This is a genomic window from Paenibacillus sp. KACC 21273, from assembly GCF_028736095.1.
GTDB classification, from domain to species: domain Bacteria; phylum Bacillota; class Bacilli; order Paenibacillales; family Paenibacillaceae; genus Saccharibacillus; species Saccharibacillus kyungheensis.
On sequence record NZ_CP117876.1, the window covers coordinates 4,008,918 to 4,066,588 of the forward strand.

A 57,671-nucleotide genomic window follows, 5' to 3' on the forward strand; every position below is an offset into this window, starting at 1 on the left:
GTATCGACAAATGAACTGATCATTGTACTTCCGTTATTACGTATCCATAATTGATGTGGCGCAGGAAACAATTGGCGCAACCATGTATATAGACGTACATCTAGAAATTGGCTAATTAAATACGCTGATAGACTAGCTACCATCAATCTAGGAAGCTGACCAAAAATAGTAATTAGCGCAGACTGTGCTTCACTCATCCCATCGACACCGTAAGCATCGAATTCTAAAACCATTTGCATAATAATCGTCGTCATGATCAAAGTGAAAAATCCAAACCAAATCGCTTTTCTTGCTACTTTGGGTCCAAATTTTTCATTCAACAGATCGCTTGCTAAATACATACTCACATACATCGTATTACCAAGTGTTGTCACAACGCCAAACAATTCAATCGTTTTGATCACTTGAACGTTAGCGAGTACTGTAGCAACCCCAATCCAAGCATACATTCCTTTAATTCCAAATAACCGATAACATAACGTAAACAATCCATAATTGACGATAACAAATAAAATGCCCCACCATATATTGAACATACTTTTCCCCCTAGTTTTGATAACGCGGGATGGTTACGAACCGCGGATCAATCACTGAAAACCTGTTTTACTTTATCATACGAGCAAGCAAGCTGCCAACTATTATAACTAATTTTTCCATAAAAGATATGTCATTATAGATATTGATCTTCTTTTGAGCTGAAAATAACAGGCATCATATCAATCCTACCACTTTATTAAAACCCAAAAAGTCTACTCTTTATCTATAACGATAAGGAATAGACTTTTTGAATGTTTATCTATTATTGCATATACGCTAAAATGAATGATTATTTACGATTAAGAAGCTTCTGCTGTATCCAGATCACGATCAGGTTGATTGTATACCTCTTTATTCTGTTCTTTTAGCAATTTACTACTAATTACGCCAGATGTCATTGATCCGCTAACATTCAGTGCTGTACGCCCCATATCGATCAATGGTTCTACAGAGATCAATAGACCTGCTAGAGCAACCGGTAGATTCATCGTAGACAATACGATCAATGCTGCAAATGTAGCTCCACCGCCTACACCAGCTACACCTAATGAACTGATTGTAACCACTGCGATCAATGTCAAAATAAACTGCCAATCTAATGGATTGATGCCCGCCATTGGTGCGATCATAATCGCTAGCATAGATGGATAAATACCTGCGCATCCATTTTGCCCGATAGTCGCTCCAAAGCTAGCAGATAAGTTAGCAATCCCTTCGGATACACCTAACTTCTTCGTTTGTGTTTCTACATTCATTGGAATCGTAGCCGCACTTGAACGGGAAGTAAAAGCAAATGTAAGTGTAGGAATAATCTTTTTAACATATTGAACTGGATTCAGACCTGAGATTGCTAAAATAATCAGATGAACAACAAACATTGCGATCAAAGCTACATAAGAAGCCACTACAAAGTTAATCAATTTCAGTATTTCTTGACCACTTGTCGTTGCAACCATTTTAGCAATAAGAGCTAAAATACCGTAAGGCGTTAGGCGCAGAATAATCGTTACCATGCGCATAACCACACCGTAGATCGCTCCCATCATATTCTGGAACATCTCACCTTGTTTTGGATTTTTGCGTATAAGACCCAACGCTGCTACCCCAACAAATGCTGAGAAAATAACAACTGCTAACGTAGAAGAACGACGAGAGCCTGTCATATCTGCAAAAGGATTAGTCGGAATAAATTCTAACAACTGTGCAGGCAATGACATGTCTTCTACATCACCTAAACGTTCTTGCAATATCACGCCACGTTGCTGTTCCGCTTCACCAGCAGGAATATCAAGAGCAGTTAGATTGAATCCAAGCGCTACTGTAATTCCTATCGCTGAAGCAATTGCAGTAGTGAATAGCAATACCCCGATAATCGAACCACTGATTTTACCTAGATTTTGCTTACCACTCAGATTAAGAATCGCCATAATGATCGATACCATAATAAGTGGAATAACGACCATTTGTAATAATCCTACATAGCCACTACCTACAAGATCAAACCATTCCATAGAGTCAGAGATCACTTCTGAATCCGGCGTATAGATCCATTGCAAGACTACTCCGTATGCAATACCAAGGATTAACCCGGCAAATACTCTTTTTGTAAATGAAATATGCTTTTTCTGCATCCAACCGAGAAGAACGATCAGTAAGATCAGAACAGCTATATTCACAATAACTAGCAAAACATTCATTTTGACACCCCTTTGTTATATATGTAGTGACTGAATAGCGAGTCGCATTTCATTTTAGCATAATGTCTAGTAAACAGGTAGGGTTATTTATAAGATATATTCATCATGCTTTTTCTACATTTTTTGCGCTTTTTATAGAAAAAAATTAGTTTTATAGCTAAATAAATGAAAAAATACCTATTCAAACAGTGGTCGATTGATATAATATAGATAATTATTTGTATCTTTTTACTCAGTACTTTAAGCTTATATACGCAATTATTCATGTCATTTTTACAGATAAACCTGTTTAAATAGGATGGATATTGAGAGGGGTCGAATAAATATAGTTCTTTTTACTTAAAATATACATAGAATTGTATATTTAGTTTGTTTTACTTGGAATATTTGCGCAATTATCTATGTCACATTTTGTCACGTCACTAGGGGTCAGTTGGAAAAGGTTGTTTAGCTACTTTTTGATGAAAGAAAGAGTAACTGTTTTTAAGTATGGGAAGGGGTAAGTTTGCATGTTCAGAATCAATCAATTTATTAGCCGTAAAATTATGGTGACGTTCGCTTTACTTATTGTAGCAGTCTGTATTGTACTCAGTCTTTTCTTTTTCTTTATGACTCAAAGAATAATCAATCAAAATGTAGTTCCTCAATTCCGTCAAGTCTTGAATATCGCTATGGATGGTATTATCAAAGGAATGGATAATACACAAGCTATGCAAGCAGCACAAGGCAACAGTGGCGAGATCATGAAGATCGAAACATACTTAGAAACTCAACTTCAAGCCTATCAATTGGATAATCTATATCTACTTCGTATTGAAGAAAATAAAGCCGTTGTAGAAGCTGTAGCGAATAGCTCCAAAAATTTTAAAGACAAGCAAGAAGTTCAACTAAGTGACAATATCAATACTGCAATGTCACAAGGCAAGCTTTTGACAGACTTGTATCAGACCGATGCTGGTTCTACAGTAACTTATTATTATCGTGTACCGGGTAGTTCAGTAATTGTAGCAGCTAGTATGGATGCTAGTTTTGTAAATGGAATTATTTCTAACTTAATTTGGACAACTGTAATTGTAGCGATTGTAGCTCTTGCCGTATGTCTATGGGTCGCTTACAAATTCAGTCGTAAAATCACTCTTCCTCTTGCCCGTCTGGTTCGTCATACTCGTCTAGTCGCAGAAGGTAATCTACAACAAGAGATCAAAATGACAGGAAATGACGAGATTGCTCAATTGGCTCGTGGATTCCGCCTGATGACCGAGAACTTGCGAACAATGGTTCATCAAGTATTGGATAGTTCAGACAAAGTAGCTGTAGGTACAGAAGCATTAACTACACGCTTAAACAAAATGCAACATATGGTGGATCAATCGGTTCAATCTGTAACCAGTATCGAATCGGGTAGTGAAATGATCGCTAATACCACTTCTGAAAATGCACGTGCGATGGAAGAAATCACTACAGGTATTCAGCATATTGCTTCGTCTACCGCTGAAATTTCAGAACAGATCGGTGATGCTTCAGACAGCGCGATTACCGGTAACCAAATGGCACAACAAGCTGTTACACAAATGGGTTCTGTTGAGCAAGCAGTACAGGATACCAAATTATCTGTACAGACATTAATCGACCGTTCTGAATCAATCAGTCAAATTCTAGTAGCAATGAGCGATATCACTAAACAAATCCGCATGCTTTCCCTGAATGCTTCGATTGAAGCCGCTCGTGCAGGCGAACATGGACGCGGATTCGCTGTTGTTGCTCAAGAAGTAGGTAAGCTTGCTGAGCAATCCCGTCACTCTACTTATGAAATCGAAGAAGCGTTAGAATCGATTCGCGAAGAATCTCAAAAATCGACACAATCAATGGATATCGTTAATAACGAAGTCAGATCAGGAACAGAGTTAGTTCAACAAGCAGGCGAAGCTTTCAATCGCTTTGTCGAAATGATGCAAATCGCGAACCAAACTGTTCAATCTGCATCAGCTGCTACCCAAGAAATCTCTGCTGGTTCAGAAGAAGTGAGCGCTTCAGTCGACGAAACTGCCGAAATCACTCACAAATCCCTATCCAACGTCAAAGCCATCGCCAAAAACGCCGAACGTCAATCCGGCGAAATGTTAGCTTATGTGGAAATCATGCGCGAACTCAACAACGAAGCTCTATCTCTACAAAATATCGTGAGCAAATTCAAAATCTAATCCATTTGCCAACCATATACTAAAAAAACTTACATCCACAAATCCCATCCAGACCAGTATAGCCATCAAGCTATACTGGTCTTTTCTTTCAAATCCACCATCACGCTCATCTTTTCTTTCCCCCTCCACCAAATCCCTATTAACCTCTCTTAATATCCCACCATCTATATCCATTCCCTATACTAATTTTTTTCATCTTTCTTGTTCACGCTCTTTTCTATTACACCTCCACACTTCACTCCCCCACCTATTTTCATCCCCCACTCCCTGTACCACCTTATCTTTTCTGCCCTTCTCCCCCGGGTTTGAGCATTTTCTCCCCAGCCGATACCCAGCGGAGGGGATCAATTCTTCTGAAAGAGCGAAGCGCTCGCCTTTGTAAAGAAATCCCGACCGCTAAGCGGTTATTCAAAGGGATTCCTTTACAACAGCGACGACAAGAAGAACTGATCCCCGCAGCCTTCTCAGCTCCCAACCCACCCCCTTTTCAATTCCCCTCCCCCTTATATTTTCCTATTGTTTGGTTTACAATAAGAAAGCAGACAATTTACCATACTTTTTGATAAAAATCTGTTAATGATGAGTACAAACGGAGGAAGAATCATGCTTTTTATTGATAATCAGGGAATTCACGATCCAACCATCAATCTGGCAATCGAAGAATTCGTACTTAAACATTTGCCAATGGATGATAGCTACCTGCTTTTTTATATTAATGAACCCTCAATCATTATCGGTAAGCATCAGAACACGATCGAAGAGATTAACGCTGAATATGTAAAAGAAAATCATATTCATGTCGTGCGTCGTCTTTCTGGTGGTGGAGCAGTGTACCATGATCTAGGGAATTTAAGTTTTAGCTTTTTGACCAAAGATGACGGTCAATCGTTCCATAACTTCCGTAAGTTTACTCAACCGGTGGTTGAAGCATTGCACCAATTTGGCGTTAATGCTGAATTGTCTGGACGTAATGATCTTCAAGTCGGTGAACGCAAAATTTCAGGAAATGCACAATTTTCTACACGTGGACGGATGTTCAGCCATGGTACATTGATGTTTGATTCTGAACTGGATAATGTACAATCTGCTCTTAAAGTAAATCCAGAGAAGTTCAAATCCAAAAGTACCAAATCGGTTCGTAGTCGTGTAGCAAATATCACCGAGTTTTTGGAAAAGCCGTTAACGATGGAGCAATTCCGTGACGATATTTTACGCCATATTTTCGGTGTCGAACCTTCCGAAGTGCCTCAATATGTACTGACAGAAGACGATTGGAAAAAAATCCACGAAATCTCTGCCGAACGTTACCGTAACTGGGATTGGAACTATGGTCAATCACCTGAATCCAATATCAAGCATACTCGCAAATTCCCTGTAGGGATTATCGATCTACGTATGGATATCAAAGACGGTCATATTCATGAGATCAAAATCTATGGTGACTTTTTCGGTATAGGCGATGTAGCGGATATTGAAAATAAATTGCGTGGTCAGCGTTATGAAGAAAGTGCAGTACAGACCGCACTTGCTGATACAGATATTAAGCACTATTTTGGTAATATTGAATTAGAGGAATTTGTAGGATTAGTATTTTTGCAAGACTAGAATGAGATAGATAAAAGGAGAGTTACCTACATGTATAAATTAATCGCAATCGATATCGACGATACACTGATCAATGATAATAAAGAAGTAACACCTGCTACACAGACTGCTCTTGAACAAGCTGTAGCCAAAGATGTAGTGGTGACACTCGCTACAGGTCGTGCTTACGCTTCTGCTCAAGCGATCGCTCGTCAAACAGGACTCAATGTACCGATTATTACGTATCAAGGAGCATTGGTTAAAAACTTGATGGATGAAAAAGTATTGTATGAGCGTTATGTACCGATCGAAGCCGCTCGTAAATTATTTGAATATTGCATCGAACACAATTTGCATTTGCAAACCTATATCGATGATAAATTATATGCGCGTGAAGTAAATCAACATTTGATTGATTATGCAACATTGAACGGTACACAGTACCATATCGAACCTGACTTCAACAAATTGATTGAGCAACCTACACCCAAAATGCTGATTATTGATGATCCTGCATTTTTAGATGAATTACAACCTATTTTGCGTGAATTGCTAGGCGACAGTGTTCATATCACCAAGTCCAAACCTCAATTTCTTGAAATTATGCACAAAGAAGGAACCAAAGGGGCTGCACTCACGTTCCTTGCAGATTATTTCAATTGCGATCTAAAAAATGCAATCGCTGTAGGTGATTCTTGGAATGATCATGAAATGTTAGAAGTAGCGGGTCTAGGCGTAGCGATGGGTAATGCGATTCAACCTCTAAAAGATATTGCTGATTACATCTCTGCTAGCAATAATGAAGATGGCGTAAAAGAAGTAATCGAGAAATTTATTTTGAACGCTTAATATATCTTTCATCTGAAAATCGTATGTAACAAACAAGCACCTTGCCAAGGAGTATAGGATCATCTGCATCATTATGTGCTAGATAATCCTATACTCTTCGGAAGGTGCTTTTTTATGCGTTCTGACTCTATTATCTATTTTTCATCTGATCCAATGCTTCTAGATATAACACTTGCAAAAACTTTTTGATACTGACTTTGCTTTTGCCATCGTCTCGCTCTTCATCGATTTCTTTCATTTTGGCACGAATATCTTCAAAGTCGAAATACAGTGGCGCATAATGTTCAAACTTGGGATTACCATAATCGGTTAGCCCTATCGAAGCTAAATGATTCAGCGCTGTTGTCACTGTCCGTCTGATGCGTTGCTCAATCGCTTTGGCTTCTTTATCGACTTCGCGTGGAGTATGCTTGTAACGACTCGCTGCGGCTTCATACAATTGTCGAAGAGGCGGAAATGAACCTGGCTTACCTTGTTGTTCCAAAAGGATCTCCATAATCGCTGTCAAATCACCACATCCTGATTCGCCTACGATCCCTAGATTCATATAAATAGGACGTACCATATCATCGACTGTTCGAGGCTTCACAGATGTAGAAGAAGACGTATGAGGTGATATCTGACTAAGGGTATCCAATTTGGATAAAGATGATTTGAGTTCATTCAAATAATGCTTGATTTCTGTATGCTCACTCACCCGAGACAGTACTGATTCTACTTCTATCCGGTTGATCGGCTTACGAATAAAAAATTCAATCCCGGATTGATAAGCTTCGCCTACCATTTCTTGATTTTCAATCTGCGAGATCATAACGTATTTGCCATGATAGCCCTGACGCTTCAATTGGGTAATCGTTTCTAATCCATCTTGATCCGGCATCAACCAATCGATTAGCACTACATCAGGATGCGTCTCCAAAATAATGCGTGTTCCTTCTTCCCCACCGCGTGCTGTACCAATCACTTCGCCAAGCTGACTTTCTTTGATGATATTTTCAAGCATCGCACGAGTTGCTGGATCATCATCTACAATACAAAAAGATAAAGCCATCTTATTCCCCCTTTTTCAACAATAACGTTGGTAATTTCACTTCAAAGACTGTTTTCCATAGTGATGTATCTGCTTCTTGTAGTTGAATACGTCCTCCTAGCGAAGATACAATATCATGTACATGAGAAAGCCCTATGCCTGTAGCCGCACTTCCACCTTGAGCAAATTTAGTCGTAAATCCAGGTTCAAAAATCAATTCACGTGCTTGTTGCTCTATTCCTTTACCCGAATCATACACAGTTAGTACCGTATCTTGTCCTTGTTCGCATACACTGACCTCAATCGAACCCTTTTCACCCAAAGCTTCGACAGCATTAGATGTCAAATTGTTCAATATCGTGAGCAAAGGAATATATTCAGAAGTACTATAATTCACTTCTAAACGAGCGGTAAATGTTACTTTTTTATCTAACATCGTGGCATATTTACGATTGCCGCGTATTGTATAATCGAGAATTTCGAACAGTGATAATACCGTTTTTGATTGTTGATCAAATAATTTGAGTAAGCCTGCGGCAATACGTTGTGAGTCTTTTTTGACTTCATGTATTTCCTGGGTAATACTCAGTTGTCGTTGACTGTATTCTGTCAGACCTTCTCGCTTCATATCGGTATACAATCGGTAACTACTACTGGTTAGATGTTCTATCGTATCCATCGATTTGCGTAAATAAAACACTTCACCATATAAGCCTGCATTAACAGCTAACATCTGTTCCATCCGCTTTTTCTGTTCACTATGAAGCGCACGAATCTGACTGACAGCGATACTGCTATATAATCCAGTCGTAAAAAATCCACGAATAACAGCGACTAGAAAAATATAGCCCCATGTAGCTGGAATCATAATATCACTACCTGTAAGTCCCCAGCGACAGATCATTTCGACCGTATTAGAGCCAAAGTCGATAAGTGCAGTCACTCCACTTAATAACAGTAGATTCATCTGAGGAAGTCGACTTTGAATAACAAACATTCCAATAGCAAAAGTCATATAGTACAACCCTGCTGAAGTATGCACACGTCCACTTTCTTCGATTGAAAATAAATGAGGTGCCGAAATAAAATCTAACACCATCCGAAACACAACTACCGTCAAAGCAGTAAATACCCCTGTTTTCAAATAAGGCAGACGATTCATCAATAACATTAATAATAGAAAAGCACTACCACCCAGACCAATACGAAACAGATCACCTTGTACCGGATTGATTTTAAATTCTCCTGCTACTGCTGTACCAATTGCTACAGTAAGGATCTGGATTTTTTCATTTTTAAAAAAAGTCGCCATCCGTCCTTCCGCTCCTCTGGAACTGGTTTCTGCTGCGACTTGCTGATTGACTAACGAGTACTTTACCTTTGTCATTAGCTTATAAAAAGTATTTTGAAATTGTTTATATGGTATCATACATTTTCCCTTTCAGGCTGTATACTTTTACAAATTACTTACAAATCTTGATTTCACATACCAAAAACCGGCTTCCCTGCGGAAACCGGTGATATAAAGACACACATAATGATCCATGTTAAGCTGTTTTGGTTTCTAACCGTTTGGAAATTAGCGATAGCGCATAATTAATCACAAAATAAATAACAGCGATTAATAATAAGATGGGAATCGGGTAATTTGAATTTTGTCCCATAATAATCTGTGCATTGTGTACCAATTCCGCAAGCGAAATAATAACAGCTAACGACGTATCTTTAAGCAGTGAAATAAATTGACTCACTAATGGTGGAACCATTTTGCGTAGTCCTTGTGGTAACACAATATGCCATAACGTTTGCATTTGTGTAAGCCCTGAAGAACGTGCAGCTTCTACTTGTCCTTTGGGAACTGAAGTTAGACCGGCACGTACAATCTCCGAAATCATCGAAGCTTCAAAAGCAGTTAACGCTACAATCGCTCCAAAGGTGATCGTCATTTTGATACCAATCTCTGGCAAGCCAAACTGTACAAACAAAATAATAAGCAATAATGGCAAATTACGCAAGACTTCTACTATAACCATTAATATTGGTGATAAAATAGGTACTTTAGCGTACCGAATCGTACCGACAATACAGCCGATTACAAAGCTAAGTATAATAGCGATAAAGGCTACAAAAAGTGTTATTTTCAGCCCTTCCATAAGAAAGCGCAAGTTATCCGGTGAATATGCTCCTATGAAATCCATAGATTGCCCTCCTTTGGTTCCTCTGACTCTTACTTTTTATTTCTGTGTTATGAGAGATTCTATCTCAATCGTTATGAATTTTTCGCCCATTTGCGTTCTAATACAGATGCTCCATAACTCATTGGTAAAGTCAGCACAAGATAGAACATCGCTGCAAAAATATAAGTACTGAAGATAACATATGTCTCGCTACTGATTTTGTCTGAAAAATACATTAGATCCAGACCAGCTACGATCGTAAGTACAGAAGAGTTTTTGATCAGATTAATAAATTGATTACTAAGCGGTGGAATAACCAATTTGATCGCTTGTGGCAAAATAACATGAATCATCGTCTGAATATAAGTCATTCCCGCTGAACGTGCTGCTTCAGATTGTCCTTTAGGTACTGATTGAATACCTGCCCGAATCGCTTCTGCTATAAATGCCGACGTATAGACGGTTAAGCCTAATGTACCTGCGGCAAATCCATCTAATTTGACACCGATTGAAGGTAATCCCCAAGAGAAAAACAACACCACGATCAAAATAGGAATATTTCGTATAAATTCAACATAAGCGGTACCGAACCACTGTAATGGCTTTACACCACTAATTCGGAAAATAGCAATAATCGTTCCTAATACAAAGCTACCAATCAATGCCAGTACACTCGCTTTGATCGTATTCAGAAACCCTTCCAAATATAAAGGCAAATAATCGACAAGAATCGAAAAGTCCAACATATATTCTGTACCTCCTTAGCCTGTGTATACATCATCAAACAAAAAGGTAGGCAACGATTGCCTGTTGCCCACCTTCTGTATGTGTTACGAATGATCGCTTCAAGAGATCATGATTTAGGTTGTTGGCTCTTTACCAATCCATTTTTTATAAATTTCATTGTAAGATTTATCAGCTTTCATATCGGTAAGAGCTTTATTGATCGCTTCAACCAATTTGGTTTCGCCTTTTTTCACAGCGATACCGTAAGGCTCATCTGTAAATGGCTTACCTACCACTTCATAGCCAGGATCTTGCGCAGCCATACCGTACAGAATCGCATCATCTGTTGTTAAAGCATCACCTTTACCTGCTTTGAGTGCGTTGAATGCATCTTGATAATTATCAAATTCCAATACTGTTACACCTGGTACTTTGTCTTCAATATTTTTAATCGAAGTTGCACCTTTAGAAGCAAGTACAGTCGTATCTGCGGTTACATCTTCAATTCCTTTGATCGGGCTACCTTTTTTCACTAATAGAGATTGTCCTGCTTGGAAATACACATCCGAGAAGTCTACTTCTTTTTTACGCTCATCTGTAATCGTCATCGTTGCGATAACCATATCAATATCGCCATTGTTAAGCATAGGGATACGTGTTTTGGATGTTACTTCTTTGAACTCTACCTTGCTCGCATCTCCTAAAATACTTTTTGCTAGCGCATGAGCCATATCGATATCGAATCCTTCTACATCACCTGTAGATGGGTTTTTTAGACCGAATAATTTGGTATCATATTTTACACCTACGATTAATTTATCGCGTTCTTTAATTTGATCCAGAAGAGCATTTGAACTTGCTGTGGACGAAGAAGTCGGTTTGCTTACGCTACATGCTCCGAGTACTGTAACAATAGCTACCATACACGCTAACAACATCGCTAATTTTTTAACATTGTATCTTTTTTGATTTTTCATAAGTAAATCCCCTTTTCTATGTGTTATTAGTGAACTATAGAGATTAGATATTAGTGATTTAATAAGCGACTCAAGAACAATTGTGCACGCTCTTCTTTTGGATTGGAGAAGAATTCTTCAGGTGTAGCTTCTTCTACAATTTTGCCTTGATCCATAAAGATCACGCGGTCTGCGACTTCGCGGGCAAATCCCATTTCATGAGTAACGACAACCATAGTCATTCCTTCTCTAGCGAGTGCTTTCATAACATCAAGTACTTCACCGACCATCTCAGGGTCTAATGCAGAAGTCGGTTCATCAAATAACATAATTTCAGGTTTGACAGCAAGACCTCTAGCAATCGCGACACGTTGCTGTTGTCCCCCGGATAATTGGGAAGGGTAGGCATTCGCTTTTTCTGCTATACCTACTTTTTCTAAATAATACATAGCTGTCTCCGCCGCTTCTGCTTTGGATACACCCAATGCTTTGATAGGAGCCAGTGTAATATTATCGATTACTTTTTTATGGGGATACAGATTAAAATGTTGGAACACCATCCCAATTTTACGCCGAAGCTTATTGAGATCTGTTTTGCGATCATCTACTCTTACATTGTTGACCGTTAACTGTCCACTACTGGTATCTTCAAGACGATTGATGCATCGGAGCATAGTGCTTTTACCAGAACCGGAAGGCCCGAGTACAACAACCACTTCTCCTTGCTTGACATGAAGATTAATTCCAGTCAGCACTTGAAAATCTCCATAGAACTTGTTAACTTCATGGAAGGTAATCATCATATTCCTCCTTAAAATTCCATAAATAGTATATGTTATGTTTCTCTTGTTAGTTATACTTACATTTTATATAATCTTAAGCTACACCTATGTAAAACTACACAATCCTACATTAAATAGTAGTAAATTTCTGTTTTATTCTAAATAATGATCATAAAAATGCAAATAAACCGGTAAACAATCTACCGGTTTATCGTATTTCTCTATATGGTGAATACCTTTATTCTTAGTGTTATTCAGATAATAGCGAAGAATAATTGCCTAAATCTACAGTCATGCCTGTGCGAGCGATACTAACACTGGCAGCCAAATTCAAATCTTCACGCAAATCTACTTGATGAGACATATGCGTATAGATCGTTTCAGAAGGAACCACTTCATCTATAAGTTCAGCCGCTTCATACATATCATAAACAGAACGAGTATGATATTCTGCTTCTTCACGAACAAAGCTTGTTCCTAAAATCAATAAATCTAACATATGCATTGGTTTTTTCTGTTCTTCATCAAGTCCAATAGCATCCGAACAATATACCCAGGCAAACTCATTTTTTTCAAACCGATAGGCATAAGAGTATCCGTTATGTCCATGATGTACTTTCCATGGAGTAATACTCCAACCATTCAATTCCATTCCCTGATCATTCGCTATCAATTCAATATAACTACTAATCCACGGAAATTGCTTACCGATCGCATCCAATACTTCTTGTGGAGCAAATAAGCGACCTTTTAACTGTTGCCAGCGACAAGCGTCCGCCCATTCTGGCAAACCTCCAATATGATCAAAGTGTGCATGAGTCACAATAACGTCTGTAATATCTGCGCGACGATTGATCATTTCCATCTGTGTTCGCCAATCAGGTCCACAATCTAATAAAAAGTCGCCTTCAATACCTTCTACCAGTACAGAAGAGCGTAACCTTCGATTCGTTCCACCACTACGTGCTTCTTCACATACTTCACACTCACAATATACTCTTGGCACGCCCATTGCATCGCCTGTTCCTAAAAATGTTAATCGATCTACTCGTCCGTTCATGTTTATATTCTCTCCTTGAGCGTTGCCATCTAGTATCATTTATTATATCATTTTCTTGTATCTTTCGACATATGAATCGTGACCTTTGGCTTAGTTAAAAAGGTAAGGTATTTAGGTCTTGTTCTGCTTTTACCCACAAAAAAACTTCTTTAAGCGTGAAATGAGCTTCACGTAAAGAAGTTTTTTAATTTTATGCCCAATAACATCTATTTATGTTATTTTATATCCCAGCTAGCACCTGATACCATATTCCACGACTAGAATATAGATTTTTACGTACTTCACTCCATCCACCCAAATAGTTAATATCAAACAGTCCTTTTGGTGTAGGATACTCACTTACGTGTTTTGCCATCACTTGCTCATTCACAGGACGGAACCCATGCTTTGCAAATATTTCTTGGGCTTCTGGTGTCCACAAATAAGCAAGAAATGCTTCAGCCACTTTACGTGTTCCATGTTCATCGACATATTTATCGACAACTGCGGCTGGATTTTCGATCAGAATAGTATCGTCAGGTATAACCACTTCGTATTTGGCTCCTTGCGCCATTCGTGCAAGCAATTCATTTTCATACGTTACAATCACATCGCCTACACCATATTCAAATGCCGCCATAGAAGCACGTCCGCTTTTGTCCAATGACTCCACATTTTGATGTACTGATTGTAGAAAAGCTTTTGCCGCCGCAGGATCTTTTTGACCTTCATCTCGTTCAGATTGCTTGAGACCTGCACCATAGATCGCATTAATATCCCACTGCGCACCACCGGATGTTTTGGGATTAGGGTATAACACTTTTACCCCGGGCTTGGTGAGATCATTAAAGTTATGAATACCGAGAGGATTACCTTCACGTGTACCTAATACAACGATAGAACGTGTAATCATTCCTTTATGCGGTTCATCTCTCCATGTATCTTTGACCAGTCCGGCTTTTACTAATTTATCAATATCACCTTCTAGTGATAACAAAGTAACATCAGCTTCAAATCCACCTGCAATTGCTCTAGCTTGCGTACCTGAAGCTTCATATGATTCTTGAAATTTTACATTTTGCCCTGTTTTGGCTTTCCATTCTGCTTGAAACTTGGGTAAAATCTCGCCTACAGCATCTTTGGCGACACTGTATGCACCAATCACTAAAGTAATATCTTTACCATCATTGGACACAGCACTAGCAGAAGCTGTAGCGTCTGTTTCTGTTTGATGACTACAAGCTGACAAAACTACACTCATCATAAGTAGTAAAGCCAGCACTAAACGACTACGGATCATAGACATTCTCAAGCGATTGTTCTTCAAGCCCAATCCCTTCCTTTCCCGCGTTCACAGACCATACTCAGCTTACTTTTGCTGTTAAATAAACATCGATAATGTATCATTTTTCAGACGGTTTTCAGCAATCCAACTTTCTTGATCATTAAATAGATATGCCCGATGCACCATCACATGTACGGATTGTCCGATTTCTAATGTTTCTTTTTCCAGTGAACGATAGGTGATCAATGAATTCTGACCCACCTGTACTTCAACCAACCACTGACTGCCCCGGAAATGAAGGTGTTTTACTGTACCTTTCTCGGTAGCAGATAATAATGGAAATTCACTGGCATGACCTACTTCAATATATTCAGGGCGAATCAATGCATGAATACCCGGATGAGACTGCTCATGATCGAATCCTTTTAACAGCGATACTTCATCTACAATTGTTGATTCTCCGATAAAGGAAGCTACAAAAGGAGTCGAAGGTTGTTTGTAAATATCCCACGGTGTTCCTTTTTGCTCTAATCGTCCACCATTAATAATCATAATCTCATCAGCTACTTCAATTGCTTCATCTTGATCATGAGTCACAAAGATCGATGTAATGCCGACACGTTCAATCAACTCGCGAAGCCATGTACGTAATTCTTGCCGAATCTTAGCATCAATCGCAGCAAATGGCTCATCCAGCAATAACAATTGCGGTTCAGGCGCAAGAGCACGCGCAAAAGCTACCCGTTGTCGTTGTCCGCCTGATAACTGATGCGGATAGCGATGTTCAAATCCTGCTAATCCTGTGAGTTCTACTAATTCCTGTACACGTTCTTTAATCGCAGACTTTTTCATTTTTTTTACGGTTAGACCAAAAGCGATATTATCGAATACGGTCATATGTTTGAACAACGCATAGTTTTGAAAAACAAAGCCGATCTCGCGTTCTTGTGGAGGTAGTTGATTGACTTTTTGTCCATGAAAAATAATATCGCCACTATCCGGTGATTCTAGTCCAGCTAACATACGCAAAATAGATGTTTTTCCTCCACCACTTGGACCTAATAATCCGATCAGATGACCTTTTTGTACATTGAAGCTAACGTCTTGTACAGCCTGAAATTGTCCAAAATGCTTATCAAGGTTACGAACTTCCAGATGCATACTCAGTGCACTCCCTTTCTCTTCTTGGCGCGTTCCATTAACAATAATAATCCTACAGAAAATACAGCCAACACCAGAGCAACTCCATTAGCAGCAGTGACATTGAAGTTCTCCATATCTTGATACACCAGCGTGGTTGCTGTTTGTGTTTTGTTAATAATATTGCCTGACACTACCAATACCGCTCCAAATTCACCCAAAGAGCGTGCAACTGTCAAAATCGTACCGTAAATCACAGCCCAGCGAATCGAAGGCCATGTAACTTTCCAAAACGTTGTCCAACTATACGCGCCTAATGTAGAAGCCGCTTCTTCTTGATCGTTTCCTAATTCTTGTAGTACAGGCATAACTTCACGCACCATTAATGGAAATGTAACAAATAGTGTCGCAATAACCATCCCTGGAAAAGCATAAACCACTTTAAATCCAATCTGTTCAAAAAATGTACCAATCACTGTATCTGGCCCTAGCAATAACACAATCATTAATCCGCCGATTACTGGTGAGACTGCATAAGGTAGATCGACAATACTGTTGAACAGTTGTCTTACTCTACGGCTTAGCCATGTTCCCCGTACCAGATAAATACCCATCATAATCCCAAAGATTCCATTTAAAATAGTCACCACAATAACGATAAGCCCTGTCATCATCAGTGCATGTCTTGCTTCGGGACGACTTAATGCATCCATAAATCCACTGGTTCCTTTATCAAAAGCTCCTGTTGCCAGTACAGCCAATGGAATCAAAATCAATATGCTAAAAACGATCCATGTGAGCGGAATCCAATATTTTCTCATTAGCGTGCTCTCCTTGTCTGTACTGCATTAATCAGCCAAAGAATAAGAAACGATAATGTTAATAAAATAACCGATACAGCAGCGGCTCCTGCTTCATTATCACTTTCTACTTCACCAAAAATATATACGGAAGCAGTAAGTGTACGTCCTGGAATATTACCAGCTACCAGAACGACAGCTCCAAATTCAGCCAATGCTCTTGAAAAAGCCAGCATAGCTCCACTCACAATACCCGGTGTCATCGATGGTAAGATCACTCGAAAAAAGGTATCTCGTTTGGAAGCTCCTAGTGTATAAGCCGCTTCTTCAGCCGAATGATCGATTTCTTCCAATAATGGCTGTATCGCCCGAATCACAAATGGAAAGGTGACAAATACCATCGCAATAATAATCGCTGGCTGATGGAATACGAACTGAAAGCCTAGTGTATCTGCTAATTTGCCCATCCAACTGTTCGGCCCTAACAAAACGAGAATCATCAATCCGCCTACAGCAGTCGGTAAAGCAAAAGGCAAATCTACAATACTATTTAATAAAGACTTCCCTGCAAAATCATAACGTATCAACACCCATGCAGACATCGTACCGATCAACACATTAATAAGCGTAGCAATCAGCGCTAATTTTAAGGTTAATAAAACAGCTTTCCATGCGATAGGATCACTGATATTCTGTACAAATGCTGCCCAACCTTCTGAAAATGAGTTCACATACACTCCTGCAATCGGTAATACAATCAATAGTAGAAAATACAATAATACGGTAGAGCGAAATCCCCAAGTCCATCCTTTATGACGCAGCAATGTACTATTCACGATATGACTCCTTTGCTTTAACCTTTATTTCCTATTAGTATACTCGGCTTTAAATCTTAGCAATACTTTAGCAAATTGTTATACCTACCGTCAATTAAAAGAGTACTTTTTGTCAAAATGGTTAATAGTGTTAAATGTATTGATATGATAAGCATTTCGTGCAAAATGGGTAATACAGAAGTAGATAGTCACTTATTTTGCGATCTGATTTCAGATCAATTTTCGCAATATTTTGTCTATATATGTAAAATAATAATCGTTGAATATCCAATTTGAAAAAAAGCAGAGAAAGAAGGAATAATGATGCTGTATACATTGCCCATTTCAACGAGTAAACGTGATGCAATGAGAGATATTACGCGTGATGTGTCTTCTTTAATTACGCAAAGTGGAGTACAAGAAGGTATTGTCGTGATCTATTGTCCACATACAACCGCAGGCATAGCAATCAATGAAAATGCTGATCCTGATGTAAAACATGATGTGATTATGCGATTGGATGAAGTCTATCCGTGGGAACATCCGAAATACCGTCATATGGAAGGCAACACAGCTTCTCATCTAAAATCAATTACGACAGGCCCTTCACAGACCGTGATTATTCAAGAAGGTCGTATGTTACTTGGACGCTGGCAAGGAATTTACTTCTGTGAATTCGATGGTCCACGTAAGCGTGAATATATGGTCAAAATTATAGCAGGTTAATACAAAAGGCGATCTATCCATATATATATTTTGGATAAATCGCCTTTTGGCATGATACATTGTTACCCCGTCATGTGTGTAGTGTCTATAGTGATACATGAATTTACTATAGGGGATTACCGTTTTGACAAGGGAAAGTCTTAAAGTATGCAGATATAATCCCGCTTGCTTTGAATCAGTGACCTGATTCTTATTTGTATAAGCAATCATTGTATTGTCCCTTCACAGTACACGACATAATGTCTTGACATGGGCAATAACAGCTGGCTTAATTTCATCATATCCAACACGATCTTGAATATAATACGAAATAAAACCATGAATCGATAAAAATAAACTCAATGGCACAGTATTCATTGCTTCAGCGGTATGATTGGATGTGTTCATAGATTGACGGATAATAGAAGCAAATAAATCAAAACATCGTGCTTGTTCTGCACGACAATAACTTAACAGCTCTTCATCTCGTGTCATAAACATAATTTCATACTGATGCGCATTATCCAGCCCGAACCGAATAAATTCGATCAACAAAAGCTCTACTTTGCTCCATTCCCCATGTTCAGGTTTGTCTTTGACTTCTCTAAATAACACACATAGATGATCAAAATCTTCCATCACAATCGCATAAAATAATTCTGCTTTTTCTTTAAAATGATAGTACAACGAACCATGACTATACCCCAAATGTTGACCAATACTACGCATTGAAATTGCCCGATATCCTTTGGTGACGAACAGATGTCTGGCAGCTTCGAGAATTCTTTCTCTGGATAATTCTTGTTCTACCGCTCTTCGTGCCATGATTACGATTCTCCTTCAAGCATTTTGCATAGTCTGATTCAAAATGCAGCTTCGATAAAGTAACGCTGTTCACCTTCAGTGATCACAGATTGTCCCTGCGTAATATCAGTGATCCATGCTTTGAATGCTTCGGCTTCACTTGCAACAGGTAAGCAATTCATAATCACTTTATCGGTAAAATCAGTCTCGGCTGTGCGAATACCGCGATTTCGCAATTCATTTTCTACTTTGCCGAGCCAGGTGTAATCCAATTCTACTGCAACTTCTTGATGAAGTATACGAGTAATTGCTTCCCCTGCTTCAATCGCCGCTACAGCGCCGTCTGTATACGCACGAATCAATCCACCTGCGCCTAACATAATCCCTCCAAAATAGCGAGTGACTACAATCGCTACATCTTGAAGTTGCTGATTTTTGATCACCTCCAAAATCGGCTTGCCTGCTGTACCGCTTGGTTCTCCATCATCTGATTGACGTTGTATTTCTGCACGCGAACCAATCAAGTAAGCAGAACAATTATGAGTTGCATTCCAGTGTTGCTTTTTAATTCGTTCTATAAAAGCAATCGCTTCTTCTTCATTTTGTACAGGCATCACATGTCCTAGAAAACGAGATTTTTTGATCACGATTTCTTTGACACCTTCTTGCTTTACTGTACGATACCGTTCAGGCTTATCCATTTTAATCCCCACTTTATTCATTAGACACTGTACTATTCTGCTATAATGCTGGATGTATGTAACGCAGAATAGCGCTTGTGTTTCCAAAGATATAATACACTATATTTAAGTATCAAGAAAGCAGTTCCCTGACATCACTGTCAAAGAACTGCTTTCTCGTATTGATTTATTCTATTTTAACTTAAAGTGACTTATTCGGAAAGTCTTGCTTCAAGTTCTGCTTTTTGTTTTTCAAATCCTGGTTTACCTAGCAATGCAAACATATTCTTTTTGTAAGCTTCTACGCCTTCTTGGTCAAATGGATTTACACCTGACAAGTAACCGCTGATTCCGCAAGCTTTTTCAAAGAAATACACAAGGTATCCGAAAGAATACGGTGTTTGATCTTCGATATTTACAATCAAGTTAGGTACTTGACCATCAGTATGAGCAAGCAATGTACCCTGGAATGCTTTTTTGTTTACAAAATCAAGTGTTTTGCCTGTTAAGAAGTTCAAGCCATCCAAGTCATCTGGATCAGATTCGATCGTAATATGACTAGCTACATTTTCAACTTGTACTACTGTTTCGAAAATGTTACGGCTACCGTCTTGGATAAATTGACCCATAGAGTGCAAGTCTGTTGAGAAATCTACAGCTGCTGGGAAGATACCTTTGAAGTCTTTACCTTCACTTTCGCCGAATAGTTGCTTCCACCATTCAGATACAAAGTGTAAAGAAGGCTCATAGTTAACTAGAATTTCGATCGCTTTACCTTTACGGTATAGAGCATTACGCACTGCCGCATATTGGTAGCTTTCGTTTTCAGCAACATTAGGATTGCTGTATTCTTTCGCTGCGTCTGCTGCACCTTGCATCATTTCTTCAATATTGATACCTGCTGTAGCGATAGGCAACAATCCTACAGGAGTCAATACAGAGTAACGTCCACCAACATCATCAGGAATCACGAATGTTTCGTAACCTTCTGCATCAGCCAATGTTTTCAAAGCGCCTTTTGCACGGTCAGTTGTTGCATAGATGCGTTTTTTCGCTTCTTCTTTACCATATTTTTTCTCAAGTTCTGCGCGGAAAATACGGAAAGCAATTGCTGGCTCTGTTGTTGTACCTGATTTGGAGATAACATTCACAGAGAAATCTTTACCTTCAATATTTTCAAGCAATTGGTTTACATACGTAGAACTGATGTTGTTACCAGCGAAATAAATTTCAGGCGTTTTGCGTTTGTCTTTAGGTAGTGTGTTATAGAACGAATGAGTTAACATTTCGATCGCTGCACGAGCACCTAAGTACGAACCACCAATACCGATAACGATCAATACTTCGGAATCGCTTTGAATTTTTGCTGCTGCTTTTTGAATGCGAGCAAATTCTTCTTTATCGTAAGCTGTAGGCAAATCAATCCATCCTAAGAAATCAGAACCTGCGCCTGTGCCGTTATGCAATTGTTCGTGAGCCAAACGAATCGGCTCTGCAAAATAATCCACTTCGTGTTGAGCGACAAAAGAAAGAGCGTTACTGTAATCAAATTTAACTGTTTTAGCCATAATATTGTTACCCTCCCAAAATAAATTATGATACGGTCCCATACCCAATGTGCTAGTGAACATGCTACACTAAATGGATAAGTATAGATGTTCTAACTCACTTACGATATGGAGGAAATCAAGCTATGAAAAAAATCGGATTTATTGGCCTTGGCACGATGGGTCTACCTATGGCAGCCAATTTGCTCAAAGCAGGTTATACCTTAACTGTATACAATCGTACAGCATCCAAAGCAGAATCTCTAGTTCAACAAGGAGCCCATCAAGTACATACTCCACGTGAAGCCGCTACAGATCAAGATATGGTGATCACGATTATTAGTGATGATGCTTCGATTGTTGATGTGTACGAAGGTGAAGATGGTATTTTAAATGCTGTCCAAAACGGATTAACCGTTATGGATTGCAGCACCATTTCTCCATCACTTGTCAAACAACTAGCCACTTCGATTACAGACAAAGGCGGTCAATTTCTAGATGCTCCTGTAACCGGTAGTGAACCTGCTGCTATTGATGGAACACTGGTATTTATGGTTGGCGGTGACCCACACGTTATTGATGCTCATCAAGATGTATTTGAGACACTAGGTCGCAAAGTCATTCCAATGGGTACTAACGGTAGCGGTGCAACTGCCAAACTTGCTCATAATACGATCGTAGGTATTCATACGGTTGCTCTTGCGGAAGCTTTTGCTGTAGCAGCCAAAGGCGGGATCGATCCAGCGGCGTTTTATGAACTGGTACGTATGGGCGCAGCCGGCAGTCGCACAGCTGAACTCAAAGGTCAAAAAATTATCGATGGTGATTACACCAACCAATTTTCATTAGCATTAATGCTCAAAGACCTCAAACTTGCCTCTGTGCTTAACGATACCAATGGTGTCCCTTCGCCCATGCTAAATCTGGCAAAAAGTATGTTCCAGATCGGTCAAACCAAAGGCTATGGTGATGACGATCTTTCTGTTATCGCTAAATGTTATGAAGAATGGATCGGTCAAACGATCAACGGCAAAGAGCTGTAATCCTATATCCATAGTACAGTATAACGGTATTTCATTGTCTTTCGCATGATGTATCGCACAGGTGATGGATCACTTGATTACGCATGAAAAGGGTAAGTTCTCAGTATAATCTATACTGATGAGCTTGCCTTTTTTTGCGATCTACTTTTTGTGCTGACTATATTGCTATTAAGCATAAGAGCAACAATAATCAGTAACCACAGCAATCTCAAGTTTGAACTTGGTATGAGCAGGCACTTCAAATGTTGCCTGTCCTTTAATATCTAACCATTCTTCGGTATCTGGTAACAGGACACGAAGTTCACCGGACAAAATTTCCATCGTTTCATGTTGATCTGTTCCAAATTCATAAGAGCCCGGTAACATAATCCCTAACGTAATTTTGCTACCATCTGGCAAAATTACAGCACGACTTGTTACCTTGCCTTCATAATAAATATTAGCTTCTTTGATTACTGTAACCTGTTCTAATTGCGTCATAAATTCAGACCGCTCCCCTGCTCATCATTTGAAATACAGACCTAGAAATAGTTATAAAAAGGTGCAGAAATGGCGCTTTGCCAACTTCTGCACCTTTAACAGTACTTTATAATTATTTAGACAATAGACCTTTAACATGTTGAACAACGTTCTCAACAGTAAAGCCATATTCAGCCATTACGCGATCTCCTGGAGCAGAAGCACCGAAAGTTGTAATTCCGATAATTCCACCTTTGTCACCCACATAACGTTCCCAACCGAAAGTTTGAGCCATTTCGATCGCAAGACGTGGTTTAACATCAGGCAACAATACAGAATCTTTGTAAGCTTGGTCTTGTTGTTCGAACAATTCCCAGCTTGGCATACTGATAACACGTACTTCGATACCTTCAGATGCTAATGCTTCTTGAGCACGAACAGCCAATTGTACTTCAGAACCTGTTGCAATCAATTGTGCTACTGGTTGTCCCGCTTTAGCATCAGATACCACATAAGCACCTTTTTTGATGTTTTGACGAGAATGTTCTACAGTACCTGGCAAGATCGGCAAGTTTTGACGAGTCAATACAAGCGCGATAGGGCCTTTTTGGTTTTCCATAGCATGAGCCCAAGCAGCAGAAGTTTCGTTACCATCAGCTGGACGAATCACTGTCAAACCTGGAATGATGCGTAGAGAAGCCAATTGCTCGATCGGTTCGTGGGTAGGACCATCTTCACCAACAGCAATACTATCATGAGTCAATACATACGTTACAGGCAAGCCCATAAGAGCAGCCAAACGTACAGCAGGACGCAAGTAATCTGTAAATACGAAGAATGTACCACCAAAGATTTTAACGCCTGTATGAAGAGCAATACCGTTCATTGCCGCAGCCATACCGAATTCACGTACTCCGTAATAGATGTTACGACCAGCATAACTTTGAGGAGTAAAGCTGTCTAGACCATTTAGGTGAGTCATTGTTGAACTCTCAAGGTCAGCAGAACCGCCTGCTAATTGAGGAACACCATTGATTAGACCATTCAAAGCATTACCAGAAGCTACGCGAGTAGAAACTGCTTTGTCTTCTGTAGTGTAATGAGGAAGTTCTTTGTCCCATCCTTCGCTTAATTCGCCAGCGATAACTGTTTCGAATTGAGCAGCTAATTCAGGGTTTGCTTTTTTGTACTCAGCAAATTTCTCGTTCCATGCATTGTTCGCTTCTACACCACGCTCTTTTACTTTAGCGAAATATTCACGAACTTCGTCTGGTACGTAGAAATCTTCTTCGTATGTCCACTCGTAAGCTGCTTTAGTCAATTTCGCTTCAGCAGAACCTAGTGGAGAACCGTGAGTACCACCGTGACCGCCGATACCTTGTTTGTTCGGGCTACCGTAACCGATCACTGTTTTTACTTCGATCAATGTTGGACGAGAAAGATCAGCTTTTGCTTCTTCCAAAGCAGCTGCAAGTGCAGGAAGATCGTTACCATCTTCTACACGAATCACTTGCCATCCATAAGCTTTATAACGGTCTTCTACATTCTCAGAGAAAGAAAGACCTGCTTTACCATCCAATGTAATATCATTGGAATCGTACATCATGATCAATTTACCTAATTTCATATGACCAGCCATAGAAGCTGCTTCACTAGAAACGCCTTCCATCATATCGCCATCACCACAGATAGCGTATGTGAAGTGATCAACAACATTGAAGTTGCCTTTGTTGTAAGTCGCTGCCAAATGAGCTTCAGCAATCGCCATACCTACAGCCATACCTACACCTTGACCTAGAGGTCCAGTTGTAGCATCAACACCAACAGTATGACCAAACTCAGGGTGACCTGGAGTTTTACTGCCCCATTGACGGAACTGTTTGATTTCGTCCATTTCCAAGCCATAGCCTGAAAGGTGTAGCAAGCTGTACAATAGCATAGAACCATGTCCAGCAGAAAGTACAAAACGGTCACGGTTGATCCAAGTAGGATTAGCCGGGTTATGTGTCATTGTTTTAGCAAATAATTGGTAGCCCATTGGTGCAGAACCCATCGGCATACCAGGATGTCCGGAATTAGCTTTCTCGATAGCATCGATAGAAAGCGTACGGATTGTTGAAATCGCCAGATTGTCCACGTTGGAGTTCTCTGATTTACTTATACTTTGTTCTTGCTCTTGTTTCTTGTCAGTCATGTTAATCCTCCTCATTCTTCTTGGTAAAGCGAGGTGCTTGAGATTCTATTTCATCTGAATATCAGATCTTAGCAAAGTCGCAAATGAAATAAATCCTCTTGAGTCTTTCAATTTGACTTATTAGCCTTCAACCATTGTAACACTTGTTTGAGAAGTTTGCCAGAACGTTATTTAACTTCATCCTTATTTATACCCAAACTGGCTATAACGAAAAGGAAGTTACGCATTTAGTTTTAGAAAAACACGTTTTATTTTATCATTTTTCGCCTGTTATTCCGGCTCGTCTGTTGTTATAGCTGTTAGTAAATATTGTCTGTTATTAACTATTGTGTGTTAGGAACTATTTTTGCTAGTGGTAATAATATACGGATAAGCGATCGTTCAACATAATGTACGTTGCAAAAATTATTATTCATTTTATGACATCCAGTCGCGCCATTAATTTTAAGCGCTAAAGAAATGAGGTTTTCATGATAAAGCAGAATCGGATATGGGTCGTCGAGTTTACGTATGCATTGTTGTTGGGCTTGATTAGCGGGTTTATTTTGGGATTCTTTTTGAAATGGATTCAATATGCAACTGGTTCATTGGTTTATACACTTTTATTGAATATCGATTTTGTTCCTTTTTTACCGGAACGTTTGCCTGAACCGATTGAATTTGCTTTACATCTTGTAGTGGCGATCATTATTGCCTGGATCTACAGTATATGGATTCGAATTTCTCCGCATCCGTGGAAGTACGGTCTATATATTGGTATTGCCTCTTCTTTTTTATTTATTCCGTTAACATTAATGTCTGATCGAGTGCCAGACATTACCGATATAGTGGCTTACGGGTACTGGTTAGCAGGTCATTTATTATACGGATTGTCTTTAGGGTTACTTGGAACATTATTATTAATACGCCGAAATAGAGCCGAAATAGAAAAGAACAATAAACTTTAGTTCCAGATTTCCTTGTATGCAGATTAGTGAATACTATATAGATCATTTCCACTATTTTTTATGCAATTTGATGTAGCAGAATTACATTTATAAATTTTCTTTGGATAGAGCTGTATCTATATTCTCTTTAGCATACTTGATCTGTATTAACACAACATTAACGTAGCAACAAAAAAGCACGAATGATTTTCTGCTAAATAACAGCAAAAGATCATTCGTGCTTTTTACATATTTATAATACAGCTTGTCATATACTGCTATCGATTAAATAAAAAGCGATTATGATGACAAAGGATTAATTAAAAACGACTGTTTTGTTTTGATGTACCAGTACACGATCTTCTGCGTGCCATTGCACTGCACGTGCTAATACTACGCGTTCAATCGTACGACCAATTCGCTTCAATTCATTTACGTTGTCGCTATGACTTACACGTTGTACGTCCTGCTCAATAATCGGGCCACCATCAAGCTCTTCTGTTACATAGTGAGCTGTTGCACCGATAATCTTAACACCACGATCATATGCTTGCGCATAAGGCTTACCACCTACAAATGCAGGCAAGAACGAATGATGAATATTGATAATTCGATTACGGAAATGCTCAATAAATAACGGCGAAATAATTTGCATATAACGAGCAAGTACAATCAGATCAATATCTGAACCGATCACTTCTAATTGCTTTTGCTCTGCTTCTTTTTTCGTATCTGCAGTCACTGGAATATGATGGAAAGGAATACCAAATGATTCTACATAGCTGCGCATATCATTGTGGTTACTGATCACCATTGCAATATCTGCATCCAGATCACCTGCTTGCCAGTGCCATAACAATTCCACCAGACAATGGTCTTCTTTGGATACAAAAATCGCTAGTCTTTTTTTGCGGCTTACCTGATTAATTGTCCATTCCATTTTGAACTGATCTCCTACTGCTTGAAAATCACTTTCTAGCGCAGGTAGATTTTTACTTAATTCAGGCAGATCAAATTCGACACGCATAAAGAACATACCGCCTGCTGGATTCATCGTATATTGATCGGATTGAACAATATTCGCTCCATGTTCAAATAAAAAGCGTGATACAGTAGCTACGATTCCAGGGCCATCCGGGCAAGAAATCAGCATACGGGCGCGATTTTCTTGTTGTTCTTCTCTTGCAGTTTGATTTCGTTTTACATGTACTTCCATTGAATCTTCGTTCCCCCTTCAAATATCTTATATTACAATCTATGTCATGATGCTAAGAAAGTAAATATATTTATTCAAATTTATTAATATTCATTCAAAAAAATGTCTTTACTTATCCTGATATGATTAGCTATTCATAGACATTGGGTGCAATTAAAGAATACTTTTTCCTGCAAAGTAAGCAGTTAAGCGGTGATTCAATGCTTCTTCACTCAACTCGGTAAATAATCCTTCAGCAATCACCATATCGTATAGACGTTCCATCGGTTCACGCGGATCTGCTTTACGCGCTTTAGCATCGCTTTTCAGCATATCCCATGTTTCCAAGATATATGGACGTGCTTCAATCTGTTGCCCTTCAAAGAAATGATGTAATTTTTCTACATCTTCCAAGAAACCTGCTCCAAAGCGACCAGTTAGATCACCACGTAGCAAAGCAATTTCAGCTTCATACATCGGACGCTGTGTTTTCGCATCTTTACCGATCCACGGCGTTTCCAAAATAAATGGACGGCCTTTCAACTGATCATGATGCACAACACGACTAAGCGCTTCATAACCAATCCAACCTGAACCAAGTGTAGTATGACGGTCTTTGCCTGCGCCTGTAGGATTTTTACTATCATTCACATGGACAACAGTAAGTCGATCCAATCCGATAAGACGATCAAATTTCTCCAAGACTCCGTCCAAATCATTAACAAGATCATAACCAGCATCATGGGTATGACATGTATCAAAACAAATCGTTAAGCGCTCATTATGAGGAACCATATCAATAATCTGCGCAATTTCTTCAAAGCTACGTCCTACTTCTGTTCCTTTGCCAGCCATTGTCTCCAACGCGATATTTACATCTGTTTCGGATACACCGGATAATACTTTTTCCAGACCTTCTGCAATACGTTTGATACCAAATTCAGCATCCATATCTGTAAAAGCACCTGGATGAAGCACGATATTACGCACCCCGATTTGATGAGTACGACGAATTTCTTCTTGTAAAAAATCAACTGCCAATTCGTAAATGTTTTCTTTGTACGAACCTAAATTAATGATATAAGGTGCATGCACAACGATTTCTTCTACACCCATCGTTTGCATTTTTTGTTTGCCTTCTTCAATAAATAACGTATCTATAGGTTTACGGCGCGTATTTTGCGGCGCTCCGGTATATATCATAAATGAGCTTGAGCCATATGTATCTGCCTCATTTGCTGCACTGAGTAACCCTTTGCTGGAAAGTGATACATGGGAACCGATCTTTAACATAGTGTATTTCCTCCTTATTGTTCCGCTATTCGCGAATCTCACCTATTTTAACGTGAATACCAAAATAAATCTAGAAATAGCTGTGCTTTTCATCTTAAATTCATCGTCTGCTGATCAGATCACCTGTAGCAATTATGGGTAATCATTGAATAGAAGAATAATTAATGCTTAACATCAGTGGAATAAGATTAATCTATCTTATACATGGATAACTATATTGATTATATGACTGGATTCATAGATTGAATGTACTAATGTATTTTCAATAAAGATTATATAGAAAAAGAATGTATAGAATCGGATAAACATAATAAATATTGTTGATGTAAACAGACTCTACTATAGGCGTCACGAACAGGACATAGTGAACTCACTTTAGATTAAATAGGAGGATTTATATGAATATTGTTGTGTGTGGTGGTACAGGTTTAGTAGGTAGTCATTTGGTTCCATTTTGGCTTCAAGAAAATCATGATCTGACTGTAGTGACTCGTAAGCTTCCAGATACATCCAAATCTAATCCAGCAGTAAACTATATCACTTGGAACGATATGGAACAAAATCCTACTCAATTAGAAGGGGTAGACGTGATCGTTAATCTTTCAGGAGAGACGCTAAATCAAAGATGGACAACCAAAACCAAACTTGAATTAGTAGAATCAAGAATGAGAACGGTCAATATCGTTTCCAAAGCGATCGAGGCATTAAAGAAAAAGCCTGAAGTCGTTGTTCAAGCAAGTGCTATGGCAATTTACGGTACTTCCGATACGGAAACATTTGACGAAAATAGCCCTAAAAGAACGATGAATTTTCCTTCTAGCCTTGCAGAACAATGGGAAGCAGTAGCGGATAGTATCAAAGGTGTCCGTCTAATCAAGCTAAGAGTCAGTATTGTGCTCGACAAACATAAAGGTGCATACCCGATGATGAGACTCCCTTATATCCTTATGGCTGGTGGTAAATTAGGATCAGGAAAGCAGTGGAACTCATGGATTCATATTGATGATATGGTGAGATTGATCGACTTTTGTGTTAAAAACAAAGCGATTGAAGGCCCGATCAATGCGTCTTCTCCTAATCCTGTACGCTATGCGGATTTGGGCAAAACGATTGCTAAAGTCACGCATCGTCCACACTGGTTCCACGTTCCAAGTATTGCGCTCAAACCAACATTAGGCGAAATGTCAGATATTTTACTAGATGGACAACGTGTTATCCCGAAAAAAGCAATGGATCATGGATTTACGTTTCTTTTCCCTGAGATATATGGAGCTTTAGAACATATCGAAAAAACGCAATAATTTAGAGATATGATGTAATGCGGTATCTTCTAAATTATCAATCCTATAATCATACATGTAAAACAATAAACTGTTTGCTTATACTTATTATTTGTACAGGTTGAGAAAAAGAATAAAAGGCGATTTCTTTAATATACTCTAAAGAAATCGCCTTTTTACTGTAGTATCTTATGTCTTTGCTGTAGTGTCTTACTGCCTGACTTTTTTGCTATAGTATCTTAATTATTTAGCTTTTATTATTTATTAATCATAATGGTAGTACATAGCTTTAAAATTATATCAACCTAATCGCAACGTATACACTGCTTGCGCAATAGTAAAAGTATCGCCTTCATGTAAAAGATACTCTTTGTAAGGCACAATTGGTTCTCCTTTAAGAATAGTTCCATTACGCGAACTTAAATCTTTGATCGTAATCTGTTGGTCACTAATTTCCAATTCTACATGATTACGTGAAGTGCCAGTCGATTTTTCTAAATAATGAACACCTTCCGCAGCTCTACCAATAATAAAGCTTCCTCGTGTTAAGCGGATAGGCTCCATCTGCATCGTTCCATTTTCTCTACGTTCTAAATATCCTGTAAAGGGTTGAACTCCCGAATGACTATAAGCCTGATCATTAGAAGCATCTTGTCCTAACAATACAGTTGCCATATGAGGAGAAAGCATTTCTGTACTATGATGAGATGATTGTTGTAAATAATTGTCTTCATGATAATTAGGTATAGATGAAGCCTGTGCTGAACGACCAAACTCTATAGGTGAACCTGTAGTAGAATAGGAGCCTGACTGTTGTTCATTTCTATTCATCATCGCATTTTGACTACGAATCGATGATTGTTCTGGTGTATCAGAACCAAAAATAGCAGCAATATTCTCATCCCGCCAGCGCAGCGGATCAGGTGCCGGTGTGGAAGGTATCGTTGCTGAAGCTAGCCCTCCTCCGCCTGCTAACACAGGATCTGCTTGCCAGCGCCAACTTTCGTTTCCATCTTCCTCTTCCGACTTCTTATTACGAACAAAAGAAGGCATTTGAAGCCCTTTTTTTAGTGGAGATTTACCTTTTAAGATCATATAAATAACTAAACCGATCGCTACAGTCAAAGCTGTACAGCCATATAACATAAAATCATTGCTGTGCGAAAGGTAGCCAAATTTCCAGATCATAGCTGTTACTAATGCTCCTCCTGCTAGCAAATATGTTCGATGAGCTGAAGGCATTGGTTGTACTTCCTGATCTGGTGTCGGTTGTGTGGGTGTAGCCGAACTTTGACTTTTAGACATTTTGGTTGGCTTATGATTGTGCTGGCTTGGCAAAGAAGGCGCTGATACTTCTGATAGATCTGTTCTTTTTTTCTTATTCTGCATATGTTGTAAAATAGGATTGGTGGCAGGTTGAGCTGGAATATTTACTTCTTGTTGGTATCTAGAATTAGCAGATAACGATTCTTGTGATGGTATAGCATTTGAAAATGATGGAACTTGCTTATTTCGTAATTCTGCCGGATCAATCCATTTTGAAGTAGCAGATTGAGCAGGTTGTGGCGTAAGATCTATCATTTGCTGTGGATTGCCAAGTAATTCAAGCAGTAGCATTTTGATGCCTTTGATCGTAAAATCTTCTGCATGACAGTAACGCAAAATGCGCTGAATCTGATTACCGCTTAATTCAGCTACAGAAGTCATCCACCTGGAAGCCAATTGACTTAAAATCATCTGTACAGGTTCTTCATTTAATGTCTCCATTACCGGAATATATGTAAAATGTAATGTACCCGCTTGTAGTGAACCTTCTACAAAAATATATTCTTCATCCAGTACATAATTGGTCATCGACAACATATGCTGACTACTTTCTTCGAGAGTAGAAACCACTTGTAATAATAGACCTAGATACTCTGCAATGCCCATCATTTCGCCTTGCATACAATGTTTAAGCATTCGTTTGCCTGTAATGTCATAACGTAGTACAGCTTGTAGATCGACTTCTTGTAAATGAAGTTGTAACACTCCGCGAATACGAGAAGCTAGCATCATTCCTGTCTGTGCTTTACTCAGATCACTATTTTGAAAACCTTGCTCACGACCTACAATCATATATGTTTTGCCATCTTGTACAAAATCCTGTGTTAATTTTTGCATGATCATACATGCCCCCTTACTTTCTTTGCCTAATATTAATGTGTATACGACATACTCAAATGACAGCATGTGAATGATTGTTCACTTATGCTGTGTAAGTAAATTTAGTTTTACGTGATAAAAAAATAACAAAAAGCGACTCCTGGTAATACGGCGGTCATAAAAGGGAATGTTAAAAATTGTTGGTGTTCAGCTTCTGTTGAACGAATCGATTGTTTCCATAACACAGAACCTGCAAGCTTCCAGAATACTCTACGCATACGTGCAATCGTTTCACGTCTCCACAGCATAATAAAGAGACCAATGATACCTGCGAAAATAATAGAATATATCATTACCTGTGCAGTCATTCCCATCCCAAACCATACACCGATCCCACCAAACAATTTCACATCACCTGCGCCTACAGCCTTCATCCAATGAAGAATAAGCATGATACCGAATCCCAATAGAAACCCTTTACCAGCAAAAGCTAGACCATCCCAACCAGACATTACCGCATGATATAGTAATCCACTGACTATAAATAAAATATTCAGTATATTAGGAATTTTGCGCTCTTTGATATCTGTCCAAAATGCCCATAATATAAAAACTCCACCGCCGATAAATATCGTTTCCATTGCTATTCTGTATCCCCTTTTAATATCCAAATAAATATTATAGTTTGATTATGAAGCTGCACTACCAATAACAGGTCGACCATCGTACTCTGCCACTTGGAATACACCTCTAACTTCTTTTCCATCTGCTGTAGTGATTGTGTAATTCGCCCATCCCGGTGTTGCATTAGAAGGGATTTTCCATGTCCAATTCACATTGCCCTCTGCATCGACTGTCGCCTGACCCAATCCCTGTGCAGTACTGTTTCCACTTTTATATTGAATATTAAGATGAACCGTTGTACCGGGTGGTGCTTTGGCTACAATTGAAATATTTGATTCTGGATGAGCAGGTGAAGGAACCGACACTACAGATACGCCTGTCTCTTTAGTGGCTTCTGCGGCTGCATCTTCACCAAATTCTCCAGTATCTCCAATCCACAATCGTTCGGTTGCTCTTGCTTGCAACACAATCGGTTTAAAGATCAAAGGAATTTTGAAAGGTAATTCGTAACGGATCTCAATTCCAAAATACGGATGCGTTTTGGCTGTAAGATCAGGTACGGTGACTTGAGTGACATGAATACGTTCATAATCCAATTTATTTTCTGCTGATAGCTTCTGCATCAATGGTTTGATCATTGTATCGAGTGCAGGTGCAGATAATTGATTTTTCATTTCTTGTAACTTGATATCTCCACTACTTGCCGCTTCCATCATCCATGTATTTAGCGGAGCAGGGACAGAATCTTCATATTTGGATGCCAGTTCTGTAAATGTTAATTTGGGTAGTCGCATCGATTCAGCAGGCAGAATTTTTTTGGCAACCAAATTATCTGCGGCTAATTGAACAGGATACATATGAGTAGCGACATATCTGGCTGTATCAGAAGTTACATTTTGCATCGCTGTATATACCAACGTCATTTGCACTAAATAGACTAGAAAAATAGAAATAAACAAAAAAATCGGTAATACCATAGCGGCTTCTAATACGATACTGCCTCGTTCTCCATTTTTAAAAAAAGTGCATTTTGCACGACGATTTGGAGAAGGATTTTTGAGTTCATATACATTATTAGAAGGTGAAGATTGGGAATGATAAGTATGATCAGATCGATCATTTGTGCTTTTGGAAGAGTAGGTAGCAACAAATCGGGATGCTGTGTTAAACACACCGATTTGCTGAATCCTATTTTTGCTTTTAATAGGAGTAATCTGCTTGTTTATCTGCATAATACACACCCTGTTCTATAGAACTATTCACGCTGGTTGAGTTCACCATTTTGATTACACCTGGTAAAAACCAAATAGGCATCGCTGTTCGTATATGAGCAGACGCATACGTATTTCGTTCTGCTGGATTGATATCTGTTAAAAAGCGAATTAACGCCAACATACGAGACATTTTTTTCTCATTACTAGGTTGCAACAAAAACAAACGCATATAATCTCGATATTCAAATTCTATCGGGAAATACGCCGATAACTTCGTTTTACCTGTATTGAGCAGTTCGATCATGTCTTTGATCGCCATCTCTACTCCATAAGCAACTCCTGCTGCAAGAACAGCTAGTGGATGCCCTAGATTTGCATTTTTAACAAGTCCTTCAGCAGTACGAATCGCAAGTCTCATTCCAAAAATTTCGCTATATGCCGCAGCAATATTAGCAGAAGGATCGTTAATACCGTAAATAATGTATTCAATCTGCTGATTACGTACTCCAGCCTCTTCAAGCGCATCTGTAATTGAGCCTTCTGATAACGTATCTAATAACCCTTGAAGCTGAATAATATCGAACGTATTAAAATACTGAATCGCATATTCATTTTGGAAAAATTCATTTCTACCTGCTAAAAGAGCATCGGATAAACCACCAAATACAACATCCATTGCACCCATAGCGTTTTTGCTTTCTTTATAAGGATCATTATCCATAGTAGAGTCAGAGGTAGCTCCTCCATCTGCACCGTTAAAAGCGATACTTTCTTTGTAATATCCATCTACTTCATCGAACTCTTTAGCTAATAATCTTGCAGCAGCGGCTGCACCTACGATTTGAGCCAACATTTTTTTAGCTTTTTTCAATTCTTCTTTTGCTTTCGCTTCTGATGCTGCTTTTGTTTCTGTTCCTGATCTTGCTGCTTTAAGATCATGCTCGATCACCCCCATGATTCCGTTAGGTGCTTTCCCTGTATAATTATCAATATATTTTTGTAAAAGCTTAGCGGTACGAATGGTACTGCTTTTTAACGAGTTAGCATCGCCAGTTGTTTTAGTAAGTTGAGCTGTAGCTTCTGTAATTAAGTTGCTAATAGCATACGTAGCTGTCATGTAATCATCTTTTTGTGTTTTGATCGAACTTTCCATTTTGCCCAACAGATCATCCGATAAAACAAGTTGTTCTAGATTTTTACGAAGTTCTGCTAATTTAGCTTCCGATTCTGCATCTCCAGCATTCGATCCACCCGGTATATTTGTATTTCGTACTCGTTCATATGCTTCATTTTGTGTACGTGTTTTGGCTTCTTCAATAATGCGAGCAATTTCTTGATTATATTGTTTGATTTTAACCATAATTTCATTGGCGTCTTTGTACGTATTTTCGTGAGTATTAATTAGATCTTTGTAATCTCGCGACAAATTAGATAGGAATGTTTTAGATTTACTTTTGTACGCAGAAATTTTGGCTGTATTGATCGGACTTTTATCTTTTTTCTTACGCTTTTTATCTTCTGCTATCAAAGCTGTATAATTATTGAACTGAGCTGCAATATCGGCGACTGACGTAATCGCTCCTACATTTTTGTTAGCGATAGAATTTTTGACAGGATTCATAATTTTAGTTGTTAATTCTTGAACTTCACCTGCCGTTTTTTTCTGCAAAGCTATTAATTTATCTATTTCTTGTTCACGCTTATCATAAGGCTCGCGTACATCTTCTAGGACATTGACCGTTTGACTTGCTTCTTTTAGTACACCGGACATGCCTTTAAATTTATCTACAATTTCTATGGTGAAATCTATAGGCGCTTTATATTTCATTTCTTCTTGAATCTGGTGATTAAAAACATCATAACTTCCTAAAGGTCGACTTAATTGAATCGAAGTGTTAGCTGCTTTCATTGGAATTAATTTAAAACTATCTGTATTCTCGGTATAATTAAAATTCTCATTTAACGCCGTATCTAAAAGTTGTGTAGGATCAGATTCTCCCGCAGCAAATAATCCATATTGTTGTTGGAGATCGGTATCAAACGCAGACATTGCTGAACGAACAGCCGCATGTGCTAATCGCTCGGATTGTACTTCCATCGCTGCTATACGCGAGTAATCGATAAAAACTGCTGTAAATAAAAAAACACCTGCAAGTACAACAATCATAAAAATAGAGACAGCGCCTTGTGTATCTGCTAACTTGCGTAGTAATAACTTTTTCCAATATGTGATTTTTAGTCTTACTTGTGATTTACGTGCTTTTCTCAAAATGATTCACACTCCTGCTTCAACTACCTGCTGCTGTAGAAAACCATTGCAGTACGGTTCCAGCACGTCCCATGTTCATAGCCGTACCATATTTCCCCGTAAATTTGGCTCCGTAATAACGCATTAATTCAATCGTACGAATAAATTCTACTGGTTCCACAACAACTGAACTTGCGCTAACTTCACTTCGTAGTGGTTGACCCAATTCACGTTCTAATGCCCCTAATGAAATAGGTTCACTTAAAGTTGTATTTACATTTCGCATCATCAAATGGTTGTTATACGTTGTATTCCCAGTCATTTTGCCCGGTATCCATGAAGCAGCCGCTGATAATTTAGTTGCTGGCAATGATCCACTACCTCCACCTGAAATAGCAACATTTGCTGTATTGGTAGCTCCTGCCCATCCAAAGAGTGCACTGATCATACTATCATCTGTAATACGCCAGTACAGACCATCATCTTGACCTTGCGGAAAAGCACCTGTATTGATATCTTTGTGACTGTTATCCCACGTATACGCAGCACGCTCTGAAGTTTTGGATGCTGCTTGTTTGAGCATTGTATTTTGATATTGGTACATAAACATAAACAGAATCAACAACGTTGTGAACAGGATAATAGGAAAAACGATGGAAGCTTCAAGTGTGAAGCTCCCTTTAGTATTTTTCCAAAAACGTTGGATGTTCATATTATTTAGTAAATTCTGCACTTTTAGTTTCCATGTACTTAATTGTATTTGTTACAATTGTTGTAATTGAAGTCTTAAATAATAGAGCTAACGTTACAATTACAGCTACAATTAAAATCATTTCTAATGTTCCAATACCTTCCTCATTACTCCAGAAGTTTTGAACTGCGCTCCATGAACCTTTAATTAAATTTTTCATTATATTTTCCTCCTACATATTCATCATCATAAATGCTGGCGTACCGACAAGAACCATAACTACTACAAAAATCAAAACCATTGGGAATACCATTTTGGAAGAAGCTTGTTCTCCTCGTACACGACTTACAGCTTTACGCTTATCCCACAACGTACGTGAAAGATCGCGTAATGCTAATCCAAACTCTCCACCACCCCGACGGAAATTAAGCAGTACTGTTGTTGTAAACACCGAAACTTCCTGAACTCCACATCGTTTACTGAATGACTCTAATCCTTGCTGAAAAGAGTAGCCATTCTCCATTTCACGTACCATACGATATAATTCTTTGTACAATGGATGATCTGCGTCTTCACCTTGTTTACGTTGTACACAACGTACAATCGCTTTTTGGACTGTTTCGCCTGCACCTACAAGAAGGACAATTTTATTCAAAAATTCAGGCAATTCCAGTAAAATATCTTGTTCACGTTCATGAACTTTTTTTTGCAGATCGCGGAACAATCCGACAGGAAGCAGTATTGCTAGCCCTACTCCCATAACTAACCATGTCATACTACCGCCCGAGATCGCTGCCATCAACAATCCACCTGTTAGTAATAACCAGATATAGCCCGCCATTTCTGCAATATAAAGCAAGGTCATTTCACCGCTACGATGTACCCCAAAACCTTTTTGAATTGAGCTCTGAATCCGGTAAAACACCCCTGAAAATCGTGATACAAAGCGAATTTTTTCGAGCAATACCAACATAGCTGGTAAAAGTGGTCTTAGCTTAATCACTTCTAATGGTAGCTTGGCAAGCTCTTTATGTAACGTACTGGCACTTTGATTCAGTACGACCCATCCGATCACTAATGCTGTCGCCAACAACCCTTCCAACCATATCAAAAGCAGTTTGTTCACCTCCCTTCCAGCTTATTGTGATATTGGTTTACACTTTGATATTCATAAACTTCCGAATTAACCAGTAACAGAACCCCAAGGCCGCCAAACAAATCGTAGAAATCACAATACCAATCGGATTACCATACAATGGCTTCATAAAATCGGCTGCTGTTACATTCAAAAAGATCAGAAAGAAAAAGGGAGTCGCTACAAGCGCATTGGATTCAAATTTTTTCTGCGAAATCATAACGGATATCTCTTGCTGAATATCTAACTTTTCACCGATCGTTGCAGACGTTTTACGTACTACTTCTACCAGATCACCACCAGTACGCTTACACGTCACAAATACATCTGCAAAATTCGTAATATCTTCATTCATCGCTCGATCACTAAAATCTTGTAATGCTTCTTCTATGGGCTGCCCATACTCCAAGCGTGTAGTAATAATATTCAGTTCTCGAATCATATCGTTATCACCATCTGGATATAACATCCGTAAGTCCTGCGCTGCTTCGCGAAATCCATTTTCCACTGAACGTCCTACAGCTAACGAAGACGACAATGAATATAACGCTTGTTTGAAATGGGAGCTCAAAGCAGCACGTTTGCGTTCTAGTAAATGTTTGCGAAGCAACTTCGGCATAAACCATGCTCCTATCGCCAATACACTAGCAATAATCCATTGATGGTAAAATAAATAGCCGATCATCATAAACAAAACTGCGCACAATACAATACAGCTTATTCGCTGTAAAGCAGATAAATGATACACCGTATAATCAGCTAACTCTGCGCGCGGCTGTTCAGAACGTGCAAGTGGTGGAAGTGGCGACGAAGATGGATTAGGTACAGCAGGATTGACTTGTGCTACAGGTGTAGCCGGTTGCCTTTTCCCTGCTTGATTAGCTTTAAACATATTGTTCTCCTTTCTTCATATGTCTTTGCGCAACTGCTGAGTAAATACGTTATACTCTGCTATGTTCGGCGGTAGGTGTATACATCGAAGCTAATTTACGCCATTCTTCGATTCCAGCTGCTCGTAATTTATCTGTATGAATCAATAGATTGCCTGTAGGTACAAGATCGCCGATAATTCGACCTTCTTTTTCACCAGACTCTTGAAATACGAATAAAGGATTCAAGACCACTTCACCATCTACCATTCCTCGTACTTCGGAAATTTCTACAATACGGCGTGAACGATCACGTAAGCGAGCCAAATGAACAAAAATATCAATCGCTGAACTAATCTGCTTACGTACGACTTGCATCGGTAGATCTGCTCCGCTAAGCACCATCGTTTCTAAACGACTGATCATGTCTACAGCGCTGTTAGCATGACCTGTAGATAATGAACCATCATGCCCTGTATTCATCGCTTGTAGCATATCCAGCGCTTCTGAGCCCCTAACCTCACCGACTACAATCCGATTGGGACGCATCCGTAGAGAAGAACGAATCAGATCACGTATTGAAATTTCACCTTTTCCTTCAGTATTGGAATTACGTGTCTCCATAGAGACCAGATTAGGAATCGTTTTGATCTGTAATTCCGCCGAATCTTCAATCGTGATTACACGTTCATCCTCAGGAATGTATTGAGAAAGAGCGTTAAGAAAAGTAGTTTTTCCAGAACCCGTACCACCACTGATAAAGATATTAAATTTACTCTGTACAAGCGTCTGTAGCAAGTTAGACGCAACAGGAGCAATTGCGCCCATACGAACCAGATCACTCATCGTCATCGGTTGCTCTGGAAATTTACGAATCGTCATCGTAGGGCCTTTAAGCGCAACAGGTGGAAGTACAATATTGACACGTGATCCATCTTTGAGTCTTGCATCAACAATCGGAGAAGATTCATTGACCACCCGGTTAACACCCGATACAATCGTCTGGATAATATCTTCTAATCGATCTCTAGATTCAAAGACTGTAGCATTACGCATCACTTGTCCATTACGTTCAATAAAAATATCGGTATGGCTATTGATCATAATCTCGGTCACACTTTTATCATCTACAAGCGGTTGTAAAATATCTAATCCACGAAATGAGTCAAATACTTGCCGTACTAACCGTCTTTTCTCACCAGCTGTTAAGTTAGGATAACGTTGTTGATCTAATACTTTCTGCTCGATACGTTGCATCAGTTCATCATCATCGATAGTAAATGTTACATCTAATCCAGATCGTACTTCATCCCGTAATGTTATAAATAAGTCTTCGTTCACATTTCCACCCCATTAGTACTGCGAAGATCATATGTACCGGACTGGCATAATTTCAGAATATCTCGTTGAAAAATAGGAGAACACCATAATAATTCGCTATTCGTCACTTGCTTCCAAGAAGGAACATATGCCAGTGTACCTTCTAATTGCATATCTTCTACCGGCAATACATTCACAATACTGCCGTTAAATTTGTTCATAATAAACGACGTTTTGGCTCGCAATTCCTGATACAAGCTTGCATAATGATTTTCCCAATAAGACATCCAGATCGCTGTTTTGTTCATACAAGGTAGATCATCCGTTAATAGCCATAACACTCGATCACTTTCTTGTAATGCTACCTGTATCCGGTCATGCCAGCTAGATTCTCCATCAATAACGATATGATCGTATTCCCCACTATTTACAAGATAACGAATTAACATTTGCGTTTCTTCTTTTGTCATTCGCAATAATTCATTTAAATTCTCAGGCGGTTCAAAGGTATCAGCTTTCATTTCTTCAGCATACACTGCGTATGAAGAAGGAAGATGAGTAGGCATTTCTTTTTTTTCAGCGAATGCTTGGAGATCATACAATAAGCGTGATAGTCCATTACCTTGTTCTCGTTGCTGATCCCAATGAAGTAACCATGTGCTACTTGCTGATTCTAGATTCAGATAAAATACATGATGCCCGCTCATACTAAGTTGCTTGACCATATTAATTGCAGTGATCGATTTGCCACTACCTGGAACAGCAGAATGTACCATCGTCACAACAGTACGATTATCACGCCGTATTACATCTGTGCTTGCAGGCTTGGTCATTGCACATAATTGTTCTAGCAAACTTTGTAAAGGCTGATATTTTGCAATCGAAGGACCTTCAAGAGTTTTTTCTCCGTATTCATTTAGACAGACCCACCGATGTTTCTGAATATTTTCACTATCTAACCAGCTTTTAAGAAAAGAATCTTCTGCCGCTACCAATCCTGAATGTTCCCCACTATTCATATAGGTGCGAAATGTAGCTATATTCGAAAATGCTCTGATTCTTACTTTAGATCCATATTCACTGTCTCTTACATAGCGCAGTAACAATTCAATATACTGGCTATCTTCAACGCCCAGAACAATTTGTACTGGAGCCATAGACGTTCCCCCTCAAAAAATGCAACAAAAAAAGCACCGTTTAAATACCACACAATATACATTGTGCGATGCTTAAACGGTGCTTCCGTTGCATGTGTTATCCAATTAACGATAGAATATCATACATTTTATAGGTCTGCAATACTATTTTACTAAAAAATTCAAAAAAATATTGAATAATATGAATATATAGTCTCACTTTTAGTTAGTATCTTTATGATTTAGTAAAGTATATATACCTATACAGTAGTCTAAATAACTATTTTATAGGTATAATAGATATTTACCATTTGTATAGTACAAGTTTTTAATATAGAGATATTACATTATAGTTACATCTGTTGCATTTAATTAAGATAAGGTTAAATGGATACAGAGTAATCAACTCAGTCTATGCCAATCAGGAGAGGTGGAAAATTTATGTTTCAACGCCCTATTAACACTAAGCCATGGGCAGCTTTGCTTTTGACAGGAGCAATCTGTATGGCTTCACCTTCATTTATGTATGCAGCGGATACCGTTATGCCATTAACGAATCCTTCGTGGACTTCAACGTCCCTGTTCACCGATAAGATGGATAATGCTATCGCGACTCGTGCAACCGATGTACACGCGCTTCCATCTAAAAATCTGGTGTATGTACATACGCAGCAAGATATCCCTAATACAACCGGTCAGACGAAAAATAACTGGTATCTGGATACAGTCAAAGCTTTCGATATCAAAACGGGGAAACTGAAATGGCAATACACTTTACATGACTCTGCTGGGCCTTACACATTAAATACAGATATGATCTATTCAAGTTATGGAACAGTGTATGTGTATGCCGCATATTCTGATGGAACATACAAACTTCACTCGATCAATTCAATAGGTAAACTCAACTGGGTCAAAACATTAACAGAAGCGAGCAGTATTACAATGCTCAAAGATAGTTCTTTATTAGTCTCTTCTCAAGGAACTGTAAATACAAAAGGTGTTGTCAAATCGACAATCAGTCGTTACGATTCTATGGGGACATTATTGAACACAAAAAATATTCAAGGTACTGTGCTCAAAGCAGAAGGCGATCGTATTATTGTGACTGCTAGTAACTTGCTCAAAAATCAAAATGGTTGGGAAGCTGTTCCTAATCCGAAGATCGATGTATACGGTCTAGCTTTGACCAAATTATATTCTTATCAGTTCCCTGCGAATATCAATATTTATGGAGATGGCAGTGACTCGATGTTTGTTCTAAAAGACAGCACCGTCTTAATTCGGACGAATATCGATCGTACCAAAAATAAAATATTTGCATTCAATGCCAAAGGTAAATTGATGTGGGGACGCAATATTCCAGGTGGTTCACTCACTCAATCTACTGGCACTGGATACGTGGTTTATGATAAGCAAATGATGAAATTATATAACACGTCTTCTAGCAAAGTGATCGCTTCTCGTGAATTAGAAGGTGAACCTTCTGCTGATTATACATGGGTACAAAAAACAAATGATGGCAATCTAGCTGTTAATTTGGATGATCGTACGTATATTTTATATCCAACAAATCTTTCAACTGTGCATGTATTCAAAAATAATGCTTTAAGTGCACCAAATGATTATGTGAACCATACTATTTATTCAGTAGATGAAGATATGCTTGCCAAAATGGTATTAAAATAATCTACTCTAGCTTTTGATCTTTAAAATAGTATTCAAAAAGCACCTCTATCCGATAAGGACAAAGGTGCTTTTTAATATATATCTTTTTAGTATACATATAGATTAATCTATAAATCGTCCACGAATCTCTGGACTAGGTAACATACATTGATCCGATTTGCCAAACCAACGGTAACGGTTTTGAGCTACATAATTATATACGGCATCACGGAATGGCTTCGGTACAAGCATTAATGCAAACATCATCGGCCATGGAAAACGTAATTTGCGAGCAATACGCAGTGCTCCTGTAGAACGAGTATAATACTTACCATTTTCGATCAATACAAAAGTATCCATCGTATCGGTGCGGATTCCACCGCGTTTGAGCAATTCTTGTCCTATCTCTGATTGAATCGAAGCAAAATGGAATGTTCCTTTAGGATCACGAGCAATAATGATTTTGGTTAAGCCCTGACAAAAGTGACACACTCCATCTACTAGCACAATAGAATGATCCCCATGAATTAATTGTTGTACTTCTGTTGATGTTTTATCTGTTGGATCACCTGGTTTGGATACTGGTGCTTGACTGGTTGCAGGTACATTAGCAGTTACCATTATAGTATTCCTCCTTATAAATTCATAACAGAATATAGAAAAAAGACGCAAGGGTACAAAACCCCCGCGTCTTCAATTTAATGAAAACTATTTACATATTAAGAAAGTGCTTTATCAATCAATTGACGATCTTGAATCTGTTGATTGATTTCGCCTGCAAATGCATCCATACATTTACAAATAAAATCTTTACGGCATACTGGGCAAGGTGTTGTTAACAAACGATTGATGTTTGTCATTTTCCACTCTGGGAAACGATTGTAAAACACACGGCATTGTGTTCCATCAGCAAGTGTCAAAACAAATTCGTACAAACCATCTTTTTCATTGATACCAGCTTTTTGTAATTCCGTAATATTCGGTCTATATGCCATTAATGATCACCCATTATCCTTTAAATTTCGGTCTAAAACAATAGAAATTCACCTATGTCATCTTAAAGAATTTTGCTTTGCCTGTCAACTCATTTTGATTGCGGGGGAGCAACAATATCGTCAAAAAGGCAATCATAGCAATAGATTTGATCATTTTACTTGTACAAATTTATTTTAAAAATACTCTGTTATCTACACTTACCCTTCTCTATCATTTTTAATCTTTTGATTCTAAGATAATGATCATTTTCAGCCTAAATTGTATAAATAAAATAAAAAAGAACCTGAAAATATTCAGGTTCTTTCATCTATTGTGCTTATTTAAAACAAATACAATCGAAATTAGACGATATTCAATTGTACATCAATATTTCCGCGAATTGCTTTGGAGTAAGGACAGAATTCATGTGCTTTTTTAGCAATATCTGTCGCTTCTTCTTTTGATAGTCCAGGAATATTAATATCCATACGTACGGATAATTTGAATCCACCATCTGTATCTTTATCAAGCATAACGTTATTTACAATCGTAGTATCTTTTACATCCACTTTAGCTTGGCGTGCTACGTTTGCTAATGCACTTTGATAACAAGCCCCGTATCCTGCTGCAAATAATTCTTCCGGATTCGTACCTGTACCTCCGCCGCCACCTAATTCTTTAGGCATAACCAAGTCTACATCGAGTCCACCTGTAGTTGATTCCACTTTACCTTGACGTCCACCGTGGACTGTTACTTTTGCTGTATATACTGCCATTTCATTTCAGCTCCTTGTAATAGGCTATTTTAGACCAACACTATATTTGTAAAGCATTTCTAGCAAAATGAAACGTAAGACACACAATGAACTCTATTTTTTGAAATTAAATTGTATCATGTTATAATAGGTTACCAAACAAAAAAGGTGGTGGATTATTAGTATGAGTGTCTATGATTACGCTGTTGATAATATTCGTGGAGAAAAAGTACCGCTAGAGAATTACAAGGGCAAACCTATGTTAATCGTCAATACAGCGAGTAAGTGCGGATTCACTCCTCAATTTGCCGGTCTTCAAGACTTATATGATGAGTTTAAAGATCATGATTTCGAAATTTTAGGATTTCCAAGTAATCAATTTGGTCAACAAGATCCTGGTTCTAACGAAGAAATTTCTGAATTTTGTCAGTTGAATTATGGAGTTACTTTTCCTATGTTTGAAAAGCTAGAAGTCAAAGGTTCTTCTGCACATCCACTTTTTCAATATTTAAGCAAAGAAGCTCCCGGGATACTAGGCTCCAAAGCGATTAAATGGAATTTTACCAAATTCTTAATTGATCGTAATGGTAAACCTGTCAAACGATATTCACCTCAAACGACCCCAGACAAAATACAAGCAGATATCCTTGAATTGCTAAAAAATGATACCGATTCTTCATCTACACCATCATAATTTTTTATAGCATCCTAAAATTTCATAAAAAAAAGCCTTCTAAACCTAGAGACATATAAATATCTCTTACCGTTTAAAAGGCTTTTTGTGTTGAGGAATATGTAACTTTGTATTCGATAAAGCTTATAATGCGGTCGAGAGGACTCGAACCTCCACGGGTATACACCCACTACCCCCTCAAGGTAGCGTGTCTGCCATTCCACCACGACCGCGTACATATCACGTTCTTATAGCGAACCTCCATATTATACTATCCTGACCGTCACTTGTAAACCTTCTTATGCTTTCCATACTTAATAAGCATAAAATGAACACTATCTACTACGCTTTGTTATATATATAGTACAAATTACTTCATATAAAAAGCCCGTCATTGAACGACGGACTTTGGAATACCTTATATTATTGATCTTGCTTTTTATTTTTGCGATACACTGTGAATTCAATATATTCTTTGATAAAACCTTTTTCCTGTTCTGACAGTATTTCATCTTGGCAATTCAATTGCCCCATTAGTTCAAAAAAATAAGGATCAGTCTGCTCTTTAATTAATTCAGGAAGACGTTCTTGCCCTGTAAGCAACCAATCCAGACTTGTGTTAAAGTAAGCGGCAATTTCTATAAGCTTATGTGTACCGGGTGTCGATTTGCCTCTTTTCCAATCACCAAAATTACCTGTACTGATTTTTAATTGTTCACAAAATGATTTTTTAGTAATTCCTTTATTCTTAATCAATATTTCGATTCGATCATAGATAGATTGCATATTGTACCTCCACTCCCGACGTTATTATCTTTAGATACTCAATTAAGTTATTTTTATTGATTAACAACTTAAAAAAGTATATACTTACTTTAGCGACATTTTTTTACTACTTTCCCTAAATAATTATATCACAGGTTGTTCAATAATAAATTTGAGACTCTTTATTTGCAACCTAAGCATACATCATTTTATGTTAAATTAAGGGGTGATTTCTATTGAATCGTAAGCAGCCCGTTACCCCCTTCGGTTGGGCAATCAAGCAACGTCTAGCAGAATTACAGATGGATCAGAAGACATTTTGCACGCGTTACGGGATTCCGCCTTCCCGCTTATCCAATCTTATTAACGGGACACGCAAAGCAACCAGATATCGTAAACAAGTCGCTGACCTGCTTGATATTCATGATTACTGTAACCACTGATATGCGTACATAGGTCACCTATAGCTCTTGCACTATACAGCAGATCAAGATTGATTCGCATCATATTTATGTATTCAAAGCTCTACTACGGATATGACGAATAGAAATGAATCACTCGTTATATTCTACCAAAAATAAGCACTCTATTCTATCCTATATTTATAACATTAGAAAAAAAGTCCATGCTATAACAGCTAGGACTTTTTTTACTTTATATGCGGTCGAGAGGACTCGAACCTCCACGGGTATACACCCACTACCCCCTCAAGGTAGCGTGTCTGCCATTCCACCACGACCGCTCAATAATATAACTGAGGACTATTGTTTACAAAAATGGTGAGCCATGAAGGGCTCGAACCTTCGACACCCTGATTAAAAGTCAGGTGCTCTACCGACTGAGCTAATGGCTCTCAATGTAGATAAATGGTGACCCGTAGGGGACTCGAACCCCTGTTACCTCCGTGAAAGGGAGGTGTCTTAACCACTTGACCAACGGGCCATGCTTTTAACAACAGACATGAGTATAACAAGAATCGATATAGATAGCAAGCATTTCATATTGAAATTATTTTACTTATCATTTACAGAAATACACTTGTTAAATGACTTACTATTACTTATAATTACTTATATATACTTAATCAAAAGGAGTATTCTTATGTATCAAGAGGAACGAATGCTTCATATTTTGGATTATCTGAAGAATCATCAACGGATTAATATTGAAGATATATGCCGATTGTTTGATGTATCCAGAGATACCGCCCGGCGTGATCTTGTACGTATGGAAGAGCAAAATTCGATTATTCGTACACGTGGTGGTGCACTGCTTCCTTCTTCTGAAATGATTATCCCCAGTTACCAAGATCGACTAAATACGGTTTCTTCTGAAAAGAAAAGTATCGGTAAAGTCGCTGCTTCACTGATTAGTGATCGTGATCGGGTTATTCTTGATTCTTCGACGACTGTACAAGCTTGTGCTGAATTTCTAGATGCTACGGGTTGTACAATTATTACTAATTCTATTAATCAAGCAGATATTTTATCTGAAAAAGAAGATATTACGATTCATCTCTTAGGCGGACAACTACATACTCAGCATCGTTATGTGTATGGTTCAGCAGCGATTGAACGACTTTCGCATTATTTTGTTCAGCGTGCTTTTATTGGTATTGGTGGCATTTCGGCTAAAGGGCTTACTTCAGTGTCTGATGAAGAAGGCATGATTAAGCATAAAATGATGCAACAAGCAGATATCGTTATTGTTTTAGCAGATCAATCCAAATTCGGCAGAGAACTGTTTTATAAATTTGCAGATTTGTCTGAAATTGATCTTATTATTACAGATCGTGCTCCTACACCAGAAATGGCGGAGTTATTAAAAAAATATGAAATTGAAGTGCATATTGCCAATCAACCTATTTTAAAGGAGATAAGTCTATGACTGTTAAATTAATTGCTATCGATTTGGATGGAACGTTATTAAGCGCCCATACTCATGTAAGTGAAACAAATATTCAAGCGATTCGTACTGCGCAACAAGAAGGGATTTTAGTTACTATTGCTACAGGGCGCGAACATGGTAACGTACGTGAAATCCTGCAAGCATCCGGTCTTCAAACTCCTGTTATTTCTTCAAATGGTTCTGTTATTCATGATGAACAAAAAAAACAACTATTTGCTTTGCCATTGGATCGTCAAGCAGCTAATGAAGTATTGCAATGGTTAGAAAGCAATGAATACTATTATCAGGTGCATAGCGATCGCGGCATTTATACAGTAAACAATAGTCATCAATTATTAGCGATGGAAGTAGATCGCCTGCTGAGTACCGATCCTGATCCAAGCTTGCTCAAAATGCTAGAAGCGATGCAGTTCCACCATGAAAATGCAGGATTTTTACGAATCTCTTCCTTTACTGAAATTCCAGATCAAGCGGATTTGTATAACGTTATGGCATTGTCTTTAGATTCAGAGAAGTTACAAATAGGACGAGACAAATTCTCTAATCGTGATGATATGACGATGGTGATCTCAGGTAGTCATAATTTTGAAATGGAACATAAACAAGCTTCTAAAGGATTTGCTCTGCAACGTCTTGCTGAACATTTCAATATTGCGATTGAAGATACAATGGCTATCGGTGATAACTACAATGATGTATCTATGCTCCAAATCGCAGGGAAAGGTGTAGCGATGGGCAACGCCGATCTAGAAGTCCAATCCTATGCCGATGAAGTCACCAAAAACAATGAAGAAGATGGCGTAGCTCATGCGATTTATAAAGCAATGGGTATGACGATCCCTTCTGTTTAAGCATTTCTATTTTCGATTGTATTGTTGCAATTAGTTACTATAATTCAAGCGAAAGTGAACTCTGAAGATATTCAGGTTCGCTTTTTTTGTTTATTTAAAATAAATACTAAGACAAAAGTTTCACTAAATATTCGACAATACTAGATATATCAGCTTATATTTGACCTTCTTTATACATATTAGCAATAATAAAATAAAACATTAAAAGTACATAATCCCATATTTAGTAATAAGTGTTTTGACAATAGGTTCTTTGTTCCTATATGATTCTTTTTGGTAATAAAAACATTTCAGGGGGAAGTTATGAAAAAGAGAATTTTTAGTCAATTAAGTTTATTTTTATCAGTTTTGTTTTTAGCCGTATCCGTACTTACAGCTTTGCCAACAGCAACACAAGCAGCAACAACACCAGTAACATGGAAAAATGGTTCTTTAGTTAGAACTCTTTCAGGAACTGCTGGAACTTCAACTGCTGATTTGGCAACTGTAGGTAAAACATCAGGTAAATGGTATTGGGAAGTAGAAGTGACTGATGAGAGTCAATCTAAAACTTCATCTTATGGCATGATAGGAATATCTACTGCTGGCTTTAAAAAAAGTATTGCTTATTATGGAGTAAACGGGAACTTATATAAAAACTACGGTTCTTCTCCAACTAGTGATACCGTTTATGGCAAAGGTTTGGCTAAAACTGATACTCTATCTATAGCACTAGATATAGATAATCATACAATCATATGGTACAAAAATGGCATTAAAGTTGTTGAGAATATTTATAATTATGCAGATTCTGATTTAGATACACCCCTATATCCTGAAATAATAAATGGAAATAGTAGTGGAAGTCGTACTTTGACTGCCAATTTTGGAGCAACTCCATTCAAATATGCAGATAAAATTCCTGCTGGTTATTTAGCTTATGATCAAAGTAATGCTATCGTTGTTGGCAAATCTACTTTGAAAGCAACTGCTGGTGATGCTAAAGTTGATCTTACTTGGTCAGCAGCAAATAATGCAAATAGCTACAATGTAAAACGTGCTACAACTACAGGTGGCCCTTATACGAATGTAGCGACTAATGTAACAGGTAATACGTATTACACAGATACAACTGCTGTTAATGACACTCCTTACTTCTATGTAGTCACAGGCTTAAACGGTACTACTGAAGGTGATGTGTCTAATGAAGTAACAGCTACACCGATCGCAGCGGTGAAACCGAATGAGCAAGCAACACTTGATGTTACGATCGACAAAGAAAAAGTTAAAGTTGGCGAAGGTTTTATCGCTGATTTGTCTTTGAAAAAAGCAACAAATATTTATGCAGAAGATTTTGTTGTGAACTATGATGCTACATTAATGGAATACTTGGGCGCTACTGAAGTTCCGGGTTATAAAGTATATAATGAAACCAATGATAAAAAAGGAACGCTTCGCTTTATCGTAGCTAGCCAAGGTAAAAACTATGGTATTTCTACAGATACTGTATTTTTGAAATTGAAATTTAAAGCTATTGCTGTTGGAACAGGTAAAGTTGATTCACTATCTGGTCGCATTGCAGATACGGATAACGAATATGATATCGCTCCTGCTAACGCTTTAGAAGATACAATTTTAATTGAAAAGCCAGCTTTTTTGGACGTAAATAGATCTGGTTCTTATACGCTTCTAGATCTATCTATTGATGCATTCTACTTCGGTCAAAATGCAGCAGACACGGATAAAACATTGCATGATGCTGATCAGACTGAAGATGATCAAGTTGGTGACGATGATCTAGTATATATTGTTGGTCAAATGTTGACTAACCCTGATTACACACCTAACAAATAATTCGATTTTAGATGAATAGGCATGAGACACTTTCTATCATAGAAAGAATCTCACGCCTATTTTTTCTACTTCTACTTCTACTTCTACTTCTACTTCTACTTCTACTTCTACTTCTACTTCTACTTCTACTTCTACTTCTACTTCTACAAATATTATGGTCTATTTTTAAATATAAAAAAGGACCAGCAATTGCTGATCCTTTTGTTGTATGTACCTATGATCTTACTTATTCTACTCATTCTTATATGGCGGAGAGAGAGGGATTCGAACCCTCGCACCGCTAACGCAGTCTAACCCCTTAGCAGAGGGTCCCCTTATAGCCACTTGGGTATCTCTCCATATGGCTCCCCGAACAGGACTCGAACCTGTGACAACTCGATTAACAGTCGAGTGCTCTACCAACTGAGCTATCAGGGAATATCTAAAAAGAATAATATAGGTAGTACAAGAAATAATTTACCATGATTCCTGAGGCAAGTCAAGCTGTTCCAAAGTTAATTTACCACTGCATTTACCACAACGATATTTGTCTGGATTCATTTTTCGTTTGCGTAAATATTGAGTCTGGCATGCAGTACATAATAGTTTGTAACGGTACAATTCTTTGCGTTTTTGTTGTTCTATCACAGGTGGAGCCTGACAATATCGGCTTCCTCCTACACGTTTGAGCCAGTATTTGAATTCCGCATCACGGTGCCGATAACCCATTCCATGAATATGTAAATGATAATGACACAATTCGTGTTTGATAATCCGTTCTACTTCTTCTATACCAAATGCTTCTAGTTGATGCGGATTGATCTCTATATGATGACTCCGCAAAAAGTAACGTCCACCTGTCGTACGTAATCTAGCATTGAATACGGCCCGATGACGAAAAGGCCATTCGAAATGCTCTAGCGACAGTTGTTCCACCCACGTTTGTAATTCTTCGTTAGTCATGGACAATATGGCTCTCCTTTGTATCTGTTTTCCTGTATTTTAATCTCTTCTCTTGAATTTTAACTTTATTGTAAGCTACACTTCAAGTATAAATTATATAACCTATTCGATATCTAAAGGAGAATCTAATGATGACTGCTACAAACATGCGTTATGTGCTATTGCAACAAAATTCACAGCTTTTTTATATAGAAATGCCTGCTGATTATGCTTACCAATTAAGTGCCCTTAACCTTAGATTACATAAAGAAATCAGTAAATTAACAGCCGCAGACATCCCTGTTCTGCCTCGTGCTATTGCAGAATGTAATGATTTAGAACTGTTAGATGAGCACGCTTCGATTACAGGCGGACTGGATTATATCAATGAATTAGAACGTTCTTTTGCAGTGCTCAAAGAAAATCATTATCCTTTAATCTCCTTATTGACCGAAATTAGAGCTTTGCAAGCACAATTGGAACAATGGTATGAAGAATACGAAGAGACTCAAGTATAATACTTCTTTTCAATTAATTATTTTTCTATCGTAAAACTCTATTTCTCAAACATCCGATATCCAGCAAATGTACATTCATCCCTACCTTATATCTGTCTACAGCAAAAAGCGTACATCTCTCGAACGACTATTCGAAGAGTGTACGCTTTTTAGATTACGTTTGGAGTTATTTATCTTTTACAATTTGTACCATATAATCTCGTATACATAACAAGAATACCTTAGAAAATGCTATTCTAATTGCTTTACGCTTGAGCAGCTTCATCCGCAGAGGATTTGCGCATCGTTAAGCCGACACGACCTTTTTTGTGGTCTATATTCAATACCCACACTGTTACATTATCTCCAACAGACACCACATCCATCGGATGTTTTACAAAGCTGTTGCTCAATTGTGAAATATGCACCAATCCATCGTTTTTGATACCGATATCGACAAACGCACCAAAATCAATAACGTTACGAACCGTACCTTGCAATTCCATACCTGGTGATAAATCTTCTATTTTCAAAACATCTGTACGGAAAATAGGCAAAGGCAATTCATCACGAGGATCACGTCCTGGACGTTGTAAGCTATCCAAAATATCGCGTAATGTAGGGACACCGATATCTAATGTTTCTGAAGCTTGTTCTACATCTACATTTGATAACGCTGTTACTGCTTCAGGTGTACCCAATTGTTCCGGTGTAATTTTCAGTGATTTAAGCAATTTGGTTGTCGCTGCATAAGACTCTGGATGAATCGATGTATAATCGAGCGGATTTTCTCCACCATTGATTCGTAAAAATCCTACACATTGTTGCAAGGACTTCGCACCAAGACGAGGTACTTTTTGCAATTGTTTACGACTTGTAAATTTACCGTTTTCTTCGCGGTATTTTACAATGTTTTTGGCAATCGTCGCATTAACGCCTGCTACATACGATAACAGCGATGGAGAAGCTGTATTCACATCTACTCCAACATGGTTAACTGCGGACTCTACAACGGCTTTTAGACTGCTCTCCAGATGTTTCTGAGACACATCATGCTGGTATTGTCCTACACCGATCGCTTTTGGATCGATTTTGACCAATTCAGCTAGAGGATCTTGAACACGACGAGCGATCGAAGCAGCACTACGCTGAGCTACATCGAGATCTGGGAATTCTTCTTGTGCTAATTTGGAAGCGGAGTATACACTTGCTCCTGCTTCACTAACGATCAAATAAGACAATTCTTGATCTGTAATTTCTTGAATGAGTTCTGCTACGAACTGTTCGGATTCGCGCGAAGCCGTTCCGTTACCGATAACGATCAATTCAATATCATACTGCTTGATCATACGACGGAAGATTTCAGCCGCTTCACGCTTTTTGTTATGCGGTGGAGTTGGATAGGTCACTTCTACTTCAAGCAGTTTACCTGTACCATCTACAGCCGCTAATTTACAGCCTGTACGATAAGCCGGATCGACACCAAGCACACGTTTTTCTTTGATCGGTGCTTGTAGCAATAGATTCCGAAGATTGCCTGCAAAAATAGAAATTGCTTGTTGATCGCCTTTTTCTGTTAGTTCTGCGCGCACTTCACGCTCAATCGATGGTGCAATTAGACGTTTGTATGCATCTTCAATCACTGTAAGCAAAAGATCACGCACTGCCGAGGAACCTTTAACCAGTTGCTTTTCCATATAACGATGGATCGACTCTGGTTGTACTTCAAGCTGTACTTTCAAAATATTCTCACGCTCTCCGCGGTTGATCGCTAAAATACGGTGAGGCGGCATTTTTTTGGCTAATTCACGATAGTTGTAATACATTTCATACACAGACTCTTCTGTTGGTGCTTTGGCTTCTGTGACCAACATCCCTTGATCTAACGTATATCTTCTAATCCATGCACGTAGATTCGCATCATCGGATATCGTCTCAGCAATAATATCCATAGCACCTTGTAGTGCTTGATTACTGTCTTCTACGCCTTTATCTGCATCAATATAGCGCTCTGCTTCAACTAATGGCGCAGGGCTTGCATGCTGTTCCATAATCCAGTTAGCAAGGGGTTCTAGTCCTTTTTCTTTGGCTACACTGGCACGTGTTTTACGTTTCTGGCGATACGGACGGTACAAATCTTCTACAACCTGCAATTTAGCTGCATTTTGTATCGCTGTTGCTAATTCTTCTGTTAATTTATCTTGTTCACTGATGATACGTAGCACTTCATCTTTACGTTCTTGCAGATTACGCAAATATTGATGACGTTCTTCGATATCTCGTAATTCATTTTCATCCAATTCGCCTGTCATTTCTTTACGATAACGGGCAATAAACGGAATAGTATTACCTTCTGCAAGTAAATCGATCGTTGTACGAATCTGTTTTAAAGAAATCTGTAATTCGCTTGCGATTTGTTTAATAATTTGTTCACGAACCTGCTGTTCGGTGACTTTGGCTTCTGCTTCTGTAATTACTTTTTGTTCAGACAAATCCTATCCCTCTTTCTCTTCTCCCTACAATGGAGATTCCTCGCATAATACCTTTATTATCTCAGACAACGCTTTTGATTTCCACCTGATTGCATAACTTCTCTCTTAGAGATGCTCCAGAGACACTTTCTTATTCTCTATATCCATACAAAAAAACCCGGTGTCATTCACCGGGTCGGAATTGTGGTCAGGCTTAAAATTCCACTAAGCCCAAACTGATCTGGAGCGCATCATGTACACGACGCATTGTTTCTTCATCCAGATGTGTGATTTTGTCAGTCAGACGCTGTTTATCAATAGTTCGAATCTGTTCCAGCAAAATGACGGAATCTCTATCAAACCCATGAGATTTCGCGTCAATCTCCACATGTGTTGGCAATTTGGCTTTTTGAATCTGTGCCGTAATTGCCGCCACAATAACCGTTGGACTGAAACGGTTGCCGATATCATTCTGGATAACCAGAACCGGCCTCACGCCGCCCTGTTCGGAGCCGACGACGGGCGATAAATCTGCAAAAAATACATCGCCACGTTTTACGATCAATGTCTACACCCCGCTAACTAAACGGTCCAGAGTGATGTCCGCCTCTTCCTCCGCATGAAAAGCTTCGCAAGCAATTCTCAGATTAATTTTGGCCATTTCCATATATCCACGCTGCATCGCTTCACGGATATACCGCTTTTTGCGTTCAGTGAGATAAATTTTTGTGGCTTTTCTGATTAGTTCACTGCGATCGGAATCTTCTAAAGCTGCGATACCATCCACTTCTTGCAGAAGTTGATCCGGCAAACGGATCATAATGCTCTGCGCATTTTGCATGTTGTCCAACTGTCAAGCACCCCCAAAACCTTTTCCAGCTCTACCCCTATAGCGGCTGTATTGGCATCTTTCGTGCACGAATCTAACTTCCTGGTCTTTGCGACACATACGACATATGAGGCAAGTTTGCTGCCATCATTATAAACCAGATCATAGGTGTGCGTACAGACCTTTCTTGATACTTATGTAAGATTCGCCGTAAATAGTTGGTTTCCTTCTGAATTTACAAATTTAATTTGTAAAATGTGTAAGGGGATTCCAAAGGGTGACAATGGCATTATTCCGGTAATAAGCACGCGGAACTCTAGCGGCAATCATACAAACGACTTCGTAGTGAATCGTACCTAGCTTAGATGCAAGCTCATCAGCAGTAATCACAGCATCTTGCTGTCTGCCAATTAAGACAACCTCTTCGCCGATTTGGATTTCTTCTGCTTCTTCAGCAAAAGATTTAAGTGATACCATGCATTGGTCCATACAAATCGTTCCTACTACAGGGACACGACGACCACGAATCAATACTTCCGCTACTCCCGTTAACATTCGAGAATAACCATCAGCATAGCCAATAGGAAGTGTTGCAATATATTCATCACTTTCGGTAACATACTTACCGCCATAACTTACTTTGGAATGATCAGGAAGTTGTTTGACATATGTTACTTCTGTTTTGAGCGTCAATACTGGAGTTAATTCTATCGCCTGTTCGTTCACTTCAGCTGAAGGATACAGCCCATACAATGCAATACCTATCCGAACCATCTGAGGTGATAGTTCAGGAGTATCAATAGCGGTAGCACTGTTCCCCGTATGTATGATAGGGATAGAGTAACCCAGTTCACGTAATTGCATGTTCACCTGTTGAAAACGTTCATATTGTTCCAATGTATAACTTTTGTCTAACTCATCAGCTTTGGCAAAATGGGTAAACATTCCTTCGATCTCAAGTTGTGGCACCTGGAAAGCTCTTGTAATAAAATCAACTGCCACATTTGTTAAAAGACCAATTCTACCCATTCCACTGTCGATCTTGATATGAGCTTTAAGCTTGCGTTCGGAAGAATCAAGCACAAGTTCAGCTATCGCTTCAAGTACATCCTCCGTGAATACATTAAGAGTAATATCATATTCATAAGCAGCAGATATACCTGCCGGTCCGGTATAGCCCAGAACAAGAATAGGCATACGTATACCTTGCTGACGCAGCTCAATCGCTTCATCCAAAAATGCCACACTCAAATAATCCGTACCTAATCGTTCCAATTCTCGTGAAATTTCAACTGCTCCATGTCCGTATGCATTACCTTTGACACAGCATAACAATTGAGTTTGTGGAGATAATGCTCCACGAAAAGCTTCGTAGTTGGCACGTAATGCATCCAAGTTAATGTCTGCTCTTGTTGCTCGATACTGTTGCACTTGCAGTCACCTTCTAATCCGTTTTTGCCTATAAAGGGCAATAAATATATGTTAATGCGGAAGTAAGATAACTGTCAATTACACTTGGATACATTAACAAGGCAAATATTAAAAAAGACGATGTTCCGTAGTGCAATGATGCCTTGCGGTTTCGTCTTATATCGTAGTATTTACCCGCTTCATGGTCGATAGAAGCGGGATTTTGAGGATTTTGCAAATTTACATTTAAAATTAGAACATTTACTTTTCTATTCATACACAACTGTGTTTCCACAGTATTCACAATCCTTCGTTTCATGCGGTGCAATCGTATAAATCGCTCCACAACCGGAACAATCTACCTTTTTAGGTTGAAGATTAGAAGTAGGTTGTGGAGTGGGTGAAGGATTCATTTGCTGATTACGTTGCTGTTGTTGCCACGATGTATAAGGTGCTGTTTTAGGATCTAATGGATTAAAAATTTTGTAATCGGTTGTTGTCGTACTGTTGCCATTCATATTACTCGTTGTCGTTGTGGTAGATGAATATGATGTTGTCGTATTACTATGATGATTAGGATTCGGCTGACGATGTGGAATATGTTGCATATCTTCGCGATCAATTGTATGAATAGAACCTGATGAATGATTTTGGTGCTGCTGTTGACGCTCATTATGAATTTCATTTTGGCGAGCATACCAATCTTTTTGTGCTTGAATTTTTCGATTATGCAGTTTGATTTGTTTGACACCAAAATAAACAAGTAAAAAACCTGGTAAAAATGTAAATAAGGATACTATAATCCAACTTCCCCAAAGACTACCCATAGGAATAGAAGCTCCTGAAGGATCTGGAATAAAAATCCCAATAGACATTATTCCCCATACTAATAAAAAAGGAATACCAATTATAATCATAATGATACCTAGTGCCATATAATAAACCCCTTTATATGTTTCTCTTTTCTTATTCTTCAAATTACTCTCTTA

Annotated in this window: 55 protein-coding genes and 6 tRNA genes (1 of these 61 only partly in view); 14 read left to right on the forward strand and 47 right to left on the reverse strand. The window is 38.5% G+C overall.

What is annotated here, in order from left to right; genetic code table 11:
- Together PQ460_RS17635 and PQ460_RS17640 are read right to left on the reverse strand one after the other, a co-directional pair.
- A protein-coding gene (locus PQ460_RS17635) for a queuosine precursor transporter (RefSeq protein WP_274170615.1) crosses the window boundary here: on the reverse strand, positions 1–536 show its 5' portion. It extends 232 nt beyond the left edge of the window; the window shows 536 of its 768 coding nt (coding positions 1–536); it begins with the start codon at positions 534–536; the stop codon falls past the left edge of the window.
- A gap of 300 nt (positions 537–836) precedes the next feature.
- Complete coding sequence (locus PQ460_RS17640; protein ID WP_274170616.1) at positions 837–2,234, reverse strand: L-cystine transporter; 1,398 nt, start codon at positions 2,232–2,234, stop codon at positions 837–839.
- 509 nt (positions 2,235–2,743) lie between these two features.
- Here PQ460_RS17640 and PQ460_RS17645 point away from each other — a divergent pair.
- The gene (locus PQ460_RS17645; RefSeq protein ID WP_273615340.1) at positions 2,744–4,435 is read left to right on the forward strand and encodes a methyl-accepting chemotaxis protein; all 1,692 of its coding nucleotides are present in this window, start codon (positions 2,744–2,746) and stop codon (positions 4,433–4,435) included.
- On the opposite strand, the gene PQ460_RS17650 is transcribed toward PQ460_RS17645, so the two are convergent.
- Positions 4,403–4,609: a hypothetical protein gene (locus tag PQ460_RS17650; protein ID WP_274170617.1), complete on the reverse strand. Its 207-nt coding sequence runs from the start codon at positions 4,607–4,609 to the stop codon at positions 4,403–4,405. The genes PQ460_RS17645 and PQ460_RS17650 overlap by 33 nt on opposite strands.
- 429 nt (positions 4,610–5,038) lie before the next feature.
- Here PQ460_RS17650 and PQ460_RS17655 point away from each other — a divergent pair, with 429 nt between their 5' ends.
- Positions 5,039–6,040, forward strand: a complete 1,002-nt coding sequence (locus PQ460_RS17655) for a lipoate--protein ligase (RefSeq protein ID WP_274170618.1) — start codon at positions 5,039–5,041, stop codon at positions 6,038–6,040.
- A 30-nt stretch (positions 6,041–6,070) separates the two neighbouring features.
- Complete coding sequence (locus PQ460_RS17660; protein ID WP_273615338.1) at positions 6,071–6,868, forward strand: Cof-type HAD-IIB family hydrolase; 798 nt, start codon at positions 6,071–6,073, stop codon at positions 6,866–6,868.
- A 130-nt stretch (positions 6,869–6,998) separates the two neighbouring features.
- On the opposite strand, the gene PQ460_RS17665 is transcribed toward PQ460_RS17660, so the two are convergent.
- The 11 genes from PQ460_RS17665 to cysT form a co-directional block, all read right to left on the reverse strand.
- Positions 6,999–7,919, reverse strand: a complete 921-nt coding sequence (locus PQ460_RS17665; RefSeq protein WP_273615337.1) for a response regulator — start codon at positions 7,917–7,919, stop codon at positions 6,999–7,001.
- A 1-nt stretch (position 7,920) separates the two neighbouring features.
- Positions 7,921–9,285, reverse strand: a complete 1,365-nt coding sequence (locus PQ460_RS17670) for a sensor histidine kinase (RefSeq protein WP_274170619.1) — start codon at positions 9,283–9,285, stop codon at positions 7,921–7,923.
- A 160-nt stretch (positions 9,286–9,445) separates the two neighbouring features.
- The gene (locus PQ460_RS17675; protein WP_069327184.1) at positions 9,446–10,096 is read right to left on the reverse strand and encodes an amino acid ABC transporter permease; all 651 of its coding nucleotides are present in this window, start codon (positions 10,094–10,096) and stop codon (positions 9,446–9,448) included.
- Positions 10,097–10,167: 71 nt separating this feature from the next.
- Positions 10,168–10,821 (reverse strand): amino acid ABC transporter permease, encoded by a 654-nt coding sequence (locus PQ460_RS17680; RefSeq protein WP_273615335.1) that lies wholly within the window; start codon positions 10,819–10,821, stop codon positions 10,168–10,170.
- 114 nt (positions 10,822–10,935) lie between these two features.
- Positions 10,936–11,778 (reverse strand): glutamate ABC transporter substrate-binding protein, encoded by an 843-nt coding sequence (locus PQ460_RS17685; RefSeq protein ID WP_273615334.1) that lies wholly within the window; start codon positions 11,776–11,778, stop codon positions 10,936–10,938.
- Positions 11,779–11,828: 50 nt separating this feature from the next.
- A complete protein-coding gene (locus tag PQ460_RS17690; protein WP_204825180.1) occupies positions 11,829–12,557 on the reverse strand; it encodes an amino acid ABC transporter ATP-binding protein in 729 nt (242 codons plus the stop codon).
- Positions 12,558–12,789: 232 nt separating this feature from the next.
- On the reverse strand, positions 12,790–13,599 hold the full coding sequence (locus tag PQ460_RS17695; RefSeq protein ID WP_273615333.1) for an MBL fold metallo-hydrolase: 810 nt from the start codon (positions 13,597–13,599) through the stop codon (positions 12,790–12,792).
- 220 nt (positions 13,600–13,819) lie between these two features.
- Positions 13,820–14,884: a sulfate ABC transporter substrate-binding protein gene (locus PQ460_RS17700; protein WP_274172959.1), complete on the reverse strand. Its 1,065-nt coding sequence runs from the start codon at positions 14,882–14,884 to the stop codon at positions 13,820–13,822.
- A 75-nt stretch (positions 14,885–14,959) separates the two neighbouring features.
- Positions 14,960–16,024: a sulfate/molybdate ABC transporter ATP-binding protein gene (locus PQ460_RS17705; RefSeq protein ID WP_274170620.1), complete on the reverse strand. Its 1,065-nt coding sequence runs from the start codon at positions 16,022–16,024 to the stop codon at positions 14,960–14,962.
- A gap of 2 nt (positions 16,025–16,026) precedes the next feature.
- Entirely contained in the window at positions 16,027–16,824 is a 798-nt protein-coding gene (locus tag PQ460_RS17710) for a sulfate ABC transporter permease subunit (RefSeq protein ID WP_274170621.1), read from the reverse strand.
- Positions 16,824–17,639, reverse strand: a complete 816-nt coding sequence (cysT, locus tag PQ460_RS17715) for a sulfate ABC transporter permease subunit CysT (protein WP_274170622.1) — start codon at positions 17,637–17,639, stop codon at positions 16,824–16,826. Before cysT ends, PQ460_RS17710 begins: the two co-directional genes overlap by 1 nt.
- 303 nt (positions 17,640–17,942) lie before the next feature.
- Here cysT and PQ460_RS17720 point away from each other — a divergent pair, with 303 nt between their 5' ends.
- The gene (locus PQ460_RS17720) at positions 17,943–18,344 is read left to right on the forward strand and encodes a secondary thiamine-phosphate synthase enzyme YjbQ (RefSeq protein ID WP_273615329.1); all 402 of its coding nucleotides are present in this window, start codon (positions 17,943–17,945) and stop codon (positions 18,342–18,344) included.
- A gap of 222 nt (positions 18,345–18,566) precedes the next feature.
- Here PQ460_RS17720 and PQ460_RS17725 read toward each other — a convergent pair whose 3' ends face one another.
- The 3 genes from PQ460_RS17725 to PQ460_RS17735 form a co-directional block, all read right to left on the reverse strand.
- Positions 18,567–19,148, reverse strand: a complete 582-nt coding sequence (locus PQ460_RS17725) for a TetR/AcrR family transcriptional regulator (RefSeq protein WP_273615328.1) — start codon at positions 19,146–19,148, stop codon at positions 18,567–18,569.
- Positions 19,149–19,186: 38 nt separating this feature from the next.
- Positions 19,187–19,828 carry a YigZ family protein gene (locus PQ460_RS17730; protein ID WP_273615327.1) on the reverse strand — a complete coding sequence of 214 codons (642 nt, stop codon included), beginning with the start codon at positions 19,826–19,828 and terminating at the stop codon, positions 19,187–19,189.
- Between the two features lie 191 nt (positions 19,829–20,019).
- Complete coding sequence (locus PQ460_RS17735) at positions 20,020–21,375, reverse strand: glucose-6-phosphate isomerase (protein ID WP_069327173.1); 1,356 nt, start codon at positions 21,373–21,375, stop codon at positions 20,020–20,022.
- A gap of 125 nt (positions 21,376–21,500) precedes the next feature.
- Here PQ460_RS17735 and PQ460_RS17740 point away from each other — a divergent pair, with 125 nt between their 5' ends.
- Positions 21,501–22,397, forward strand: coding sequence for an NAD(P)-dependent oxidoreductase (locus PQ460_RS17740; RefSeq protein ID WP_274170623.1), 897 nt, complete (start codon positions 21,501–21,503; stop codon positions 22,395–22,397).
- A gap of 168 nt (positions 22,398–22,565) precedes the next feature.
- Here PQ460_RS17740 and ppnP read toward each other — a convergent pair whose 3' ends face one another.
- Together ppnP and tkt are read right to left on the reverse strand one after the other, a co-directional pair.
- Complete coding sequence (gene ppnP / locus PQ460_RS17745) at positions 22,566–22,877, reverse strand: pyrimidine/purine nucleoside phosphorylase (RefSeq protein ID WP_204825190.1); 312 nt, start codon at positions 22,875–22,877, stop codon at positions 22,566–22,568.
- Between the two features lie 112 nt (positions 22,878–22,989).
- The gene (gene tkt, locus PQ460_RS17750) at positions 22,990–25,050 is read right to left on the reverse strand and encodes a transketolase (RefSeq protein WP_273615324.1); all 2,061 of its coding nucleotides are present in this window, start codon (positions 25,048–25,050) and stop codon (positions 22,990–22,992) included.
- A 470-nt stretch (positions 25,051–25,520) separates the two neighbouring features.
- On the opposite strand from tkt, the gene PQ460_RS17755 reads away from it, so the two are divergent.
- Positions 25,521–25,997: a hypothetical protein gene (locus PQ460_RS17755; RefSeq protein WP_274170624.1), complete on the forward strand. Its 477-nt coding sequence runs from the start codon at positions 25,521–25,523 to the stop codon at positions 25,995–25,997.
- A 295-nt stretch (positions 25,998–26,292) separates the two neighbouring features.
- On the opposite strand, the gene purU is transcribed toward PQ460_RS17755, so the two are convergent.
- On the reverse strand, positions 26,293–27,192 hold the full coding sequence (gene purU / locus PQ460_RS17760) for a formyltetrahydrofolate deformylase (protein WP_274170625.1): 900 nt from the start codon (positions 27,190–27,192) through the stop codon (positions 26,293–26,295).
- Between the two features lie 153 nt (positions 27,193–27,345).
- Positions 27,346–28,464: a deoxyribonuclease IV gene (locus tag PQ460_RS17765; protein ID WP_274170626.1), complete on the reverse strand. Its 1,119-nt coding sequence runs from the start codon at positions 28,462–28,464 to the stop codon at positions 27,346–27,348.
- 398 nt (positions 28,465–28,862) lie between these two features.
- On the opposite strand from PQ460_RS17765, the gene PQ460_RS17770 reads away from it, so the two are divergent.
- Complete coding sequence (locus tag PQ460_RS17770; RefSeq protein ID WP_274170627.1) at positions 28,863–29,765, forward strand: TIGR01777 family oxidoreductase; 903 nt, start codon at positions 28,863–28,865, stop codon at positions 29,763–29,765.
- A gap of 279 nt (positions 29,766–30,044) precedes the next feature.
- Here PQ460_RS17770 and PQ460_RS17775 read toward each other — a convergent pair whose 3' ends face one another.
- The 10 genes from PQ460_RS17775 to PQ460_RS17820 all read right to left on the reverse strand — a co-directional run bounded on the left by PQ460_RS17775 (position 30,045) and on the right by PQ460_RS17820 (position 41,147).
- Complete coding sequence (locus PQ460_RS17775; RefSeq protein ID WP_274170628.1) at positions 30,045–31,907, reverse strand: DUF6382 domain-containing protein; 1,863 nt, start codon at positions 31,905–31,907, stop codon at positions 30,045–30,047.
- Positions 31,908–32,017: 110 nt separating this feature from the next.
- Complete coding sequence (locus tag PQ460_RS17780; protein ID WP_274170629.1) at positions 32,018–32,530, reverse strand: A24 family peptidase; 513 nt, start codon at positions 32,528–32,530, stop codon at positions 32,018–32,020.
- Between the two features lie 48 nt (positions 32,531–32,578).
- Positions 32,579–33,745 (reverse strand): TadE/TadG family type IV pilus assembly protein, encoded by a 1,167-nt coding sequence (locus PQ460_RS17785; RefSeq protein WP_274170630.1) that lies wholly within the window; start codon positions 33,743–33,745, stop codon positions 32,579–32,581.
- Positions 33,714–35,996 (reverse strand): TadE/TadG family type IV pilus assembly protein, encoded by a 2,283-nt coding sequence (locus tag PQ460_RS17790; RefSeq protein WP_274170631.1) that lies wholly within the window; start codon positions 35,994–35,996, stop codon positions 33,714–33,716. Before PQ460_RS17790 ends, PQ460_RS17785 begins: the two co-directional genes overlap by 32 nt.
- 19 nt (positions 35,997–36,015) lie before the next feature.
- Positions 36,016–36,687 carry a TadE/TadG family type IV pilus assembly protein gene (locus tag PQ460_RS17795; RefSeq protein ID WP_274170632.1) on the reverse strand — a complete coding sequence of 224 codons (672 nt, stop codon included), beginning with the start codon at positions 36,685–36,687 and terminating at the stop codon, positions 36,016–36,018.
- A gap of 1 nt (position 36,688) precedes the next feature.
- Positions 36,689–36,886 (reverse strand): Flp1 family type IVb pilin, encoded by a 198-nt coding sequence (locus tag PQ460_RS17800; protein ID WP_274170633.1) that lies wholly within the window; start codon positions 36,884–36,886, stop codon positions 36,689–36,691.
- A 12-nt stretch (positions 36,887–36,898) separates the two neighbouring features.
- The gene (locus tag PQ460_RS17805) at positions 36,899–37,777 is read right to left on the reverse strand and encodes a type II secretion system F family protein (protein WP_443147219.1); all 879 of its coding nucleotides are present in this window, start codon (positions 37,775–37,777) and stop codon (positions 36,899–36,901) included.
- A 43-nt stretch (positions 37,778–37,820) separates the two neighbouring features.
- Complete coding sequence (locus tag PQ460_RS17810; protein ID WP_273615312.1) at positions 37,821–38,693, reverse strand: type II secretion system F family protein; 873 nt, start codon at positions 38,691–38,693, stop codon at positions 37,821–37,823.
- Between the two features lie 49 nt (positions 38,694–38,742).
- Complete coding sequence (locus PQ460_RS17815) at positions 38,743–40,011, reverse strand: TadA family conjugal transfer-associated ATPase (protein ID WP_273615311.1); 1,269 nt, start codon at positions 40,009–40,011, stop codon at positions 38,743–38,745.
- Positions 40,008–41,147 (reverse strand): P-loop NTPase family protein, encoded by a 1,140-nt coding sequence (locus PQ460_RS17820; protein ID WP_274170634.1) that lies wholly within the window; start codon positions 41,145–41,147, stop codon positions 40,008–40,010. The genes PQ460_RS17815 and PQ460_RS17820 overlap by 4 nt, the downstream gene beginning before the upstream one ends.
- A gap of 420 nt (positions 41,148–41,567) precedes the next feature.
- Between PQ460_RS17820 and PQ460_RS17825 the strand changes: the two genes are divergently transcribed.
- Positions 41,568–42,815, forward strand: a complete 1,248-nt coding sequence (locus PQ460_RS17825) for a PQQ-binding-like beta-propeller repeat protein (RefSeq protein ID WP_274170635.1) — start codon at positions 41,568–41,570, stop codon at positions 42,813–42,815.
- A gap of 102 nt (positions 42,816–42,917) precedes the next feature.
- Here the strand turns inward: PQ460_RS17825 and PQ460_RS17830 are convergent, their stop codons facing one another.
- The 3 genes from PQ460_RS17830 to PQ460_RS17840 all read right to left on the reverse strand — a co-directional run bounded on the left by PQ460_RS17830 (position 42,918) and on the right by PQ460_RS17840 (position 44,545).
- Complete coding sequence (locus tag PQ460_RS17830; RefSeq protein WP_273615308.1) at positions 42,918–43,415, reverse strand: thiol-disulfide oxidoreductase DCC family protein; 498 nt, start codon at positions 43,413–43,415, stop codon at positions 42,918–42,920.
- A 98-nt stretch (positions 43,416–43,513) separates the two neighbouring features.
- Positions 43,514–43,789 (reverse strand): hypothetical protein, encoded by a 276-nt coding sequence (locus tag PQ460_RS17835; RefSeq protein WP_273615307.1) that lies wholly within the window; start codon positions 43,787–43,789, stop codon positions 43,514–43,516.
- A gap of 342 nt (positions 43,790–44,131) precedes the next feature.
- On the reverse strand, positions 44,132–44,545 hold the full coding sequence (locus tag PQ460_RS17840; protein ID WP_069327155.1) for an organic hydroperoxide resistance protein: 414 nt from the start codon (positions 44,543–44,545) through the stop codon (positions 44,132–44,134).
- 163 nt (positions 44,546–44,708) lie between these two features.
- On the opposite strand from PQ460_RS17840, the gene PQ460_RS17845 reads away from it, so the two are divergent.
- Positions 44,709–45,218: a glutathione peroxidase gene (locus PQ460_RS17845; RefSeq protein ID WP_273615306.1), complete on the forward strand. Its 510-nt coding sequence runs from the start codon at positions 44,709–44,711 to the stop codon at positions 45,216–45,218.
- Positions 45,219–45,347: 129 nt separating this feature from the next.
- On the opposite strand, the gene PQ460_RS17850 is transcribed toward PQ460_RS17845, so the two are convergent.
- Together PQ460_RS17850 and PQ460_RS17855 are read right to left on the reverse strand one after the other, a co-directional pair.
- Positions 45,348–45,430, reverse strand: a tRNA-Leu gene (locus tag PQ460_RS17850).
- Positions 45,431–45,620: 190 nt separating this feature from the next.
- On the reverse strand, positions 45,621–45,983 hold the full coding sequence (locus PQ460_RS17855) for a helix-turn-helix domain-containing protein (RefSeq protein ID WP_204825209.1): 363 nt from the start codon (positions 45,981–45,983) through the stop codon (positions 45,621–45,623).
- Positions 45,984–46,198: 215 nt separating this feature from the next.
- Here PQ460_RS17855 and PQ460_RS17860 point away from each other — a divergent pair, with 215 nt between their 5' ends.
- Positions 46,199–46,405, forward strand: coding sequence for a helix-turn-helix domain-containing protein (locus PQ460_RS17860; RefSeq protein WP_273615305.1), 207 nt, complete (start codon positions 46,199–46,201; stop codon positions 46,403–46,405).
- A 216-nt stretch (positions 46,406–46,621) separates the two neighbouring features.
- Here the strand turns inward: PQ460_RS17860 and PQ460_RS17865 are convergent.
- From PQ460_RS17865 to PQ460_RS17875, 3 genes are all read right to left on the reverse strand, one after another.
- A tRNA-Leu gene (locus PQ460_RS17865) sits at positions 46,622–46,704 on the reverse strand.
- Positions 46,705–46,739: 35 nt separating this feature from the next.
- Positions 46,740–46,815, reverse strand: a tRNA-Lys gene (locus PQ460_RS17870).
- A gap of 14 nt (positions 46,816–46,829) precedes the next feature.
- Positions 46,830–46,904, reverse strand: a tRNA-Glu gene (locus PQ460_RS17875).
- Positions 46,905–47,063: 159 nt separating this feature from the next.
- Here PQ460_RS17875 and PQ460_RS17880 point away from each other — a divergent pair.
- The 3 genes from PQ460_RS17880 (at position 47,064) to PQ460_RS17890 (ending at position 50,554) form a co-directional block, all read left to right on the forward strand.
- On the forward strand, positions 47,064–47,849 hold the full coding sequence (locus PQ460_RS17880; protein WP_274170636.1) for a DeoR/GlpR family DNA-binding transcription regulator: 786 nt from the start codon (positions 47,064–47,066) through the stop codon (positions 47,847–47,849).
- Positions 47,846–48,721, forward strand: a complete 876-nt coding sequence (locus PQ460_RS17885) for a Cof-type HAD-IIB family hydrolase (protein ID WP_273615303.1) — start codon at positions 47,846–47,848, stop codon at positions 48,719–48,721. The genes PQ460_RS17880 and PQ460_RS17885 overlap by 4 nt, the downstream gene beginning before the upstream one ends.
- A 303-nt stretch (positions 48,722–49,024) precedes the next feature.
- Complete coding sequence (locus tag PQ460_RS17890; RefSeq protein WP_274170637.1) at positions 49,025–50,554, forward strand: cohesin domain-containing protein; 1,530 nt, start codon at positions 49,025–49,027, stop codon at positions 50,552–50,554.
- Between the two features lie 246 nt (positions 50,555–50,800).
- Here the strand turns inward: PQ460_RS17890 and PQ460_RS17895 are convergent.
- The 3 genes from PQ460_RS17895 to PQ460_RS17905 all read right to left on the reverse strand — a co-directional run bounded on the left by PQ460_RS17895 (position 50,801) and on the right by PQ460_RS17905 (position 51,496).
- Positions 50,801–50,892 (reverse strand) — tRNA-Ser (locus tag PQ460_RS17895).
- A gap of 3 nt (positions 50,893–50,895) precedes the next feature.
- A tRNA-Asn gene (locus PQ460_RS17900) sits at positions 50,896–50,971 on the reverse strand.
- 39 nt (positions 50,972–51,010) lie between these two features.
- Positions 51,011–51,496 carry a SprT family protein gene (locus PQ460_RS17905; RefSeq protein ID WP_274170638.1) on the reverse strand — a complete coding sequence of 162 codons (486 nt, stop codon included), beginning with the start codon at positions 51,494–51,496 and terminating at the stop codon, positions 51,011–51,013.
- Between the two features lie 131 nt (positions 51,497–51,627).
- On the opposite strand from PQ460_RS17905, the gene PQ460_RS17910 reads away from it, so the two are divergent.
- On the forward strand, positions 51,628–51,993 hold the full coding sequence (locus tag PQ460_RS17910) for a hydrolase/acyltransferase (protein ID WP_274170639.1): 366 nt from the start codon (positions 51,628–51,630) through the stop codon (positions 51,991–51,993).
- A 245-nt stretch (positions 51,994–52,238) separates the two neighbouring features.
- On the opposite strand, the gene PQ460_RS17915 is transcribed toward PQ460_RS17910, so the two are convergent.
- The 5 genes from PQ460_RS17915 to PQ460_RS17935 form a co-directional block, all read right to left on the reverse strand.
- Positions 52,239–54,464, reverse strand: coding sequence for a Tex family protein (locus tag PQ460_RS17915; RefSeq protein WP_274170640.1), 2,226 nt, complete (start codon positions 54,462–54,464; stop codon positions 52,239–52,241).
- A 193-nt stretch (positions 54,465–54,657) separates the two neighbouring features.
- On the reverse strand, positions 54,658–55,008 hold the full coding sequence (locus PQ460_RS17920; protein WP_069326106.1) for a type II toxin-antitoxin system PemK/MazF family toxin: 351 nt from the start codon (positions 55,006–55,008) through the stop codon (positions 54,658–54,660).
- A 3-nt stretch (positions 55,009–55,011) separates the two neighbouring features.
- Positions 55,012–55,293 carry a CopG family ribbon-helix-helix protein gene (locus PQ460_RS17925; RefSeq protein WP_069326107.1) on the reverse strand — a complete coding sequence of 94 codons (282 nt, stop codon included), beginning with the start codon at positions 55,291–55,293 and terminating at the stop codon, positions 55,012–55,014.
- A 222-nt stretch (positions 55,294–55,515) separates the two neighbouring features.
- Positions 55,516–56,703: an alanine racemase gene (alr, locus tag PQ460_RS17930; RefSeq protein WP_373461907.1), complete on the reverse strand. Its 1,188-nt coding sequence runs from the start codon at positions 56,701–56,703 to the stop codon at positions 55,516–55,518.
- A 248-nt stretch (positions 56,704–56,951) separates the two neighbouring features.
- Complete coding sequence (locus PQ460_RS17935) at positions 56,952–57,617, reverse strand: hypothetical protein (protein WP_274170641.1); 666 nt, start codon at positions 57,615–57,617, stop codon at positions 56,952–56,954.
- Positions 57,618–57,671 lie beyond the last annotated feature (54 nt).

Bases quoted from the DNA above. Each gene is read 5' to 3' on its own strand.
- PQ460_RS17825 (WP_274170635.1), top strand. From the start codon at position 41,568: ATGTTTCAACGCCCTATTAACACTAAGCCATGGGCAGCTTTGCTTTTG.
- PQ460_RS17690 (WP_204825180.1), bottom strand. From the start codon at position 12,557: ATGATTACCTTCCATGAAGTTAACAAGTTCTATGGAGATTTTCAAGTG.
- PQ460_RS17685 (WP_273615334.1), bottom strand. From the start codon at position 11,778: ATGAAAAATCAAAAAAGATACAATGTTAAAAAATTAGCGATGTTGTTA.
- PQ460_RS17755 (WP_274170624.1), top strand. From the start codon at position 25,521: ATGATAAAGCAGAATCGGATATGGGTCGTCGAGTTTACGTATGCATTG.
- PQ460_RS17730 (WP_273615327.1), bottom strand. From the start codon at position 19,828: ATGGATAAGCCTGAACGGTATCGTACAGTAAAGCAAGAAGGTGTCAAA.
- PQ460_RS17645 (WP_273615340.1), top strand. From the start codon at position 2,744: ATGTTCAGAATCAATCAATTTATTAGCCGTAAAATTATGGTGACGTTC.
- PQ460_RS17660 (WP_273615338.1), top strand. From the start codon at position 6,071: ATGTATAAATTAATCGCAATCGATATCGACGATACACTGATCAATGAT.
- PQ460_RS17885 (WP_273615303.1), top strand. From the start codon at position 47,846: ATGACTGTTAAATTAATTGCTATCGATTTGGATGGAACGTTATTAAGC.
- PQ460_RS17910 (WP_274170639.1), top strand. From the start codon at position 51,628: ATGACTGCTACAAACATGCGTTATGTGCTATTGCAACAAAATTCACAG.
- PQ460_RS17725 (WP_273615328.1), bottom strand. From the start codon at position 19,148: ATGGCACGAAGAGCGGTAGAACAAGAATTATCCAGAGAAAGAATTCTC.
- PQ460_RS17770 (WP_274170627.1), top strand. From the start codon at position 28,863: ATGAATATTGTTGTGTGTGGTGGTACAGGTTTAGTAGGTAGTCATTTG.
- PQ460_RS17695 (WP_273615333.1), bottom strand. From the start codon at position 13,599: ATGAACGGACGAGTAGATCGATTAACATTTTTAGGAACAGGCGATGCA.
- PQ460_RS17740 (WP_274170623.1), top strand. From the start codon at position 21,501: ATGAAAAAAATCGGATTTATTGGCCTTGGCACGATGGGTCTACCTATG.
- PQ460_RS17680 (WP_273615335.1), bottom strand. From the start codon at position 10,821: ATGTTGGACTTTTCGATTCTTGTCGATTATTTGCCTTTATATTTGGAA.
- PQ460_RS17800 (WP_274170633.1), bottom strand. From the start codon at position 36,886: ATGAAAAATTTAATTAAAGGTTCATGGAGCGCAGTTCAAAACTTCTGG.
- PQ460_RS17835 (WP_273615307.1), bottom strand. From the start codon at position 43,789: ATGGCATATAGACCGAATATTACGGAATTACAAAAAGCTGGTATCAAT.
- PQ460_RS17700 (WP_274172959.1), bottom strand. From the start codon at position 14,884: ATGTCTATGATCCGTAGTCGTTTAGTGCTGGCTTTACTACTTATGATG.
- PQ460_RS17675 (WP_069327184.1), bottom strand. From the start codon at position 10,096: ATGGATTTCATAGGAGCATATTCACCGGATAACTTGCGCTTTCTTATG.
- PQ460_RS17705 (WP_274170620.1), bottom strand. From the start codon at position 16,024: ATGCATCTGGAAGTTCGTAACCTTGATAAGCATTTTGGACAATTTCAG.
- PQ460_RS17780 (WP_274170629.1), bottom strand. From the start codon at position 32,530: ATGGAAACGATATTTATCGGCGGTGGAGTTTTTATATTATGGGCATTT.
- PQ460_RS17710 (WP_274170621.1), bottom strand. From the start codon at position 16,824: ATGAGAAAATATTGGATTCCGCTCACATGGATCGTTTTTAGCATATTG.
- PQ460_RS17810 (WP_273615312.1), bottom strand. From the start codon at position 38,693: ATGTTTAAAGCTAATCAAGCAGGGAAAAGGCAACCGGCTACACCTGTA.
- PQ460_RS17655 (WP_274170618.1), top strand. From the start codon at position 5,039: ATGCTTTTTATTGATAATCAGGGAATTCACGATCCAACCATCAATCTG.
- PQ460_RS17650 (WP_274170617.1), bottom strand. From the start codon at position 4,609: ATGGATATAGATGGTGGGATATTAAGAGAGGTTAATAGGGATTTGGTG.
- PQ460_RS17840 (WP_069327155.1), bottom strand. From the start codon at position 44,545: ATGGCAGTATATACAGCAAAAGTAACAGTCCACGGTGGACGTCAAGGT.
- PQ460_RS17665 (WP_273615337.1), bottom strand. From the start codon at position 7,919: ATGGCTTTATCTTTTTGTATTGTAGATGATGATCCAGCAACTCGTGCG.
- PQ460_RS17935 (WP_274170641.1), bottom strand. From the start codon at position 57,617: ATGGCACTAGGTATCATTATGATTATAATTGGTATTCCTTTTTTATTA.
- PQ460_RS17670 (WP_274170619.1), bottom strand. From the start codon at position 9,285: ATGACAAAGGTAAAGTACTCGTTAGTCAATCAGCAAGTCGCAGCAGAA.
- purU (WP_274170625.1), bottom strand. From the start codon at position 27,192: ATGGAAGTACATGTAAAACGAAATCAAACTGCAAGAGAAGAACAACAA.
- PQ460_RS17905 (WP_274170638.1), bottom strand. From the start codon at position 51,496: ATGACTAACGAAGAATTACAAACGTGGGTGGAACAACTGTCGCTAGAG.
- PQ460_RS17880 (WP_274170636.1), top strand. From the start codon at position 47,064: ATGTATCAAGAGGAACGAATGCTTCATATTTTGGATTATCTGAAGAAT.
- PQ460_RS17855 (WP_204825209.1), bottom strand. From the start codon at position 45,983: ATGCAATCTATCTATGATCGAATCGAAATATTGATTAAGAATAAAGGA.
- PQ460_RS17795 (WP_274170632.1), bottom strand. From the start codon at position 36,687: ATGAACATCCAACGTTTTTGGAAAAATACTAAAGGGAGCTTCACACTT.
- PQ460_RS17775 (WP_274170628.1), bottom strand. From the start codon at position 31,907: ATGCAAAAATTAACACAGGATTTTGTACAAGATGGCAAAACATATATG.
- PQ460_RS17890 (WP_274170637.1), top strand. From the start codon at position 49,025: ATGAAAAAGAGAATTTTTAGTCAATTAAGTTTATTTTTATCAGTTTTG.
- PQ460_RS17640 (WP_274170616.1), bottom strand. From the start codon at position 2,234: ATGAATGTTTTGCTAGTTATTGTGAATATAGCTGTTCTGATCTTACTG.
- tkt (WP_273615324.1), bottom strand. From the start codon at position 25,050: ATGACTGACAAGAAACAAGAGCAAGAACAAAGTATAAGTAAATCAGAG.
- PQ460_RS17720 (WP_273615329.1), top strand. From the start codon at position 17,943: ATGCTGTATACATTGCCCATTTCAACGAGTAAACGTGATGCAATGAGA.
- PQ460_RS17845 (WP_273615306.1), top strand. From the start codon at position 44,709: ATGAGTGTCTATGATTACGCTGTTGATAATATTCGTGGAGAAAAAGTA.
- PQ460_RS17735 (WP_069327173.1), bottom strand. From the start codon at position 21,375: ATGGCTAAAACAGTTAAATTTGATTACAGTAACGCTCTTTCTTTTGTC.
- PQ460_RS17820 (WP_274170634.1), bottom strand. From the start codon at position 41,147: ATGGCTCCAGTACAAATTGTTCTGGGCGTTGAAGATAGCCAGTATATT.
- PQ460_RS17830 (WP_273615308.1), bottom strand. From the start codon at position 43,415: ATGGTAACTGCTAATGTACCTGCAACCAGTCAAGCACCAGTATCCAAA.
- PQ460_RS17785 (WP_274170630.1), bottom strand. From the start codon at position 33,745: ATGCAGATAAACAAGCAGATTACTCCTATTAAAAGCAAAAATAGGATT.
- PQ460_RS17765 (WP_274170626.1), bottom strand. From the start codon at position 28,464: ATGTTAAAGATCGGTTCCCATGTATCACTTTCCAGCAAAGGGTTACTC.
- ppnP (WP_204825190.1), bottom strand. From the start codon at position 22,877: ATGACGCAATTAGAACAGGTTACAGTAATCAAAGAAGCTAATATTTAT.